Raw genomic sequence first — 57,671 nt, forward strand, 5'->3', positions numbered from 1 at the left:
CTTTATAAGCTTCTACGACTTCGACGAATACTTCTGGAACCACTTCCTTTCGATTTCTTGGTACTTTCCCGACAATTCATCTCGCATTTCATAATACTTCACTTTTTTTCTTAACTGACTTACTTCACTGTCATCATCAGGTCCTTTACCGAAAGCATATTGTTTTCCAATTGGTTGAGCTAACCTGTGCTCCTCACCATTCCTATACCATCTCATCCAAGTTTTGATTTGTGTCTTATTTTTAATACCAAACTTCTCCATAATCTCTTTGTTCGTTAGTTCCCCAGAAAGTTTTAAGCGTATCACTTCTCTTTTAATTTCTTCAGGATAAACCATCTTCTTCCCCATAACAAAAAACACCTCCAAATGTCGATAAATAATTAATACGACTCTGGGGGTGTTTTTTCCTGTCTCATATTATTGGGTCACTCTAGACGCTTACTGCTAGCTTTTTGTTTCCCAATTGATCCATTTCTTTTTTTACTCGTGGTAAATCATTCGATAAAAAGCGTACTAAATAGCCTGCATCACGCAATTTGGTAATACTTACCTGATGATCCGTTGATGAATGACTCCACTTCTCTACATCTAATTCTATTTCTCTATCTATGATCCATACACTTGCTATATAATGATAATCTCCCATTACCCCAAAATGTTTCACATCCTGAACGCTTGGCTCAAAACGCAAACCATCATATACAAGACACTCCTCCTCCATCCACACTTCTAGTTGTGTGTGACATTTAACAAACGTGAACCGTTCCCCTCGTTTTTCCCGTCCTGGATATAATATTTCTTCCCAGTAAAAACTACTTCCCTTTTTCATATTTACGGTTGTATGACTATGGAATTCACTTTCGGCAAAAGGAATAACCTCTTCCCTTTTCCACGTCAAACATGCTTGTTCCGCGAGCTCGATGTCAACCTCTTGTTTGCTCGGTTTACCATTAAAGGCAGGATATACTTTTGTTGCAGCCTGAGGATGCAGTGTTACGTTCGTACCTTTATCTAATCGGACTCGATATGCATTTTTATCTCCTGCCACAAGTCCTCCTGAGGATTCCATTAAGTAAACGGTAATGTCATCTGGATTATCAACATACAAGCCTCGACTTGCTTTTAATGGTGGTTGATAATACACATCTTTCATGATCGTTTTGTGGTTGCGTAATGCAAAATGAAGATCGATTTTTCCATCCATTTACGATACTTCGCTTCCTTCTAATAGCATGGCATGCTGGATCCATTGAATAACTTCTGGAATACCTTCACTTTTTTTCACATTAGTAAAAACAAATGGCTTCTCTTTACGCGCTTCTTTTGCATCTACTTTCATTTTATCAAGGTCTACTTCCACATATGGTGCTAGATCAATTTTGTTAACAAGTAAAAGATCTGATCTTGTTACACCTGGTCCGCCTTTTCTCGGAATATCACCGCCTTCTGCTACATCGATTACATAAATATAACCGTCTACAAGTTCTGGACTGAATGTTGCAGATAAATTGTCGCCGCCACTTTCTAGTAAAATAACATCTAAATCATCAAAGCGCCGTTTTAACTCATCGATTGCCTCAAAATTCATGGAGGCATCTTCACGAATCGCTGTATGTGGGCATCCTCCTGTTTCGACACCGATAATACGGTCTGCTGGTAAAATGCCTTGTTTAATTAAAAATTGAGCATCTTCTTTCGTATAAATATCATTAGTAATAACTGCAACACTATATTGATTCACCATTTCTTTTGTTAATTTTTCTACGAGTGAGGTTTTCCCTGAACCAACTGGGCCTCCTACACCTACTATTACTGGTTTCATTGAACATTCTCCTTCCTTATGAAATAAACAATCGTGATCTTAAATATTTATGCTGCATCGATGCCAGTTCCAAGCCAACAGCATGATTAGACAAATCAGACAAGTCTCGTTCCAATACATTTATCGTTGCTTTTTCCATCTCCGGTATCAAGCGATGAATCACTTCAATTCCGGCCTTTTGTCCAAGTGGAATCGCACGAACTGCATTATGAACAAGGCCGACCGTTGACGAATATAAAAAAGTAAGTACTGTTGTATAGAGGTCAAATGCTAAATCTTTGGCATATAGACTGTATACAATTGGAAAATGAGCAATTACCTTCTTTTCTTGTAATAGCTCGTTCCACTTCTCTAGTGAAGGCGTGTCACTTACCGGCAATACTGCTTTGACAAATTGCTTACCAATCATACTGCTCGCTTCTCTCGTTTCTTCCGCATTTTTGCTTGCATCACATATTTTCTCTAAGCGAATCAATTCTGCTAGTTCCTCTTTTTGATAGGATTCCTTAACAAAAATACCATCTGTGTAGGAGACATTTTCATGAAGATAGACTTGTAAAAAGTGAAATAAATCTTCTTTTGTTTTGATTGCATCTTCTTGAATAAAGGTTTCCATACCAAAAGAATGTGTATAAGTACCAATCGGAAAGGCAGAATCATGAATATGCATTAAATATAGAAATTTAGTGTTGATGACCTCTGTATTTAAATGGTTCTGTGAATCTTCTTTCTGTCTTTTCATACTTCACACCTACTTCATCAAATAAACGTTCCAGCGTCTCATCATAGCGTACCACAATTTCTGATTCTGAAATAAGACATGGTGTATGACGATTCCCTAATTCAAATGCAGCTTTCCCCATTTGCACGATATTTTCAGGGTAAACGACATAGACGCTTTCTTTCTTTGTACGAATGACAATTTGTCTTTCTTCGTCTTCATACACGACATCGCCTACTTTTAATGGTTCTTTTTCATCTAAGGCAATCGCGACATCTGTCCCTTTGTCTGTTGTTTTTCTAATTATCCGCTTGTTTAATTCGTCCCAATCTAGTTCAATCCACTCTCGATTCGAATGATCTTTGGGTTGTTCTTCTATATTAGTAAGTACTTCTTTCGTTAACATCTTCCATCCTCCTAAAATAAATAATAGCGTTGTGCCATTGCTACCTCTTCAAAAGGTTCACATGTAATGATTTCACCATCAAGTTTTACTTCATATGTTTCTGGATCTACATCAATTTTTGGCGTTGCATCATTCAATGGTAGATCCTTTTTCCCAATATTTCGGCAGTTTTTTACAGCACGAACAAGTTTCTGTAAACCTAGTTCTTCATGAATTTTAGCCTCAAATGCCGCTTGAGAAACAAAGGTAATAGCGGTTTGATATTTCGCTTTTCCTAGTGCGCCAAACATCGGACGCATCATCACTGGCTGTGGTGTTGGTATCGACGCATTGGGATCCCCCATTTGTGCATAGGCAATCATACCACCTTTTACAACTGTTTCCGGCTTGGTTCCAAAAAACTTCGGGTCCCAAATCACGATATCTGCTAGTTTGCCAACTTCGATTGAACCAATCTCTTCATTCATCCCGTGAGTAATCGCCGGATTAATCGTATATTTTGCCACATACCGTTTAGCACGTGTGTTATCATTTTCTGCTTGCTGGTCTTCCTGTAAAAAGCCTCGCTGTTTTTTCATTTTATCTGCTGTCTGCCATGTCCGAGTAATACTTTCACCGACACGCCCCATCGCCTGCGAATCAGAAGAAATCATACTAATGACACCTAAATCGTGTAAAATATCTTCCGCTGCAATCGTTTCTGGGCGAATGCGAGAATCAGCAAAAGCAACATCTTCTGGTACGTTATGATCCAAATGGTGACAGACCATTAGCATGTCAAGATGCTCATCTATGGTATTAACCGTATATGGTCTTGTTGGATTGGTCGATGATGGCAGCACATTCGGTAACGAAGCTATCTGCATAATATCTGGTGCATGTCCACCACCTGCACCTTCTGTATGATAAGTATGAATGACACGATCACCAATTGCTTTAACGGTATCTTCGAGAAAACCAGCTTCATTTAATGTATCCGTGTGGATGGCAACTTGCACATCCAGTTCGTCAGCAACACTTAAACATTGGCTGATAGCTGCCGGTGTTGTGCCCCAATCTTCATGTAATTTCAGACCAATCGCTCCAGCTTTGATTTGTTCTCGTTGTGGTTCTGCTGAAGAAGCATTTCCTTTTCCTAGAAAGCCTAGGTTGATCGGATACTCTTCTGTAGCCTCCAACATGCGGTGGATATTCCACTCTCCTGGTGTACAAGTTGTTGCATTGGTACCAGTTGCAGGTCCGGTTCCACCACCTAGCATCGTCGTGAAGCCCGATGCTAAAGCTACTTCAATTTGCTGCGGGCTAATAAAATGGATATGTGGATCAATCGCACCTGCAGTCACGATTTTCCCTTCACAGGCAATTACTTCTGTTGAGGCACCGACAATCATATTTTCGGTAACCCCCTCCATTACATCCAGGTTTCCACCTTTGCCAATCGCCACGATTCTTCCGTCCTTAATTCCGATATCTGCTTTCACAATACCGGTATAATCGAGAATCACCGCATTCGTTAAAATTAAATCGAGAACATTTTGATTACGAGTTCTTGTACTGCTTTGACCCATCCCATCACGCAATACCTTGCCACCGCCAAATACACTCTCATCCCCATACGTTGTGTAATCTTTTTCAACTTCTATCCATAAATCCGTATCAGCTAGACGAATTTGATCACCTGTTGTCGGTCCATATAGTAGAGCGTATTGCTGTCGTGATAGTTTCATCGATATGCTCCTTTCTAAAACCCTTTTTGCTTCATTGTTTCGGTAATTTCTTCTGTTTCTGCTACACTACCGTTTGTCAGGTTATTGAGTCCATATACATGTTTGTTTCCTGCTATTTCAACGAGCTCGACTTCTTTTTCCTCGCCTGGTTCAAAACGGACTGCCGTCCCCGCTGGAACACTCAATCGCATCCCAATCGCAGCAGTGCGGTCAAAATCAAGTTCACGGTTTACTTCAGGAAAATGATAGTGCGATCCTACTTGTATCGGTCTGTCACCTTTATTGGCAACTTTTATCGCTTTCGTCTTTCTATCTTTATTAATTTCAATTGCTTGTTTGCCTAGTTTGATCTCCCCAGGAATCATCGGGAACCCTCCTTACGTAATTGGCTGATGAACCGTAACAAGCTTCGTTCCATCTGGAAAAGTCGCTTCAATTTGCACACTTTCAATCATTTCTGGCACACCTTCCATCACATCGTCAGTAGTTAGGACTTGCTTGCCTTCCTGCATCAATTGGGCTACTGTTTTCCCTTCACGGGCGCCTTCCAATAAATAACAACTGATCAATGCAGTTGCCTCGGGATAGTTTAATTTCAAGCCTTTCTTCCTTCTTTTTTCCGCCAGTTCGCCCGCTAAGAAAAGTAGTAATTTCTCCTGCTCAACAGGTGATAATTTCATGAAAACCCCTCCCATTTAAACACTTAAATAACGATATACCTCGTCATCTACTACTTGATCGATCGGATTCTCATATACTACCGAACCATGATCGATGACATATAAATAATCAGCTACATTTTTAACAAAATCTAAATTTTGCTCCACTAAAATCATCGCTGTAGCAGAAGTATTTTTGATATCGATAATAACGTCTTGAATTTCCTGAACAATATTTGGTTGAATCCCTTCTGTCGGCTCATCCAGTAACAAAAAGGATGGATGTGATACTAAAGCTCTTGCAATGGCCAATTGCTGCTGTTGACCACCACTTAAATCACCACCATTTCTCTTAGCAAAATCCTTTAATATAGGAAAATAATCATAAATTTTCTCATCTATCTTTTTCTGCTTACCTGCTTCCAAACCAATTTGGAGATTTTCATAGACTGTCAGCTTCGGAAATATTTCTCTTCCTTGCGGGACATAGCCAATTCCTTTCTGAGCTCGTGAGGAGGAACGAGCTTTAGTAATATCTTCGGATTGATAATGAATCGTTCCTTTTTTCGGATGCAAAATACCAATGATCGTCTTTAGTAGTGTAGATTTCCCTACACCATTTCTGCCCATCACACAGATCACCTGGTTCTCCTTTACTTCCATATCAATCTCTCGAATCACCATACTTTCCTCGTAACCAGCTTCCAGCCCCTTAATTGACAACATTCTCCTCAACCTTTCTGCCTAAATATACTTCTCTTACTGTCGGATCATTTTGCACTTCTTCCATACTTCCTTCAAAAAGTAATTGCCCTTCATGCATCACCGAGACAATATCTGCATATTCCTTCACAAAATCCATATCATGCTCGACAATTAACACTGCTCGATCCCGCGCTATTTTAGTAATTAATTCTCCTGTTTTGTCACGTTCTTTCTTCGACATACCAGCAATCGGCTCGTCTAAAAGAACGATATCAGGTTCCTGCATGAGGACCATCGCAATTTCCAGCCACTGTTTTTGACCATGGGCAAGTGAGCCAGCAAGTTGACCCTTGACTTCTTTTAAACCAACTAATTCAAGCATTTCGTTTATCTTCTTTTTTTGTTCTTTTGTCCATTTTGCTTTCATCATCGAAAATAAGTTTTTCTTCTGCTTCATGGCAATTTCCAAATTATCTATTACGGATAAATTTTGAAAAATGGATGGAGCCTGAAATTTTCTTGAGATCCCTTGATGAACAATCTGGTCCTCTGACAACTTGGATAGTTCCTTTGTACTGTGTAACTTTATTTCTCCTGTGGTTGCTTTTGTTTTAGCACAAATAACATCTAATAACGTCGTCTTCCCAGCACCATTTGGACCAATCACAAAATGAACGCAATTCGGTTTTACAGTAAAATCTAGTTGATTAATAGCTTTAAACCCACTAAAATCAACTATAACTTTTTTCAACTTCAACACTGCTTGAGACATCTTGTTTTTTCCTCCGATCGTTCCATTTTTCAAATAAACCGGTTATGCCTTTCGGTAAGAAAACAACCACAAGTACGAACAACAACCCTAGGAAATATGTCCAAATATCTGGGTACGATTCACTGAATCCTGTCTTCGCCGCATTGACAAGAACCGCTCCAATAACTGGACCGATTAATGTTCCACGTCCACCTAAGGCAACCCAAAGCACCATTTCAATCGATGGAATAATTCCGATCATCGTCGGTGAAATAATCCCGACTTGCAGTACGAATAACATACCTGCAAGTCCTGCTATCGCAGCTGATAAAGTGTAAATAAACGTTTTATATGCAGATGGACTATAACCTAGAAATCTCATACGGTTCTCACCATCACGGATTCCGACTAGTATTTTCCCAAATCGCCCTTTCACCAGCTTGCGCGAAAGGAAAAAGACAAGACCTAATACGATAACAGTAATTATATAAAAAGCTGTCTGCGTAGTAGCAGAATTAACAGAGAATCCAAAAAACGTATTGAAATTGGTCAATCCGCTAGAACCACCAGTCAAATTTTGACTCCCGACGAATAAGGTAACTACCACTAAGACAAGTGCTTGAGATAATATCGTAAAATAAACTCCACTAATCCGATTTCGGAATGTTAAGTAACCGAGCATAAAGGCAATGATGGCTGGTAATAAAATACCGAGTATAATAGCGACGATCGGATATTGAAACGGAATCCATATCAGTGGCAATTCACTCATACCGCTCCAAGCCATAAAATCCGGTAAACCTCCTCCTGTTGCTTCCAGCTTTAAATACATCGCCATACAGTAGGCCCCTAAACCAAAGAAGATCCCGTGTCCCAGACTTAGAACACCTGTGTAACCCCACAATAAATCTAAGCCAATTGCCAAAATAGCAAATGCTAAAAACTTACCAAGCAAATTCAAACGAAAGTCTGATAGAAAAAGGGGAGCTGCTAATAACAACAGAAAAATCAAATTTAAAATGACTCTCTGACTCCATATTTTTTGATAAATCGTATTTTGCATGATTCAACGCTCCTCATTTATTAATCTAGTGATCTTGAACGTGACATGACTAGACCTGATGGACGCCATTGCAAGAAGGCGATAATCACAATGAATATTAGTACTTTACCTAATGTTGCATTTGTCACATATTCAAACACCGTATTTAAAATACCTATACCGAAAGCTCCTGAAACTGCTCCGAATAGTGCACCAACTCCACCAACAACAACCACCATAAACGCATCAATAATATAACTTGTTCCAATTGTTGGACCTATTGCACCTAATAATGTCAACGCACACCCTGCAACACCAGCAAAACCAGAACCAATCGCAAATGTCAGCATGTCTACTTTTCTAGTAGAAACTCCTAAACATTCAGCCATTTGTCTGTTTTGCATAACCGCTCGTACTCTTCTGCCACTTGCTGTCCGGAAAAAATAAATATAAATACTGATTAAACAGATGATAGACAATCCTAAAATAAATAATCTTGAATAAGGCAATATTAATGAACCAAGTTCTAATCCTCCAGATAAAAAAGATGGACTTGTTACCCCTACGTTAGGTGCACCAAAAATCGACCTTGCAGTTTGTTGTAAAATAAGTCCGACTCCCCATGTTGCTAGTAAACTATCTAATGGTCGTTTATAAAGATGACGAATTAAAGATACCTCCAACAGCATCCCTATACTTGCTGCCACAATAAGAGCAACTGGAATGGAAATAATAAAATATAGATCAAAATATTCTGGAGGAGCGTAGTTGATAAAAATATTTTGTATTACATAAGTGATATAAGCACCGATCATGATTAATTCACCGTGCGCCATATTAATAACATTCATCAAGCCAAAAGTAATCGCAAGTCCTAATGCAATTAAAAGCAGGATCGAACCCAGGCTTACACCATTAAATAAGGTTAAAATGATTTCATTCAATCCAAACAATCCTTTCTTTTTGAAGAAGGATGCAGGACTTAGCCCATCATCCTTCTTTTATAAGTGTTCAATTGCCAATTCATGTATTTTTTTGTGACATTAGATGTAAACTTCATCGTAAAAAAAATAGCTTTTTTTATTTCTTTATTTCTCTATTCTGCTAATGATTCACTTAAATCTGATGCCCAATCATATTCGTCTAAATAAGGATCCGGCTTAACAGGTTCTTCTGTCTGCCATAGCTCTGAGATCATGCCATCACTCTGCACTTCACCAATTCTTACGGTTTTATAAACGTGCTGATTGTCTCCGTCAATGGTTACCGTTCCGTTTGGTGCTTCATACGATATTCCTTTTGCTGCTTCCCTTACTTCATCAACATTTGTTGTTCCTGCTTCTTCCACTGCTTGTGCCCAAAGATAAACACCGAAATAACCTGCTTCGATCGGATCTGCTGTTACAGCATCTTCCCCATATTCCTCCTGATAGTTAGCAACAAATTCTTCGTTTTCAGGTGTATCTGTTGTTTGATAGTAGTTCCAACTTGTTAAATGTCCCTCAATAACATCTGCGCCAATACCTTTAATTTCTTCTTCTGCAACACTTACAGATAAAACCGTCATATCATCTGATGAAATACCTGCATCTTTTAACTGTTTAAAGAAAGCAACATTACTGTCACCATTTAACGTATTGAAAATAACATCCGGATTTTCATTTTTTATTTTAGCAATCACCGTATTGTAATCTGTATGACCTAATGGTGTATACTCTTCACCAACTAACTCTGCTCCTTCATTATCTAATTGTGCTCTAATAGCTGCATTTGCCGTTCTTGGGAATACATAATCAGATCCTAACAAGAAAAAAGAATCTCCTCGATTTTCTAACAACCAGTCGACAGCTGGTACGATTTGCTGGTTTGGCGCCGCCCCTGTATAGAAGATATTCGGCGAAGCTTCCATTCCTTCATATTGAACTGGATAAAATAATAAACCATTATGTTCTTCTACAACTGGTAACATCGCTTTACGACTTGCAGATGTCCATCCGCCAAAAATGGTTGCAACTTCATCTTGTTGTAATAATTTATTTGCTTTTTCGGCAAATGTCGGCCAATCTGATGCACCATCTTCAATCACAGGTTCTAACTGTTTGCCAAGCACACCGCCATTTTCGTTTATTTCTTTAATAGCAAGAAGCTCTGCCTGTTGTACAGATGTTTCACTAATTGCCATTGTTCCACTTAATGAATGTAAGATTCCTACTTTGATTGTATCTCCATCGCTTCCTTCATTGCTGTCGCTCTCCTCTGTTGCATCTACTGCCTCTTCTTCTGGATCTGTCGCATTTGCTGCATTATCTGCTGCCGAACACGCAACCATGAAGCTTGCAAGCAATCCTAAGATTAATAAATAAAAAAAGTTCTGCTTTCTCATTTGTCTGCCCCCATCCGATTTTTAATTGATTTACAAAGATAAGGCTAGCAAATTTAAAAAATCTAATCTAACATTGTGTAAGGTTTTCTCACATTGTTTTTGAAATATTCTGACATATTAATCATTAGAATTTTGTAAGATTTTAGCAGTCTACTAACTTAGTTTTGTTAAGAAGTTTCAAAATGTCGCGATTTCGCTGAAATTTGGAGGAGATGTTAAGACACGCAAAAAAAATAACACAAGCCTCCAATTGATAGAAGGCTTGTGTATGCTTTATTGTATAAAATCCGGTTTACATAATCCTTGAAATGTTAGAATATCTATTTTAATAACCTAGAAATTAATAGGTAAGGAGTGCCGTAAAGCTAAAATCAACGAAGAAAAAACTTATTGTCAATTAGCACAAAAATTACATTATCTTACATATAGGACAAATGAACAATTAGTCATTTGCAACGAAGTTTAGCTGATAAGAATCTGATTCGTTTGCATTCCTCGATCAATCTTTCCAATTGATCTAGCAACCCCTTGACGTATAACCATCATATATTCTTGGTGGACGATGGCAGTTGATTTCTTCGATTCGAATTTTCGAACTCTGCTATATTGACCACTCTCCATATAAATGTGGTACCCTACTTTCAAATACGGGAATGTTTTTACGTATTTCTGTTACTTTGGCTAAGTCGATGCTTGCACGGATAGTCGTTTCCGTTTCCGGAAGTCCTGACGAAACAAGCTCACCAGACGGATTAATCACCATTGATTCTCCAGCAAAATCAGTACCATTACATGTACCACAACTATTGGCTGAAATGATATAGCATTGATTTTCGATCGCCCGTGCATGTTGGAGGAATTTCCAATGATCTTTTCGGGCAGTTGGCCATTGTGCTACAACATGGATCACTTCTGCTCCCTGCAATGCTATTGCTCTCATTAACTCAGGAAAACGAAGATCATAGCAAATAACAACACCCATTTTCACTCCATCTAGTTCAAATACTGCACCTTTCGCTTCCCCACCACTTAAATATTTTGGTTCATCTAACATCGGAACAAGATGCATTTTGTCATATTGATGGACAAGATCCCCGCTGCGATCGAATACATAACTCGTATTATAAATGCCGTTTTCCTTTTGATTAGCAATTGAACCACCGATAATATTGATCTGATGTTTTTTGGCTAATTCACTGAAAAACGGAATCGTATTTTCTCCGTTGTTGTCTGCTAAACCATCTAGTTTGTCCAATGCATACCCAGCATTCCACATTTCTGGTATAACAACAGTATCTGGTTTATAATCGTTAACTTGTTTTTCTATCCAATTTTTAATTTTCGCTCTGTTCGCTTCCGGATCTCCAACGACTACATCCATTTGATAAATGGCATATTTCATGTCAAACACCTCTACTTTTTTGCTTTAATTTTATTGTAAAGCATATTACTGAGATAAGCGAAATTTATGCTATGTTAAGTTTTCCATCACTTGATACACGTGATAGAAAAGGAAATTTTTTATTAAGCAACTGGTTATTGCAAAAAGGGACTCGTTTATTGCGAATTCCTCTTTCTTTATTGCGAAACAGCGCTCGTTTATTGCGAATTCCTCCTTCTTTATTGCGAAATCGCACTCGTTTATTGCGAAATCTCGCTTCTTACTAAATACCGCCGTTTAAGATCCATTACTTGCGATCATTTACCTCTGTGATATGCTTAAAATGAGGTGAAAAGAATGAAAGCAATTATGATTGGTATTCTCGCGGCTATGTTTTTTTCTGTTACGTTTATACTGAACCGCTCCATGGAATTGGATGGAGGTAGTTGGGCTTGGAGTGCTTCTCTTCGATTCATTTTTATGTTGCCATTATTATTATTAATTGTTGGCTTCAAGCGAAATATTAAACCGGTTCTCTTACATATCAAACAAAATCCAAGCGCATGGTTGATATGGAGTACTGTAGGCTTTGGCTTATTTTACACTCCTATCACTTTTGCAACTATATATGGTCCAGGTTGGCTTGTTGCGGCCACCTTCCAATTAACTATTATCGCCGGCTCCTTTCTTGTTCCTATCCTAGATAAAAATAAAAAACAAAAAGTCCCCATACAAGCGGTGATGATATCACTTGTTATACTTGGCGGTGTATGTTTGATGCAATTGGAACATGCCAATGCAGTACCATTAGTAAGTGTACTACTCTGTGTACTTCCCCTGCTTATTTCAGCAGTAGCTTATCCGTTGGGTAACCGTAAAATGATGCAGGTAGCAAATGGTGAGCTTAATACCTTTCAACGTATTCTAGGTATGACGATTGCATCCATGCCATTCTGGATTCTTTTATCCCTATATGGTTTTGCTTCACACGGACTACCAGCAGTATCTCAACTTAGCCAAACTTTTATAGTCGCCGTTTTTTCCGGGATTATTGCTACTGTCTTATTCTTCTATGCTACTGAACTGGTTCAACATGATAACGAGAAATTAGCAGGAGTTGAAGCTACACAGTCTGGTGAAGTAGTGTTTGCCTTAATTGGAGAACTGCGGTTACTCAGTGCACCAATACCAAGCATCGTGTCTTTTATCGGCATACTGCTTGTTATTATTGGTATGATCTTTCATAGTCTGGCAACTATTTGGAGTAATAAGAAACAACAACAACATTTGAAAGAAGCACAATGATACTAATCCACGCTGTTATTTTTATTCAGACTGTCCTATAATACTGAATATATCGACCATTTTGGTAGAAAGGGGATTTCTATGTCCACACGATTACAGCGTTCTGAAGTGCCTGTTGAAAAAACATGGGATTTAAGTAATTTATTCCCGTCTCACGAAGCATGGAAAAAAGAGCTAGAGGCGATACAATCTGATGTTTCAGAAATTACGCAATACAAAGGAAAATTAGTAAGTAATGCCACTACTTTATTGAATGGACTGACTGCTTTAGAAAATTATCAAAAGCGATTAACTTATGTAAGTACATATGCCAACTTACGTGCAAGTACGGATGGAAGTGATCCTGCTAATCAACGGGATGCGGCCAAAGTCGCTTCGGCACTGGCAAATATCAGTGCGAAACTATCTTTTTTTCAATCTGAATTGTTAACACTTTCTGAAGAGGATGTGGAGCAGTTTTTACAGGATGAAGAAGGTCTTGTTACTTATAAAAAACTGCTTAATGATACCCTGGAGCAAAAACCATATACCTTAGCTCCGGAAATGGAAGAGACTTTAGCCGCTTTAGGTGAGGTTCATGATGCACCTTTCATGATTTATGAACGAAGTAAATCCTCTGATATGACCTTTGATTCTATCAAAGATGAACAGGGGAAAGAGTTACCGATGTCTGCAGCCCTTTATGAAGACCGCTATGAGCTAGAAGCGAATACGCGAATTCGACGTGATGCTTATCAATCTTTTACTAAAACATTGAACCAATACAAACATACTTATGCGGCAACATATGCTACAGAAGTAACCAAACAAGTTACATTAGCTCGACTGCGAAACTATGATTCTGTTACAGATATGTTGCTGACTCCTCAGCAAGTAACGAAGGAAATGTATCATAATCAACTGGATGTCAGTCAAAAGGAACTTGCACCACATATGCGTCGTTATGCCAAGTTGTTGAAAGAAAAGCTCGGCTTAGACGAATTACGTTATGCTGATTTAAAAGCACCTCTTGACTCGGAATATAATCCGTCAACAACGTACCAAGAGGCAAAAGCAATTATTCTCGATTCATTACAAGTAATGGGACCAGAATATAGCGAAATTATCCAAAAAGGTTTGAACGAGCGCTGGATTGATTTAGCTGATAATATTGGAAAACAAACTGGGGCGTTCTGCTCAAGTCCCTATGGTGTCCACCCATATATTTTGATCACGTGGACAGACACAATGCGTGGTGCATTTGTGCTGGCACATGAACTCGGGCATGCTGGGCATTTCTATCTAGCTGGAAAAAATCAATCCCTAGTCAATACTGACCCATCAACATACTTTGTAGAAGCACCGTCAACACTGAACGAATTACTGCTAGCAAACCATTTGTTAAGTAAAACCGATAATAAGCGAATGAAACGATGGGTGATTACGCAACTCATTGGAACCTATTACCATAATTTTGTTACACATCTTTTAGAAGGAGAATATCAACGTCGCGTCTATGACTTAGCCGAAGCTGGCACACCGTTAACGGCTGATGTGTTAACCCAACAAAAATTAGAAGCACTGCAAAACTTCTGGGGTGATACGGTGACCTTTGACGAAGGAGCTGGACTAACCTGGATGCGTCAACCCCATTATTATATGGGATTATATCCATATACGTATTCTGCTGGATTAACAGTAGCTACAGCTGTGGCACAAAGAATTAAAACAGATGGAAAAACGGCAGCTGACAATTGGTTAGAGGTTTTGAAAGCTGGTGGATCATTAAAACCGCTGGAGCTTATCAAAAAAGCTGGAGTCGATATGAGTAAACCTGATGCTATTAAGGAAACTGTCGCCTATATCGGCTCACTAGTTGATGAGTTAGAGAAGAGTTATTAGTAAAAACCTATCACGATAGGAGGAAATCCGATCGTTTGTATTCATTACAAGGAAAACCAATGCATGTAACTGGAAGATTTCCCGGTAAAGTTGTATTAACCGGGAAATGGGCCTATTAAAATTAGAGGTTTTCCCGGTAAAACTAACATTACAGGGAAATCTAATAAGTAGAATAAGCAGATTTCCTTATAATAAAGTGACCGCAGTTACAAACAACTTCATCACTTCCTGCAGAACAAAGAAGTGGATATTTTATCCCTTTAGAAAAAGCTCTTAAGTTAGGTACGTTAACTTAGGAGCTCATTATTTGCAATTAATTGTACTTACTTTCACTATTATATCGAGTTTAGTGAAGATTGGTTGATCAAAGTCATTTGCGAGAGCTTGGCTTCCAACACTTTCAGCATCCGAAATGAAGCATAACACTCTTTATCATTTATCATTGTGATCATTCGTCTTTTTTTATCGATATGCTTGATTTGCTTCATATTGATAAGGTAACTTTTGTGACAGCGAAACAATTGTTCATAAAGCTGTTCATAGTCTTTCAGCTTTCCATAAAATTCATACTCACCATTACGCTCATACAGTCTAATTTTATGCACTTGAGCAGACGTTTCAAAGTAATAAACGTCAGCTATATTAATATTAATAATTCGTTCACCTATTTTAATTTGGATAAAATTCATTTCTTCATGGTCACCTATCTGTAAATACTTATTAAAGGCAACTCGAAGCGCTTCCCGCACCTGTTCTGCAATTCTTTCCTTGCCATTCTCTTTAGCAATAAAGTCTAGTGCTGCAAGCTTATATTTGAACGTTAATTTCATTTTATCTGCATGCGCCGTAATAAAAATGATATTTGCTAATGGATCTTGCTTACGGATCTCACGAGCTAGATCCATTCCATCAATAGAGGTACCAAGTTCAATGTCTAAAAAGTAACAATCTGCACCATTATGTTGTAAACATTCTAGTACTTTTTCTGGTTTAGATGTGTTCAATACCACTTCCATACTCGGTTCATGAAACATGGCATAATTGGAAATAACAGATTGTAGAAATTCTTGTTGGCTTGCTTCATTTTCACAAATAACTATTTTCATTACAACCTCTCCTTATATCCTGTTACATGATTGGATATGTTTGATCCTTCACTTCTTGACCCGCACTGATCATCAGAGCAACTTCCATACAAACGCTTGAACAGACGACCAAGTATTTCTTTGAATAAGTCTTTTATTATCACATTTAATCATCTATCTTTCTCACATTTCGTCAAAGATTGTTTTACAGCTTCTTGTGCATGAATCCTTGCTGTATCAAACAATGGCACTTCCGCATCATCTGATTTGATCAATAAACCTATTTCTGTACAACCTAAAATTATCGCTTCTGCACCATTATTAACTAAGCGTTGAATTACTTTTTGATAATATTTTTTAGAAGAACTGTTAATGTGGCCTAAACATAACTCCTCAAAAATAATGTGATTAACTTGTTCTCTTTCTTCTCCATTCGGAACTATAACCTCAAGACCGTTTTCTTCTAATTGTGACTTATAAAAATCCTGTTCCATTGTATATTTCGTACCAAGTAGGCCTACTCTCCTAATCTTGGATTCTTTTATCTTCGTTGCAGTTGCATCAGCAATATGTAAAATCGGTATATCTATCATTTCTTCAATATAATCGATTATTTTATGCATCGTATTCGTACAAAGAACAATAAAGTCAGCGCCTGCTTTTTCTAGTGATAATGCCACATCTGCTAACTGTTTCCCTGCACTTTCCCAATCCCCTTCAGATTGATAACGCTCAATTTCATCAAAATCAACACTATACAATAAGCATTTGGCAGAATGTAAACCACCTAATTGAAGTTTGACTTCTTCATTAATAATACGATAATACTCAACAGTGGATTCCCAGCTCATCCCACCTATTAGCCCAATTGTTTTCATCAAAATTACCTCTCTTCTCATCCAGAAATCATACACTGCTCCATTTTTTTTTGCAGTAAACGGTTCGCATCATCCAGTTATTGCAACGGACCTTTCACTCTTGCGCTAGTGTCAGCTTTTCAACTTCTCATCCAATGCCAACCATGCACCAAGTCCAAACAAGGTAATCCCACCTACTGTTTGTTGCCACCATAGCGCTGTTTTATTTTTCGCTAAGAAATTACCAAACAAGCTAGCGATTAAAGCCGTCGAAATATCTACTAATAAACCGATAATACCTAAAATTAAACCTAAAATAATAAACTGACTAGCTGTACTGGATAAACTCGGATTAATAAATTGCGGAATAAATGTTAAGAAGAATAACGCAACTTTCGGATTAAAAATATCTGTTAACGCCCCCTCCATAAAAGCTTTACGAACACTCACTTTTTTCTTATCGGTAAAAATTTGTACATTTTTTCGATCCCGTAAGGTTTGGATCCCCAAATAAATTAGATACGCTGCTCCCACATATTTCAATATGAGAAATGCCCATGTAGAAGTCATGAGAATAGCGGATAATCCTAATACTGCTAGTACAATATGAACAAGTACGCCCATTTGAATACCAAATGCTGTTGCGATTCCATATCTTCTTCCCTGAGAAATACTTCTGCTAATGACAAAAGCCATATCTGGTCCTGGTGCAATACAAATAATAAAAGCAGCTAACATAAATGCCGGTAATAGTGAATAATCAATAGCTAAAAAGTCAAACATGTAACATTCCCCCTGATAATAAAGTCACCTTATATATTTATGAACAAAATTAAAAATCGTTGTCCAGTATAATGCTGAATCAACCTGTACCGATTCACCATGTCCTGCCTTTGGAATAACTAGTTTTTCTTTATCGGCATTCGCTGCCTCATACACTTTATCTATCATTTCAAATGGCACAAAACTATCGTTTTCCCCATGAATAAATAACATCGGTATCTTACTTGCACGAACCTTGTTCACAGCTGAAGCTTCATATAGATCAAATCCCGCTCGCAGTTTAGTGACGGTATTGGCAGCATTAATAAATGGAAACTTCGGTAGTTTAAATAAATCAGCTAGTTGATAAGCAAAAATATCGTCAACAGCTGTATAGCCACAATCTTCTACGATGACCTTCACATTATTAGGTAATTTTTCTCCTGATGCCATCATAACTGTGGCTCCCCCCATCGAGACCCCATATAAAACAATCTCAGCGTCAGGATTGATAGCTAATATTTGATCAATCCATGATAAAATATCCAAGCGATCATGCCAGCCCATACCGATATAGTTCCCTTCACTTTCACCATGTCCGCGAAGATCAGGTGCAAGTACATTAAATCCTTTATCATAGAAGCCACGAACCCATCTCACCATCACAGCAGCTTTTGCTCCATAGCCATGGACAACAATCGCCCATTTATGATTTTGCTCTGTTTGTTCATAAAGGTCCGCATGTAACTTAAGCTGTAGTTTATCCTTGGAAATCATCGAGATACTTGATGATGGAACACGTTCTCTAAATGTGTTATCGGTGAGCTTTTCTTTTTCAGCAACCTCAGGAAGTACCGCTTCACTTCTTGCTAAATGAGGATTATCTTTAATAAATATTTTTTCTTTCTGTGCATTTAATGCGAAATTGTAAAAATAGTTCCCTACCCAAAAATAAGCTCCTAGCATAACCACAACAATCACTATCATGATAATGGTTACTTTCATCAATGTTCTGTGTCCTCCTACATTTCCTTATATGACCTAATCTCATTTTGTTTTTTCAGTTACATGATGTTTCGGTATTCATAGGAAAATGGAGCATTGCTCGATCAATCGAAACTACAATTCCTTTGTCATAAATACGCTGTTCGGGTCCTCTATGTAATCTGAAAACGGCTTACAATATTGAAAACCAAAGCTAGCATATAATCGTTTAGCTGGTTCAAAAGCCTTCATTGAACCTGTTTCCAAGCTTAGTCTCTGATAGCCACGCCTTTTAGCTTCTTCCATTATGTGCTGAAGGATTCGCTTTGCAACACCCTTTCTTAAATGTGAAGTAGCAGTCCGCATTGATTTTATCTCTCCATGTTGATCGTCTAACTCTTTAAGCGCCCCACAGCCAAGTAATGTATCATTTTCCCATGCACTCCAGAAAGTAACATCTGGTTGTTTCAAACCGTCAAGATTGAAGGCATGGACACTTTCCGGTGGAGAAATTTTTGACATCTGTTCAAGATGCTCCGTGATCAATCCTCTAACTTTCGAATCGCTTAAATCACCTACTATTATTTTCAAAATAATCTCTCCATTCAGCGAATAATAGTCCATATATATAAATTTGAATATATTAACATTATATCAAAAACTACACCAAACCACTTAAGTTATGCATAATCAATCATTTTTCTAAAAACCTCTTACTCAGTCTCGCATAACCTCCAAAAACTGGGGAATACTGGAGATGACGAATCTCAAGGAGGTTAAAGAATGGAGAACAAACAGAACCCGAACCACAGCGAAGAAAAGATGACCAATCAACAAGGGCATGCGGTTACCGACAATCAGAACGTTCGTACTGTCGGAGATCGTGGTCCGACGACATTAGAGAATTATGATTTTTTGGAAAAGATTAGCCACTTTGACAGAGAAAAAATCCCGGAACGAATTGTACATGCTCGTGGAACAGGGGCACATGGTTATTTTCAGTCATATGGGACCGTTAATGGAGAACCAATTTCCAAGTATACTCGGGCAAAGGTGTTTACTAATACAGAAGTACAAACGCCTGTTTTTGTCCGCTTTTCCACGGTAGTTCATGGTAAACACTCCCCTGAAACATTACGAGATCCACGTGGTTTCGCCATTAAATTTTACACAGAAGATGGGAACTGGGATCTAGTAGGTAACAACTTAAAAATATTCTTTATTCGTGATCCGCTGAAATTCCCTGATATGATTCACGCATTTCGTCCTGACCCAGTAACCAATTATCAAAACCTTGAGCGTATGTTTGACTTTGTCAGTCAATCACCAGAAGCATTGCACATGGTTACCTTTGTCTTTTCTCCTTGGGGAATCCCGGCAACATATCGCCATATGCAAGGATCAGGGGTTCACACTTATAAGTGGGTTAATGAAGAAGGCAAAGCAGTCTTAGTAAAATATCATTGGGAACCGGTCCAAGGAATCAAGAACTTAACACAGGATGAAGCGACGAAAATTCAAGGTAAAAACTTTAATCACGCAACTCAAGATCTTTATGAAGCCATTGAAAAAGGAGACTATCCGGAATGGGAGCTATATGTTCAAATCATGGAAGATGGTGAGCATCCGGAACTGGATTACGATCCATTAGATGCAACAAAGCTTTGGTATAAGGAAGATTATCCTTGGCACAAAGTTGGAAAGATGGTATTAAATCGAAATCCTGAAAACTTCCATGCCGAGGTAGAACAATCTGCTTTCGGAACTGGTGTATTAGTTGATGGCTTAGATTTCTCTGACGATAAGTTATTACAAGGTAGAACCTATTCCTATTCTGATACGCAGCGCTACCGTGTTGGAGCAAACTATTTACAGTTACCAATTAACCGTCCTCACCACAAAGTTGCAACCAATCAAACTGGTGGACAAATGGACTTCAGACAAGATTATGGCGATTTCAAAAATCCACATGTTGATTATGAGCCATCCATTACTGGTGGGTTAAAAGAGGATAAAAATCCTGGTGTGGAGCACGAACCATATGTAGAAGGAAATTTGCAGCGTAAAGCTATTTCCAGGGAAAACAATTATGGTCAAGCCGGTGAAACATACCGCCGCTTAAGCGATTGGGAGAAAGACGATCTAATCAAAAATCTTGTTTCTGCTTTATCAGGTTGTCGAAAAGAGATTCAAGATCAAATGATCAAACATTTCTATCAATGTGATAATGATTATGGAAAACGTGTAGAAGATGGCTTAAAAACGGCAATGGAAAGTAATAAAGAAATGATGGAAGATGCTGTACAAGAAGCAGGAGCAATGGGGCATCCCTCTGATCCATATTAAATGACATTTAAAATCCTTGGAATGGTACGCTATTCCAAGGATTTTTTATATTCTAGGAATAAAAAGACAGACATTTTTCTATTGGACAGTGGTTCCGTCATTTAATTCTCTTCTATTTGCTGTGGAATCAACGATTGCAGTATTCCACAACTTCTTGATAAGGCAAATCTCCACCAAAAATATCAAGTGCACTGCCTATTGTCACGTGCAGTTTCCCTTTTGCTAATTGCTCAAAAAGCTGGAGATCTTCCATCGACCGGACGCCACCAGCATAAGTCGTTGGAATCGATACATAATCAGCGAGCTTTTCTACTAAGTTTTCTGCAATACCACCTCGTTTTCCTTCCACATCAGCGGCATGAATTAAAAACTCATCACAGTATTTTTCTAGTTCCTTAACGGTTGATGGGGTGATTTCAATATTACTGAATTTCGTCCATTTATCTGTGACGACATACCATCTACCATCTTTTTGTTTACAACTTAAGTCAATCACAAGTCGTTCCTTGCCAATTTTCTCTATTAATTTCACTAGTTGATCCATTTTTAACTCGCCATCTTGAAAAATATAAGATGTCACAATCACATGAGAAGCGCCTGCTTCAAGGAATTCTTCCGCATTATCGGCATTAATTCCGCCACCGATTTGTAATCCACCTGGGTATGTTTGTAATGCTTGTATTGCTGCTTCTTGATTACCATCTCCTAGCATAATCACATGGCCACCAGCTAAGTTATCTCTCTGAAACATTTCCGCATAATAGCTACTGTCATATGTAGAAACATAATTTTCAATTACATTTTTATTCTCATTATTAAGTGTAGCACCAACAATTTGCTTTACTTTTCCTTGATGCAAATCAATACATGGTCTGAATTGCAAGATATTCACATCCTTCTGAAAAATGCAGTTACCCCTATTCTAGAACATTCCTATTAAAAAGAAAAGACGCCACTAATGTGTGACGTCCCAACTTTTTAAGCAAACCCACGTTCATATTGAACCGGTACTTCAGTTTCCTGTCCTAACTCGTGAGCAGCATGAACCGTCCAATACGGATCACGAAGCATACCTCTTCCGACCGCAACAAGGTCTGCATCCTGATTTCCAACAATAGCATTTGCTAGATGGGCATCTTCCAAACGACCTACTGCAATGACTGGAACCTCTAGCGCTTCACGCATCGCTCTTGCAAAAGGAACCATGTATCCTGCGTGTCCTCCTGGATTTCGAGATGGGGCAATCGCACCTTCTCCTCCAGCACTAATATGGAACATATCTACACCAGCCTCTTTATAGGCTTTTGCTAATTCAATACCACCTTCTAGTTGATAGCCTTCTTCAACAAATTCTGTTGCAGATATTCTCATGATTAAAGGCATATCCTCTGGCATTTCACTTTTGGCAGCCTTTACTACTTCTGAACCAAACCGTGTCAATTGTCCATACTCATCATTACGCTTATTGGTATAGCTGGAATGGAATTGATGAATTAAGTATCCATGGGCACCGTGCAATTCAATCGCATCAAACCCTGCTTCTACAGCACGTCGAACAGATTGACGGAATTTCTCCACCATTTCTTTTACTTCGTCTGTTGAAAGTGCACGTGGTTCTTTATATTGCTCATTAAACCTTATCGCAGATGGAGCAACTGGTGTTTTTGCATCTTCCGCTTTGCGTCCAGCATGTGCGATTTGGATAGCGATTTTAGAACCTTGCTCATGTACAGCATCTACAATTTTCTTGTATGCTGGAATTTGCTGATCGGACCATAAACCTAAACAATTATTAGAGATTCTTCCATCTGGCTCGACGTTTGTCATCTCGACAATCACAAGTCCGGTACCTCCAACTGCACGGCTTACGTAGTGTGTATAGTGCCAATCGTTAGGTGTACCGGCTTCGTTCGTTACCGAATATTGACACATCGGTGGCATTACCACACGATTTTTTAATTCTAGATTTTTTATTTGAAAAGAACTGAATAATTGATCCACTTTTATGTTCCTCCTTACTTACTTTTTGTTACCTAATAAAGTATAGCAAGAATTGATGACAAGGTCACACGATTGAACTTGAGAAAAATAAAACACAGACTTTTGTAACAAAGACAAACGCCCTTGCATAGATTATGGACAGAGACCTACTTTTTTTAAGGATGTGAGTAAATGTTTTATCATGTAAAAGAACTTCAATATCCAGCTAAACCTGATCGTCCTGATCCGCTTTTTGCCAAGCAGCTGCAAGAAGTGTTAGGTGGACAATTCGGAGAAATCTCCGTAACCATGCAATACTTATTTCAAGGCTGGAACGTTCGAATGGATGGCAAATATAAGGATTTGTTAATGGATGTTGGTACAGAAGAAATAGCCCATGTAGAGATGTTAGCAACCATGATTGCGCGTCTCTTGGATGATGCACCTGTAGGTGACTTGGAGGAAGCGGCTAAAGATCCCGTGCTGGGTGCGATTATTGGCGGGATGAATCCACAGCATGCCATTGTATCCGGATTAGGTGCAATGCCTGGTGACAGTGTTGGTAATCGCTGGACTGCTGATTATATAATCGCCAGCGGGAATCTACTTGCAGACTTTCGTGCCAATTTAAACGCAGAATCCCAAGGACGCTTACAAGTATCCAGGCTGTACGAAATGACATCAGATCGCGGAGTAAAGGATATGCTTTCCTTCTTAATTGCTCGTGATACGATGCACCAAAATATGTGGTTAGCAGCCATCGAGGAATTAGAAGAAAAAGAAGGTGTTGTTGTACCATCAACATTCCCTCGTAATCTTGAGAAACAACAAGTTGCTTATGATTTTTATAACTTCTCACAAGGAGACGAAAGTGCAGAAGGAAGATGGGCACATGGTCGTTCGATGGATGGTTGCTCCAATTTCCGTTATGTACAAAATCCACCCGCATATGGTGGCATTCCATCCTTGAAGCCGGCACCACCTTATACATTTAATACGAACTTCCATATCCCACCTTCTTTATGTTAGATAAGAAAAACCGGCAAACTCCGCCGGTCCATTATTACTTGGGTAGTAATGATGAAATATTTGAACAGCTTGACCACCACTCTGGCTGCACACTTCCCTTTCCATGGGGTTTGCCCTTCAGTTACTTTTTCGAGCATTAGGGCAATTCGTGAAGTCGCCTAGTTTTTGGGTGCTCGGAGTTAGACAAATACCCAAATTTTATGCTTTCTTTTTACCTTAAAAACAGCGTAATTCGTTCTCAAGAATTACGCTGTTTTCTCCCCCTCCAAAGCAATAATTCTAAAGCAATAATACAAGTGATCAACCACCCGATCCCTAGGGACATCCCTGCTACGATATCGGTAAAAAAGTGCACCCCTAATACGACACGGCTAAAGGCAATCGTCACTGTAAGAAACGCAAAGAACAAAACAGAAGAAACTCTTAGCCATTTCGTTGAAATCTTTTTCCACAATAAGTAGCCAACAAATCCATAAAAGGCAACGGAGCCTGTTGAGTGTCCACTAGGAAAGCTAAAACCTGTTCCACCATATTGTGCAATTAATTCCGGTCGCTCCCGCTCAAAGACAAGTTTCAATACTTGTGTTAACAAACTAATCCCTATCATATTGATGCTAAAGAACATACTGTACCATTTACTTTTTTTCGCAAAGAAAAGATAGATAGCTAGTAATACAGAAGCTATCGTTAAAAAGAGAATCGACCCTGCTTCTGTAACCACCCCCATCAGCTGATAAAGCCAATCTTCCTCTGCAAAGACCATAAACTCCTGAAAAACACGATCGGCGAAAAACTTCTCTTCTTCTAGCACATCACCTGCTAATTCGATAAAAAGAGAAACCGTTACAGCAATAATGATAAATCCAATTATTAAAGTAAAGATAGCTATCTTCGACATATCTTTCATCTATATTCACTCCTATTATTATTATTCCCAATTAAGAGAAGCAACACTATGGAAAAAGTGTGAAATGAGTGCTTTTTTTGTTGTTTAAATGTAATAAAACAATCAGATTACTGGTATGATGGGAATAATGTTGCTAAACTTGAGATGATATGGGTTGCAATTGTTCTATCACCTATGTTTGAATGGACAGACAATGAGTTATATGGAGGTTGTTTATTAATGAAGAAGATATTAATGCTATTAATGATGATTAGTTTGGCTGTTGTCACCGTTGCATGTGGTAATGATGATGAGGAGCCAGCTGATGAAAACAATACAGAAGAACCTGCAACAGAAACACCAGAGAGTGATGACGAAGCTGAGGGTGAACCAGAAGCACAAGAGGAAGCAGCTGATTCAGCTGCAGCGACAGGACAACAAGGAGTTAGTGATGATGAATTAGTAGAAGAAGACCAAGCTGTAGCGACTATTAATGGTGAAGAAATTCTTGGTTCTTCCTACAATCAAATTTATCCACTTGTAAAAAGCACATTAGAACAAGCCGGACAAGAAGTAGAAGATACCGAAGCTATAAAACAGCAAACTTTAAATGAATTAATTACTCAGGAATTGATCCGCCAAGATGCTAAAGAAGAGGGACTTACAGTAGAACAAGAAGAAATTGACAATGAACTAGCAACTTATGAAGAACAATTTGGCGAAGAGTACGCTACTGTTCTGGAATCAAGCGGATATACCGAAGAAACGTTTAAGGAACAAATCGAGAATGATTTACTTTCTGAAAAATATATGGAGTCTGTACTTGGTATCGAAGTAACAGATGATGAAATCAAAGAATATTATCAATCAGCAGCAGAGCAAAGTGAAGAAGACCTTCCACCATTGGAAGATGTTGAAGATCAAATTAAACAAACACTTACTTCACAAAAACAACAAGAAAAACAAGAAGAAATTCAAGCCAAAATCGATGAACTTAGAGAAAATGCTGAAATTGAAGAATTGATCTAAAAAATCATCCCCTTGCTGGGGATGATTTTTCTTATTTCCTCCACAATATCGCATTGATAATTAGTAGAACACCGATTAAAATATAGGGTCCGAATGTCATAAGCGTCATTCCATAATGAAGCAAACCCAAAGCTATAGTTAGTGCTAGGAGTGCTAAAACTTCACCGCTTTGTTTACTTTGACCGACTCGATAAGATTCGGAAAAAGGCAGCACGTTTTTAAGAAATACTTGATAACAAATCCTGCTATAAAGAGCAGCAACTAACATAAGTACAATTAAAAAAGACAAAACTCTTTCTGTGAAAATCACTAAAAAGAACACACTTAATAGGAGATAAACCGGAATAAACAACCGAACTAAAAAAGCTTTTAATACTGCGCGGTGACAAACATTTTCATTTTTCACCGGTACTGCACGGTATATCCAGGCTGCTTTCGGATTAGTAGAAAATTGAAGCATTTGAATGCCTGCTGGAACCAAAACTAAGCTAAAGTACATCGAGAAATACATGTTACCATCACGTAGTTCGTCGAGAGAGCGACTAGTAAAATCCGTAATGAGAAAAATAAATGGAAATATGAAAGCCATTCCGATTGTTGGATAAACCTTTAACTTATAGTCTCGTTCATTTTTTAACATTCTGGTAGCAAAATCAAAGAAAACTTGTTCTTCTCGATTCCAAACAAATAGCTTGGACCAAAAACGACTCCACCATTCTTTTGCTTGTTTATGTTTTCCACTGTTAGATAAAAGCTTTTCCAAGTTGCGCTCAAAAGATGGAATCAGTTTGATATAAAGGAAAATAGCTATAAGTGGTATAATCACACCCAATATCGCGAGTATGATATACGACAGATCTGTTACACCATTTAAGACAATCTCATATATCGCTCCATACCAAATCGGCGGCATCAATACATGCCACCATTCAAAACTAAAGTTAACATTCAAATCAACAAACTCAAAGGAGCGGGCTACTAATTGATAGCCGATAATCATGGAAATACTTAAGAGAATTTGAATATAATTAATAATATCCTTTAACTTTTCTCCGTCAAAAAAACGAAGGATAATGATATACACCAATGCTGTCATAATCAGAATCAATAAATTAACAAAAAGCAGTACAACTAGACTTAATAAAAAGAATATAATCCCTTGATTAAACAACCCAATGACCATTGGAATAGCAGTAAACGCAATCGTTAGTTGACATAAGTAGATGGTAATATGGACAACCTTGGCCGTATTAACCGTTCTCGAATCAACTGGTTTTGTTCCTATAATCATTTTATCGCGAACATCTAGTAATACACTAGAGAAATCAGAAATGGTCGATGTCATGATAATAAACATAACAATAGCATACATAATGCTGACTTGAAAGATATACTGATCACCAAATAAGAAAGCAATCAGGATTAATCCCATCAAAGCATAGATACCAAGTGATTTCAGAAATTGATTACCGGAATCTGAGTTCGAATCATTAAAGATCGTCGGTACTCTTCTCGTATCCATCGTTAATTTCATCTGCAGGATCTCCCGCATCATCGGATAATCGACTTTTGCTTTTTGAAACAGCGACTGGAATTTATCTAGCATTTTCAATGATCTGAAATCATCCATCGCTATCACCATTTTCCACGATAGAAACAAAAGAACTGGCTATTTCTTGATGCTGATGAAATCCTGTCAGTTGATTAAAAATTTCCTCAAGTGAGCCTTCTTTATTCTGCTTCTGTAACTGTTCAAATGTTCCATCGGCAACAATTTGACCATCAGCAAGCAATACAATCCGGTTACTGATTTTTTCAACGACGTCCATAATATGTGAGGAATAAAAAATCGTTTTTCCCTGATTTGCTAACTGATCTAAGATCTCTTTGACGATCATCATACTGTTGGCGTCGAGGCCACTTAATGGTTCATCTAGAAAGAGTAAATCCGGGTTATGTATAATACTAGCTATAAAAAGAACTTTCTGCCTCATCCCTTTAGAAAAAGATGATATCCTTGTATGTAGTACATCTTCTAACTCAAATAAACGCATTAATTCTGTTGCTTTTCGGATAATCACCTGCTGATCCATTCCATATAGTCCACCGACAAAAGAAAGATATTCCATAGGTGTTAAGCTATCATAAATTTCTCCGTTTTCCGGAACATAGCCAATCCGTTTCTTATACGCTACTCCACTTGTTTTAATATTCTCACCAAATATTTCGATATCACCTTCAAATTCAGTGATCAAGCCTAACATGATTTTGACGGTTGTACTTTTACCAGCCCCATTCGGACCGATATAACCAATAATTTGACCTTGATAGACATCAAGATTAATAGATTCTAACACGCGAGTACTTCCGTAAGATTTAGCTACATTTTTTAGTGATAGAATAATATCTTCTGACACAATATTCACCTCCACACCCATCCTAACATAAATTTCCTTTTTCATGTTTTAATTTTTTTAATATGATTTTTTCTAACCAGGCCCATGGTAAAAGACGTTTGGCAAAAGCTATCATTCTCGCCCCTTTACCAATTGGATAGTGGAGTTTTGGCTGTTTTCTGCTGCATATCGAGGCTATCAAAGAAGCAACTTCACTCGGATCTGCACTAGATTTTGATGCTTGTTGTGCGTAAGACAGAACCGCGCTTTTCATCGGGTCTTTTTCCATCTCCAATTGGTCGATACTGGACAAGCTCTTATTCCAAATTTCCGTTTGATACGATGCTGCTTCTACTAAGGAGACAAATATCTGTTTCGGAAGTAATTCGATTCGTAAACTTTCACTGAAACCTGCTAAAGCAAACTTTGATGCACAATAAGCAGACATTCCTGGAAAACCTGCATATCCGCTAACACTGCCTATATTAATGATATTTGCCTTATCGGCTTGTTCTAATAATGGCAACATTACTTTGGTGACACGAAAAACTCCGTGCAAATTTACATCCAGCTGTTTCTGAAAAGTGTCTGTGGTTAAATCTGTAATAAATCCAGCTTGGCAAAAGCCAGCATTATTAACTAATACATCGAGCTTTTTATAATTGGTTTCTATGTAGTCTTTGACATATTGAATCTGATGCTCATCGGTTACATCCATTTCCATAATATCTAGTTGGGATGCTAGCTGTTCATTCTCGGCTCTTTCGATTAATTCATCACGTGACTGTAATGTTCTCATTGTCGCTATCACTCTGTAACCTTTTTTTAAGAATTCCAGTGTCGTTATGAAGCCAAAACCACTACCTGAACCTGTCACAAGTACTATCTTCACGAAGTTCATCCCCCTATCATATGTATTAAGCTATATCTTAACATATTTGTCTCATGTGGTATCGGGCCATTTATAATTATATAAGAAAAACCGTGGAAGCCCACCCGGTCCTGTCCAAAGTAGTTATTTTGACATGAATAAAAAGTTTAACAACCGCTGCGGCTTCCCCACTTCGCTTTCCGTGGGGCGTGTTTCAGCTAACTTTTGTAAAGAAGATCGCTTTACAAAAGTGGATCTTCAGATCACGCTGATCCCACAGGAGTCGAAGTGGGCGCCTGCGCTAAATAACGTTCTACATTTTTTAACGTACGGACATTACGTCTTTTATTTTACATGGTATAAAACCTCAAAAAGTTAGCTGTCACTTACGTTGTAGAGCTTTTCATAGTGGAGGCCGCCCGCTTCAACTCCTGTGGAAACTGTATTACCTGAAGATCCACTTTTTCAAGCGGTTTTTGCTTGGAAAAGTTAGCTGAAGGTAAAACCCCACGGAAAGGCAAGCGGGCAGCCGGAGCAATGCTTTCCGTCTACATATAATTTCAAAATGACCACCTATGATACAAAAACACTATCATGCCGCGTATTATATATACTTTCCTATCTGATAAGAAAAGCGCAGAGCGCCCGCGTAACAAAAAATCCCCCTCGCTTCTTCCTGCGAGGAGGATTTCAAATTCAACTATAAATTATTCTACACCTTCAGTCCACTCAGCAACTTTTTCTGAATTAGCTTCAACCCAATCTGCTGCAGCGTCTTCTGGATCTGTACCATTGTTAATTTCAAGCATAACAGAGTTACTGTCTTCTTCTGTCCACTCGAATTGATCTAACACTTTATATGCGTTTGGTAAATCTTCTTCTAGTCCTTCACGAACCATTGTTTCAATTGTTTCTGCTTCACCAAATACACCTTCTGGATCTTCTAAATATTTCAAATCATATTCAGAGAATTTCCAGTGTGGAGACCAACCAGTAACAATGATTTCTTCTTCATTTTCAATTGCTTCTCCAAGTTGTGTTGTCATTGCACCACTTGAAGATGTTTGTACTTGCCAGTCACTTAAATTGTCATATTCTTCGAGAGCCTTTTCAGCAGCACTTACCACACCGGCACCTGGCTCAATACCAGTAATCGATTGACCTGCTTCATCTGTAAGATCTGCAATAGAGTCAACATCCATGTAAGATGGTACTACAAGACCAATTTTTGCTCCTTCAAGGTTTGGCCCCAATTCTACTACTTGATCGCCAAATTCTGCATATTGTGATTCATGTGTTCCTGGTAACCATGCTGCAACCATACCATCAGCTTCACCATTAGCTACTGCTTCCCACATTGCTGCATTTTCAATAGATGTTAGTTTTACATCATATCCTAAATCTTCTAAGACTTTTCCAACAACATGTGTAGAGGCAATTTCAGTGTCCCAGTTTACGTACACTAGTTCAATTTCCTCACCTTCACCTACAGCAGCTGTTTCATCATTGCCTTCATCACCTGTAGCATCGTCACCTTCATCACCGGCACCACAAGCTGCAAGTACAAACACTAAAGTTAATACTGCCATTAATCCAAAAGACTTCCATGTTTTTAACATGAATAGACCTCCCCTTTTTAAAAATTTATATTTAAACATATCCAGGCTAACCTGGATATGTTTATCACCATAACTTTAAAAACTTCACAATGTCTTAACATATTTCATCTAACCAGTTTGCTGTTACTTAATCTTGCTATGTTTATTAAACTTAGCCTTTATTTAAGTTTTGAGAAACTCTGTCAATAATAATAGCTAAAATAACGATACCAAAACCTGCTACAAACCCAGGTCCTTCTTGTGAACGTTGCAGAGCTGTTAATACTTTATCACCAAGTCCTGGTGCACCGATCATTGATGCAATTACAACCATAGATAACGCAAGCATTACCGTTTGGTTTACACCTGCCATAATCGTTTTTCTGGCCATTGGTAATTCTACTTTAAACAGCTTCTGTGATCCTGTTGTACCAAATGCGTCAGCAGCTTCCACTAACTCATTGGATACTTGTCGAATACCTAAATTGGTAAAACGGACAACAGGAGGCGTTGCGAATACAACAGATGCAAAAATACCTGGTACCATTCCAATTCCGAAAAATACAACGGCAGGAATTAAATAAACGAAAGCAGGCATCGTCTGCATAAAGTCTAATATTGGCGTAATAATTGTTTGTGCCCATTTACTCTTTGACATCCATATGCCGGCTGGAATACCGATAATAATCGATATTAAACTGGCAAAAAGAACTAATGTGAATGTGTACATTAACTCTTCCCATAAGCCTTGGTTATAGACAAACCAGAGACCAATAATAGAAAAAGCAACTAATCCAAATTTCTTGCCAGATACAAAGAAAGCAATAAGAGCAACGATTAATATGACAATTAGTGCAGGAATTTGACTCAACCAATCTGCAGTCGTTTCAACAAATTGACCAAAATCTTGTTTGATCGGATCAAAAATAAATTGAAATGTATCTTTCATCCAATCAACAGCTGTATTAATCCACTGTGCTACTGGAATCTCGGGGATAAAATTAAGCATCTTCCGTCACCCCATTTCCATTTGCTAATGCTGCGATTACTGCACCTCGTACAATGATGCCTTTCATCTTGCCATCTTCCACAACAGCTACAGGTACAGGCGCATCATGAATAATTTCAAAAATTTCATGAATAGGTGCTTCTAATCCTACTGTAGGCATGTCTGTACGTAGAATGCTGTGTAAATCTTTTTGTTCATTATCCCGAGCCTGTTTAACGTCATCAGCTGTGACATAGCCCTTTAATTGTCTAGAACGATCCACCACATAGATGCTTGACAAGCCTTGCTCACGAATTCTTTCTAGCGCAACTCTTGGACCATGTTTTTCAATATCAACCGTCTCAGGTCGCTTCATGATATGACTTGCTGTTAATACTTTGGAGCGATCAACATCTTCAACGAATCGTTCGACATAGTCATTGGCCGGATTTACTAAAATTTCTTCCGGCGTACCAATTTGAACAATGGAACCATCCTTCATCAGTGCAATTCGGTCACCGATCCGTAATGCTTCGTCCAAATCATGCGTAATGAAGATAATCGTTTTCTTCATTTTTTGCTGAAGGTCCAATAACTCATCTTGCATATCTTTTCTAATTAATGGATCCAATGCAGAAAAAGCTTCATCCATAAGTAGAACTTCCGGATCATTTGCCAAGGCTCTAGCTAAACCAACACGTTGTTGCATACCGCCTGATAACTGATCTGGATACTGGTGAATAAAACTTCCTAATCCTACTAATTCTAAAGCTTCTTTAGCTTTCTCAGCACGCTCTTCCTTATTGATCCCTTGAATTTCCAGCCCAAACTCCGTATTTTCTAACACGGTACGGAAAGGAAATAATCCGAATTTTTGGAAGACCATACTCATTTTTTCACGACGGACTTTACGTAATGTTTCTTTCCCTACCTTCGCAAGATTTTCTCCACCTACTTCAACATCACCTTCCGTAGGGTCAATCAAACGATTCAATAAACGTACAAGTGTTGACTTCCCACTACCAGAAAGTCCCATAATAACGAATACTTCGCCTTCTTCGACTTCAAACGTCGCACGGTTTACACCGACTGTACATCCTGTTTTTTCTAAAATTTCTTCCTTTGCATATCCCTCATCTAATAATGAGAGAGCTTCTTTTGTTTTCTTGCCGAAAATTTTCGACAAATTCTTTACACTAATGACAGACATGAATCTATATCACCTCAATTTATATTCGACTTTTCCCGTCATTTTATGCATCACTTATACTATGCTAAAGGTTTTACTTGTGAATTTCAAGCGTTATACACTTATTTTTCCGTTTGTTACGTTTGTAAAGTTTAAACTTTACAAATGGAAATCCTTACTTTTACCATATACTTAGTGTTAACATTGATTTTTTATTTATGTAGTGTAAAGATATTAATAAGAGAGTTGAAAGGGGTTATCATACTTTTATGACACTAAAAGCCGATGCTAATTTAGAAAGAGTAAACAATCAAATCATTTCGGAGTTTTCGAAAACACTTGAAATGTTTTCTTTAAATAAAACAGAAGCGCAATTATTTGTTACGCTTTATTTAAATGGAGCTCCCATGACTTTAGACCAAATGAAAGATGCTCTGGGTAAAAGTAAAACGGCAATGAGTTATGCCGTTCGCAGGTTGCAGGAATTTAATTTAGTCGAACGTGTCTTTCAAAAAGGTGTGCGAAAAGACTTATATGAAGCTCGTGAGGATTTGTATAAGAAGTTCATGAAAACCTACGTTAATCGCTGGCTCGAGTCACTCAACCTGCAAATTAACAACTTAGCAGACATTCAAGAGGATCTAGATCGCTATCCTCATGAACAAAAGGAATTATTTGAGCATAAAATTCAAGAAGCAATTTCCTTTCATCGCTCGCTTGAAACGGTTTTTTCGAATATTAAGAAGAATGATTTTCTTTAATTTAATATAAATTTCTCAAGCAACTGGAATATATTTCGCCCGATTCTTCTCAGGATTAGCGCATATTCCAGTTGCTGAACAATCATAAATAAACGAATCCTATTTGATAGTCCTGCAAATCTTATCCGCATCTCCTATTTTTCCTTGCCAAGAGCCTATGGACAGAAATTAAGGGCCACTTATAGGTAGATTATATTATCACTCAGTTAACCTTTCAAATGGAATACTAGATTTATTCAACTTGTATCCAGTCTAATCTCACACTTCCCTCTAACACTTTCATCCTAATATGAGATTGGTTTTGTGAAGAAATCATTGACCCAATCGCATTAAACATTCGCCATTTACTATCACCCTCCATTGAAAACTCTTTAATAAGTTGTTCATTAATCAATAATTCCATCTTGACATATTTTTCAACGAATGCTCTTATTGCTATTTTCGGAATCCATTCTTTTTGATTATTCACCTCATAACAAACCCACTCGTCCTTATTTAACGCTATACACATCTCCACATTCGCCATACGGTTATGACTCTGATCGTAAAAGAAATCGAGAGATGACTCCGAAGTGGTCAAATTGGAAATCGTAATATTTTCATCTTCTCGAAATCCTTCTATCCCATTATTTTTCCGTTCAGCATGATAAGAAACTCCTTCACCTTTATAACCATAATGTTCTGCCTCCAACTTTATCGGAACACGTCTCATTATTGATCTCACCACATTTTCATGATATGTACAGTTTTTGAATTTTATGTTTTCAAGGTATTCATTAAAAATAGCTATTGCGGTATCTTTATTCGGTCTGTCACCACCATGCAGGTATTCAAGAATCTTCTCCCAATCTTGTGGTGGCTTGATAGAACATGGTGAATTAGTAGTACCTAGCTTCTTCCACACCCAAAAATTCCACGATATTTGCCAGTCATCATATAATTGAAACGCTGCCTGGTACCAGCCTAAATTGTTTTCTCCACCTTCTCCCATATAAATCGGTACTTGCAATTCATTACGTTTGGTTAAATATTGCTTTATCCCCTCTACATCAGGACTACTCCAATACTTGTGAAATTGCAACGAAACATTGGCATCAAATAAATGATCAAAAATCTCCCAGTTTGTGGACCAATGAGTTCCTTCTAATATAATCATATGTTGTTGATCTACTTCACGAATTGCTAAGATAAGCTCCTTATATAACTCAATCAATTCTTTTTTAAACTTATATTGAAATTCATTTGGCAATGGTTCGTTTAATAAGTCATAGCCCGCAACAATCCATTTATCTTTATAGCGTTGGGCAATAAATTTCCATAAATCAATAGTTTGTTCCTGATATTGTCTATTCGTAAATAACTCTGGATAATTATTTGGCGAGTCATCAATATTTGTTCCAGTTTGCCCTCCAGGCGCTCCATGCAAATCCAACACTACATATAGTCGATGTTTGGAGCACCAATCAATAAAAGTGTCTATTAATCTAAATGCCTCTTCCTTCACAGATCCATTATCATCTAAAACAAAACGGGAATTAATTGGTAACCGAACAGAATTCCATTGTTCTTGTTTCATCCGCTTGATATCATCTTCCGTAATATAATGATCTCTAAATTCCCGCCAAAAAGATTTAGCATAATCCTCACCCGCTAAATCCGAAATTAGTGATTCAATCTGACGTGGACTAGCCGCTTTGTCATAGAATTTCCACATGTAACCTTCCGGCAAAAGCCAATTCCCTACACCAACACCTTTTAAGAAAATCTCTTCTCCATTGCCATTAACAAGTCGTCTTCCCTCTCTTTTTAAAAAACCTTCTACTTTATCCTGCAATTGTAATCTACGCCCTTCCGTTTAATTTAAACTGTTCCCAAACCTTCAACAATTGCGTCTATATTACACTTCTCGAGCAAGAACAACATTTCTATAATATTTCGCACTGTCTTTAAAGAATCGCTTCTGGGTTTCGAAATCAACATAGACAATTCCAAATCTTTTATCATAACCAAATGCCCATTCAAAATTATCGAATAAAGACCAAACAAAATAACCTGAAATATGCATACCTTCTTCATTTAATGCAGCGATAGCTTGCAAATGATCTTTAATATATTTCGTTCTTTCTGCATCAGGAATAGTTCCGTCCTCCATCAATTGATCTGGATAGGAAGCACCATTTTCAGTAATAATGATTGGCAAGTCTGTATATTCAGTACGCAGCCTTCGAATAAGTTCTTGGAATTCTTTCGGTGATACATCCCACCCCATCCCGGTTTTGGGATAATCTGAATAAGCAGAATCAAATAAAAAATCACTAGCACTATTAAATTCGATTAATCCTCGACTATAATAGTTTATTCCGAAAAAGTCGCACTCAACAGATATTGTCTCGAAATCTTCTTTATGGATAAATGAAAAGTCATGGACATATTTAGAAAATAAATTAATCATATCGACAGGATAGCTTCCTTTAAAAATAGGGTCCAAAAACCAGCGATTAGTATAACCGTCCGCATTGTTTTTGGCGATCTCATCATTGTAATTATTTCCTGCCGAGTAAAAGGGTGCTAAATTTAACGTAATACCAATTGGAGTCGATGATTGATATGTTTCTTTTAATAGTTTCACCGTTTGACCATGAGATACTAAAATATGATGGGCAGCTTTTAGAGCCTCTTCCATATTTCTATGCCCTGGTGCATGAACCCCCTGATGATAGCCAAGAAAAGCGGCACACCATGGCTCATTCTGGGTTATCCAGCTATCTACTAAACCATCAAGCTCCTCAAACACTTTATTCGCATAATCATGAAACCATATAAGTGATTTCCTCGATACCCATCCTCCCTGGTCTTGTGCCCATTGAGGCAAGTCCCAATGATACAGAGTAACTACAGGTTTGATGTTATTAGCTTTTAATTCATTGATCAGCTTTTTATAAAATTGCATGCCTGCTTCGTTATAAACTCCTTCTTCCGGGAAAATTCTTGGCCAGGCAATCGAAAAACGGTAACTCTCTACTCCTAATTCCTTAATGATCTGAACATCTTCTTTATATAAATTATAGTGGTCACATGCAATTGCACCATTATCTCCTTGATATACCTTGCCAGGCACGTCAGCAAAAGTATCCCAAATAGATGGGGAGCGCCCGTCTTGAGATGCTCCTCCTTCTACTTGATAAGAAGATGTAGCTGTGCCAAAAGTAAATGTAGAATCAAAATTTTTCAACGTATAGTCCTCCTATAGTAAATTCTCGTTACACGATGCTATTTTACTATCCTTTTACAGCCCCTGAAGAAATACTATTAATGATATATCTAGATAAAAACAGAAATGCTATCATAATCGGTACAACAGAGATTGCAATTCCTAAGTACATAGCTCCCAAATTTGAAGCTACCGGTGATCCACGCAATGCCCCCATCATCACAGGTAATGTAAAAAGTTCGGGAGATCGCAAAATAACCAAAGGGGTAATATAGTTATTCCAAGAACCGATGAATGTAAAAATTCCCATTGTTGCAATAGCAGGCATTAATATTGGTAATACAATTCGGTGGAACATATGAATTTCTGATGCTCCATCGATCCGACCTGCCTCTAATAATGACATGGGCATAGTAGTGATTAAATATTGCCGGAAGAAAAACACCGTAAATGGAGCTGCAATTGCTGGAATGATCAGTGGCCAGTAAGTATCAAGCATACCTAATGCTTCACTTAGATCATACAATCCAATTAATCCAAGTTGCCCTGGAACCATCATCATAACTAGAAATGTAACAAAGATGACATTTTTCCATTTAAAATCGTACACTACTAACGCAAAAGCGGTTAAAGCTGAAAAGTATGCATTTAATATCGTGACAGAAACAGCAACTATTAAACTATTTGTAAACCCACGCCACACATCCATATAACTAATGAGTGTTTGATAATTTTCAAAAATCGCTGCTCCTGGAATGACCGTAAACCCTTGCAATATCTCGGAATTTGTTCTTGTTGCATTTATAATCATCATGTAAAAAGGGATAAAACAAATAACAACCAATAAAACTAACGCAATATATATAAACGTTTTTGCCACTGAGATTTTTTTCATTTTGGGCACCTCCTACCTTACTTCTCTTCGATACATTGTACGGAAAGTAATTGCCGAAAAAATAACAGTTATAATGAATAAACCGTACGCTAAAGTAGCTCCATAACCAAAATTATTATATCGAAAGGCTTGATTGTACAAATACAGTACCATCGTATTTAATGAACCTTGAGGAGCTCCTCTTGTATCAGTTAATAACATTGGCAAATCAAAAAGTTGCAGCCCACCAATAATAGAAGTAATTAATACATATAACAAAATTGGCTTTAATTGTGGTAATGTAATATTAGTGAATGACTTCCACCAATTGGCTCCATCGATAAGTGCCGCTTCATAATAATCACGGGATATGCCAGAAATTCCTGCTAACAAAATGATAAAAGAATTACCAAACCACATCCATGCGCCGATTAATGCTACGGCAGACTGAGCGTAAGCAGGACTGTTCAGCCAGTTTATCGGACTGTCAATTAACCCCAGACTCAACAACATTTGATTTAATGCTCCATGATTCCAATCTAATAAAATATTAAACAGGAGTGCTACTGAAGCGATAGTTATGATATTTGGTAGATAAAATAAAGCTCTAAATATACTTACGCCTCTTAATTTAAGCCGTATATCCGAGAATAATAGAGCCAACCCTAATGCAATAAGCATTTGTACAACAAAATTAAAACCCCAAATCTGAATTGTATTTAGAAAAGCTTCATAGAAATACGTATCCGTAACAAGCCTTACATAATTAGAAATTCCGACAAACTCTGCATTCGCAATACCACCCATACCACTGTAGTTTGTAAGACTGTAATAAAAAGTAAGGAAAATTGGATAGATATTAAAAATTAAAAAAACAATGACAAACGGGGCAATAAATAAATACGCTCTTCGATTATTTTTTGCCATTTTAATCCCCCCTCTAAAAAGGATGTAACGTAACAAGATACATAAAGAAATTCAATCATATTTATAGAACTGGGAGCACAAGAAACTGGTTTGTACTCCCATATGAAACTTATTCTGGTACGGTTACTTCAGGAAAAGCATTCTCCACTTGGTTATAAAATTCTTCCAGTGCTTCTTCTTTTGTAACGTTGCCTTCTACATAGTTACCTACTTCCGTACCGAAGAGTTCTCCAATTTGCTGGTCATACTTCGTGATGGTACTAGCGTCAATTTTTTGAGCTTCTTCTAAGAAAAATTTATAGTGGTTTTGGCCACCCAAGTATTCCTCAGAGAAATCTTCACTAATTTTGGTTGTCACAGGCAGATAGGATAGTACGTCACCAGTTGTTTCCGTTACCCACTCTGTTAAAAATTCTTCATCATGAACCAGCATTTGTATGAATTCCCAAGCTAAATCTTTATTTTCAGAGTCTTTGTACATACCAATCCATGTTCCACCTTGAAAATATGGAGTAGGACCATTGGTAACCGCCCAATCACCCGAAGTTTCCTCTGCCTCTTCTTTCAATACGGAATTCAATCCCCATGTTGGTAATGAAACAGCAAATACTTCTGTTTTATCAGCGTCTTCTGCATCTTCATCCAACTCATCCCAACCGACGTTGTAACTAATAGGTCCTACAAAAGATTCATACCATGCAGGTGACCAGGCGGGTGCTAACGCAGTATATTGTTTATCTCTTAATTCCTTTGCATAATCAAAATAAGATAACCGAGCTTCCGTCATCACTAACTCATTATTTTCATTCACCCAAGGCTGTGGATCTTGACCATTGGTATAGGGTTGAATAGAACCTTCATCAGGGAAAAGACGGTAATTGTGTTCTTTCATTTTCTCGCCAACATCCATTAAACCATCCATTGTTGAGAACATTTCCCCTACTTCATCCGGGTCATCTGTTCCTAATACCTCTTCTGCAATACTTCTACGGTAGTAGATCCCACCTGGAGTCGTTTGCCAAGATACAGCTCTGACCTCACCAGCACTGTTCTTACCTAAGTCCCAAACATAATCCATATAATCATCTTCCCAAGCATCAACATTGTATGGATCTGTTGACAGGTTTGCCCAATAATCTTGTTCAATCCAATCTTTCAAGTAAACTATTTCACCAGTAAATACATCAGGTGCTCCCTCACCACTTTCTAGAGCTGGCCGCAATGTGGTTGTATAGTTTTCTGTAGGAATAATCTGCAAATCCACATTTACATCATGTAATTCTTCAAACTTATTAATTGGTTCTTGTAACTCATCCGTAAATGAGGTAACTACTAAATCTGCTTTTTCTTGGGATGAGCAGGCACCCAGAACAAACAAAATACTTAAAACAGTTAATAATAATAGCTTTTTCATTGTTTTCCCTCCCAATTTAACTAACAACTATTCAACCAAAATGACACCCTCTGAATCATAAACTTTGGTTACTTCCATAGGAGCATGTAATAACCTAAATAACAAAATTCTGATTAGTAAAGCGCTTTACGAACTATCAATAAAAAGATATCTATATAGAAAGACTAGATATAGATTATAAAGCGTTTTCAATTGTTTTTTTGTCGAACAGTAGTGACTTTTTTATTATGTAAAGCGCTTTACATTACCGGTAAAAAAATAAGAGCTATCTTATTTTTTACCACATATGATCTACGGACATACAGGACTGTCTCTTAATTAACTGTACGGGAATAACTTTTCCATTTCGATTTTTACCTAGCTCATTAATCTCATCAAGCAATAATGCAGCAGACTGGTGACCTATTAATTCCTTATCTTGTTTCACAGTTGTTAACGGCGGATCAACATGCTTAGCCAAAGGAATATCATCAAAACCTATCACAGATATATCTTCGGGTACACGAAGTCCAGCTTCCTTGATAACCTTAATGGCTCCTAAAGCCATTTCATCACCAGATACAAACACCGCTGTTGGTCGATCTGTTAATGACAATAGTCTGAACATCGCTTCGCGTCCACCCTCATATGAATAATAGCCACCATCCACAATGTATTTGCTCGGTATAGAAAGATTGTGTTTCTCCATGGCTAACTCAAAACCTTTAGCTCGTTCTACCGCTGTATACATTGTTTGCGCTCCAGTAATATGCGCTATTTTGCGATGTCCTAATCCATACAGATAATCTACTGCAAGCGTACTTCCTTGTTTATTGTCACTATAGACTGCATGTGCTCCTTTTTCCGGCATATCGATAAAGACAGTTGGCATATTAAATTCCGTGAAATCCAATGCGTCATCACCTAGTGACTGTACAACTACTACTCCATCAACACCACGATGTTTTAGGTGCCTATAAGTTTCTTCTTTCAAGCCCATTTTTCTAGATACAAATAGCAAATCATAATTGTATAATTCTACATGCTTTTTAAAACTTTCAATTACCTCACTAAAAAATGGATGAGCCATCCCTACACCTAAATGTTCCGCAAATACTACTCCAATCATCCAGGATTTATTAGTTGCCAGTGTTCTTGCCGAAGAATTTGGGGTATATCCCAATTCCTCTACAGCTGCCAACACTTTCGCCTTTGCTTTTTCACTAACATTAGGGTAATCGTTTAATACTTTTGATACTGTTGTAATTGAATAACCTGTTTTCTTGGCAATATCATATATTGTAGTCATCTCATGCTCCTATCGAAAACGCTTTCGTTTTAAGTTTATGGCGACTTCTTCTTTTTGTCAATAGTTTTCTGAAAATATTTCCAGAACAGGTTAACTTTCATGTGAATGCTTCTGAGAATGATATGCCTTTGCTTGCACAAATTTATCAAACGCCCTATTGGCGCACATAAAAATAATCAAGGCTGGTGCACTTATTATGTAAAAAGGTACAATAGCTGGAAAAATACTAAGTATAATGGAAAATATAAATAAGCCAACTATCATCATCACAGTCGATAAAGGATAAAGTCCTATCATGACTAATGCATACTTTATGTTCATCCAAAAAGCTAGTTCAAAATGTACATAAACAGCAAATAAATAACTTGCACCTAAAATTGCTAGCATTGTAAGTAATAATAAGGCGGGGAATACAACTTTATCTATCAAAAAACTGTAAGGTAAGGTTTGAATGATAGTATAGTCGATATAAAGAAAGGCAAATACGACATATACGATAATCATTAACCTATTTGCATGCCAAAATTCGGTTCTGTAGGTTTGGTAAAATTGCCTCCAAATAGAACCATATTCATTCTCTCTAAGCATATTTCTTACAATCGTGAACACACTAATAGTTGCTGGTCCTACACCTAAGATAACCAATCCAGCTAACGAAAAGATCAACCATAAAATATTTAAATAAGCTAGTTTTGCTAGCCACTCAAACAGTAGATGCAAGCCTCCCATTGAACCATTTTTCATAAAATACCTCCAATCTTATTGATGAATAGAATTTTAACTCTAAATAAATGAGCTTCTTTTTAACAGAAAGCGCTTTCTGTTAAAAAGAAGCCTTACTCTCATATCTTTTACTTTCACAACCAATCCATAGCAATATCATAAACTGCTAAATTAATTTAATCAACTCTTAATCTCATGTTTTTTTAATGAGAAATACTCTGTCTTCCTTCTATATACCATTATTTAAGGAAGAATGATATTTTTCCACTCAAATGATGAAATAGTTGAACAACTTGACCATCACTCCGGCTACCCACTTCCATTTCCGTGGGGTTTGTTTAGCTTACTTTTTTGAGCATAACCCGCTCGATCTTCAGGTCAAACAATTCCCACAGGAGTTGAAGTAGGCAGCCTTCGCTAAGCTCTCACTACAACATATTATTAACCCATAAAAACACTAAAAAATAGTATTGAAATCTCTAAAAAAGTTGAGATACTTATGTTTTATATACTTTCCTTACAAGCAAAAAAGACGAACATCAACTGTGATTGTCCGTCTTTTTTATCTTAGGTTGAGTATTCTGTCTCCAACCATTCTCTTTACATCTTCTCTTCAACTGTCCCATCTTCTTGATCAACAATATACCAACCAATAGTTGCGGTATGACTTGTTTCACCATTGGAAACTAATTCATACACTTGAACGACAAAGTCGCCATCCTCTCTGTGGTCCATTACGACTTGGATATCACCATTCTGTGAAATATTAAGGTGGTTCCTTACTAAATCTTCTGCTATAGTGTCCGTAATTTCACTCGTATCCGTTTCCGGGGTACTATCAGTATTGTTTTCATCTAACGCTTGCTCTTCGCCTTCTTCACTCTCATTGTTTTCTCCGTTTAAATCTTCAGACCTTACTTCACTAACAATCCAGGAATCATCTGTTGATGTAATCACATAAGTCATTCTTACATTTCCGATTAACTCATTTGATTGATCTTGTGTTACCTCATACTCTACATCATTCACTTGTTCAAAACTAAAATCACTATCTTCTTCAAACCACACAGGTGCCTCAGTTGCAACAACATATACCTTATCATTTTCCTCTTCAAAATAGTGAGACCCAAATGAATCGGCTAATTCCTCTGACATAACGGTCATGAATTCTTCTTTCAGTGCTTCTTTTGAATCATAATCTATTAAAGCACCATCATCCTCCGTATTCTCAATGACAGACATAAATTTATCTTGGTATTCATTCAACACTTCTTTTGCTTGTTCTTGATCAAGTGTAGGTATTTCTTCCTCGGAAGATGCATCTTCTTCTGAATCATCTGCTGGTTCTTCTACTTCATTCTCTGGATATTCTGTTTCATTTTCATCTTTGTCATCTTGTGTACACGCCATTACTACTAACGATAACAGCAATACTAGAATGACAAACAATAATTTCTTTTTCATGTCGATTTCCCCCATTTTCCATCTAATATCAAAAATATTACTTAGTAATAATATACCCTATTTTTGATAATAACAAACTATTTATCATCTCCTATAAGGCTTTATCACTAATATTTCTTGAGATCTTTAGCTATTTTATTCTTGCACAGTGAACGACTCTTTAATTCAGCGTACGAACAGGAGGAATCAGAAAACTGCTAAATAAAACTGTAAGATTTCCCCGTAAAAGTGGTTTTACCGGGAAAAGTGCCTGTGAAAAGGCTGATTTTTCCCGGTAAAAATACAATGACGGGGAAATCTATCAAATAGAACGAGAGGTTTTCCCGAAAATAAATGGAACGATGTTAGTCAAGGGACTAATGAAAAAGATAGGTGAGCTCATCACCTATCTGCTACTTATCTATAAATCTTGTTAAAAAATCAGACAATCTAGTTTGATATTTTTCCTTATGAAGTGCGTATGCTTCACCATGCCCGGCATCATCATATAAAAAGATTTCTGCATGACTATTAGTCTCTTTATAGAGTTCATTTGCCATTCTGGAAGGGACAAATGTATCTTCTTTTCCATGGAAATAGAGAATCGGAACCTCTGCCTTCTTTACCTGATCAATAGCGGAAGCTTCGTAAAAGGAGTAATTGGCACGTATATTAGAGACCATACTCGTTGTAGGTAATACCGGAAATGCTGGTATGTTGTACATCCTGTTCATTTGATATTGAAAAAGGTCATATACATTGGTATAACCACTATCCGCAACGACCGCTTGTACTTGTGGAGGAAGTTCTTCTCCACTTGCCATCAGCATCGTGCCTGCCCCCATCGATAACCCATGTAGGACAATTTCCGCATTTGTTCCAACACGCTGAATAACTTGATCTGTCCAATCCAAAACATCCAAGCGATCATGCCAGCCAAAACCAAAGTAATCTCCTTCACTTTTTCCATGCCCTCTCATATCAAAAAGAAAGATATTATAGCCTAACTCTTCATAATAATATTGCGCATATAACCCCATATCTGTGGCTTTTCCTAAATAACCATGACCAAAAATAACTGTTTTGTTTGTATCAGTAGTGGCCGGTAAATAATATCCTTTTAAAGTTAAATCATCAAAAGTTTGCAGCTGCCAACCTTCAAAACTCTGACTGGCCACCCAGTCTCGCCATCCGCCTTTGGTAAAGACGTTCATCGCTGATGCGGATACTTCCAAGTCTTCATTTCCTTGTAAAAAAGTCTTTTGTTCACGTTTGATGGCGAGGTTATAAAAATAGTTTCCAGCAAATAAATCTATGCATAATAAAATGGCGAAAAGCGCTATCATTATTTTTAAACCTTTACCTATCTTCACAAAAAATCCCCTTTCGACATCTTTATACATATTATAACAAGCATTTGCTTCGAAAAGGGGATTTTTTATTGGAACAACCGGAAAATTTCGACATTTTTTTCATTCTTCTAATGATGTCAGGACCTCATTAATGGTGATAAATGCTTCTTTTAAGGCTCCTTTATCTTGATCCGCTAATGTGGCAAAACGTTCTCGCACGACTTGGTAAAGAATTTGTTTTTTCTCAGTTGAAAACTGTTTTCCTTTTTCCGTCATTTGAATATATGTTATCCGCCGATCTGTTTCATCCTTCGTTTTAATAATAAGCTCCTTCTCCGTCAGTTTTCGAATCAATGGAGTTAAGTTTGATTTGTTAATATCTAATTTTTTAGCAATCTCCGCCATTTGAATTGGCCCCATGTTTTCCACGATGTGTAACACATGGAAGTGGGATGGGTGAAGTCCTTCTTTTTTCGTTATCGGAGATGTACCAAACATCTTTTTTGTCAATATTGGTAATACAGTTAATGCCTGTTCCACCAATTCATTTGTTAATGTATTTTGTTCTTCCATCTAGTTCGCTCCCTCATATAGATTGACTTCATTAGATATACAATGGATAATAGTTATTATATCATAACTATCTTAGTTGATAAGGAGGTTACATATTGAATTCTATTATTTCCGTGAAAGATTTAACAAAGACCTATAAAAAGGTAGATGCGGTAAAAGGAATTACCTTTGATGTTAAAGAAGGCGAAATTTTTGGCTTTCTCGGTCCTAATGGTGCAGGTAAAAGTACGACAATCAATATGATTTGTACAATGCTAAAGCCAACTTCCGGAGAGATTATCATCAATGACTATGATGCTAAAAAGCAAAAAGATGATGTTCGAGCAAGCATCGGCATCATTTTTCAAGAAAATACATTAGACGAAAAATTAACAGCTAACGAAAACTTGAAATTACACTGTCGTTTTTATAATGTGCCTAAAAATAAACGAGATCAACGCATTCAGGAAGTACTGGAAATTGTCGATTTGTTCGATGAACAAAACCAGCGTGTAGAAGAATATTCCGGTGGGATGAAACGTCGTCTTGAGATTGCGCGTGGACTTCTTCATTATCCGAAAGTGCTTTTTCTAGATGAGCCGACTGTTGGACTGGATCCGAACACAAGAGCACACTTATGGGAATATATTTTAAAGCTCAAAGAAAAAGAAGGTATTACAATGTTTCTCACCACACACTATTTAGATGAAGCTGAGATTAGTGATCGAGTGGCGATTATGGACCAGGGCGAAATTATTGCGATCGACTCCCCTACTGCTCTTAAAGACCAGCTTGGTGGTGACATTATTGAATTGTCCACGGAGGATAATGAGGCTGCTTTAAAAGAAATTGAGGACAAAATGGAAACGGTCGAAGTGAAAGTGGAAGATGATACGATTCATCTCAAGGTCGAAAGTAGTGACGCCTTTATTTCTTCTTTCATCAAAACATTAGAAATTCCGATTACGAAATTAAATATTCGTAAACCTACATTAAACGATGTTTTTTTAGCTTTTACAGGAAGAAAAATTAAGGAATAAGGGGGTAATGCTGATGGAAGGTATCATAGCAATTTGGCAGCGTGATTTAACGAAATTTTTTCGTGATCGAGCACGACTTCTTGGGTCATTCTCGATGCCGATATTATTTCTGCTTATATTCGGTGGTGGTTTAAGTGGAACAATGGAAACCATGATGTCGGGCGGTTTTGGAGAAGAATCTAGCGGATTTAATTATGTCGAATTTGTATTCCCTGGCATTGTCGCTATGACGTTATTAATGACAGCTATCTTTTCCGCCATGTCTGTGATCGAGGATAAAAACTATGGCTATATGAAAGAAATTTTGGTTTCACCAATTTCACGTGTAAGTATTGCTGTTGGGAAAATGTTAGGAGCAGCAACGGTTTCAACCATTCAAGGTGTTATTTTGTTTTTGCTCATTCCTTTTTTAGGGTTATCCTACAGCATTATTTCACTGATTCAAGTCATTCCGTTTATGTTCTTACTTGGTGCGGCATTATCAGGCGTTGGCTTGTTATTTGCCAGTATGATTAAATCGACACAAGGATTTCAACTGATCGTGCAAATTATTGTGATGCCGATGATATTCTTATCTGGCGCACTATTTCCTGTTAGTAATATGCCAGGTTGGCTCGATGTCATTGTCAAATTGAATCCTGTTACATACGGTGTCGACGTGATGAAAAAAATTATGATTGACGTAGATAGTCTATCTCAAACAGTACAAGAGACAATGGGGTTACATATTACCGTCTTTGGCAGAACTGTATCTGTGTTTGAAGAAATTTTATTTATTTTAGCATTTGCAGTCGTCTTTGTCGCGATTGCAACCATTAGTTTTAAACGAGCACATGCGTGAAAAAACCGGACCTTGTCCGGTTTTTTCTTGTTATATGTTTTCCTCTATTATTTAAATTACCAATACCAAAACTCTTTGACTCCAACAACTTTTATTAGCCTTAACACAAACCCTCTGCGAAGATATTGAGAGCAAGTAAATACCGATGTGGCTGTGTTAAATTAGTAAACGCTTGACACACTCTACTGGAGGTGGTATACAAGTATACAAGTAAAAAAACTTTAAAAAATATAAAGGAGAGGATGAAACATGTTTTCTTAGTTACCAAAAAAGAAAGCGCTTAATATTTGTGCATTGATGAAGATGGAGAAAACCCGCTCAAAATAAAATGAGGGAAAATTCCTTTTAGAGGAGGAAACTATTTTATGAAGATTAATTTATCTCTTAAACAGCTCGTTTCAGTTTCTAAAAAAGCCTTATCTAGACGAGCCTTGTCACTATTCCTGGCAATACTATTGATGGCATCCATCTCAAATAACAACATCTTAACTACTAACGCGGCTACTAACAACGACTTACCTCCCACAGGATTAACTTACGAAAATTACCCAGCTCTAAAAGATCAATATAAAGATTACTTCTCCTTTGGTATCTTTGGCAAAGGAGAGTTGGAAGGATTGCTTTACAATTACGCTTCCTATACTCCTGGTAATGAGATGAAGCCTGAGAATACTCAAAAAGAAAAAGGGACCTTTACATACACCAGTGCGGATAATGCGATGAAAACCTATTCTGATAGAAACCCAGATATGCTTTTTTATGGACATACTCTCGCGTGGCATTCTCAGACACCTACGTGGATGTGGGACGCGCCACCGGCAAGATACGATCAGACTGGTGAATTCAACAGAGAAACTGCTCTTGAAAACCTTCATACTCATATTGAGAATGTACTCGGCTACTATGGTAGTCGTATTGAAGGTATCGATGTTGTTAACGAAGCTATTGGAACCCCAAACCCTGACGATTGGAAAGCATCCTTAGCCAAAGGAGAAGGCTGGTACATGGCGCTAGACTGGGAATGGGTAGAACTTGCTTTCTTGAAAGCAGCCGAAGTTGTTGACAGCAATGGTTGGGATGTCAAACTGATCTACAACGATTTTGGTCTTGATTCTCGTGACAAAGCTCAAGTTGTTTATGAGATGGTAAAAGATATTAATGAGAAGTATGCAGATGTCCGACCAAATGGCAAACCTCTGATTGAAGTTATCGGTATGCAGGGGCACTATAACCTCTCCACTAATGTCCAAGACATTGAAGAAAACATTAAACTGTTTTCGACACTCCCAGGTGTCAAGGTTCATGTTACTGAGATGGACATTGCTTTACCACCTGGTGAACTAACTCCTGAAAATGAGAATAATCAGGGTATGAAGTATGCTGAATTGTTCCAAATCTATCGCAATTATGCTGTAGGTCCAGCTAATACTACGGGTAATCCAAAGGTGATCGAAATAGTGAAACTCGCCGGTGTGAGAGATGTACGCGATGGCTGGAAGGGTGGCGAATTTGCTATGCCGTATGACTATGACGGACATGCAAAAAAAGCATTGCTAGGTATTCTATACCCTGAAGAGTTTCTTGCAACCCATGAATACATTGAACCTGCTACAGACGAAGAAGAAAAACAAATCGACGGTGTCTATGTATATGATACGAGTGATGGAGACAGTTGGTCCGGAGCAAATATCATACTAGGTAACGATTCATCCCAGTGGCCATGGTCCACAACAGATGAGGAGGGTAAAGTCGCTTTCACTCCTGAAAAAGACGCAACATACCGTTTAAGTTTCAACTATACCGCAAAAGGTACTAACTCTATTCGGGTACGTTGGATAAAAGATAACTCAAATGGTGGTTATACTAGTGCAGATGGAGCAGACGTAAACAGTTATCAGTATTCTGCTAATGAAGTAGCTGAGCATATACCTGCGTATTTCAACAGTGGAATGGTAAATATGGGAAGCTATACTTTAACAACGGAAATAAAACTAGACGGGTCACAACCTGCTGATGGTCTGATTGGTAACATCGCTATTCGCGGAGGCGGTGGCGGTAACGCCTTCTCAATCAACTGGATTAAGGTGGAAAAGGTTGGATCTAATAATGAGCCAGATACGCTTCTTGTTAATTGGCCAGAGGGAATAGATAATGAGGATCCAGCAGATGGAGAAGATCCTATTGATGGCGAGGATCCAGTAGACGGAGAAGATCCGGTTGATGGCGAAGATCCAGTAGACGGAGGAGATCCGGTTGATGGCGAAGATCCGGTAGACGGAGGAGACCTGATTGATGGTGAGGATCCGGTAGACGGGGGAGATCCTGTTGTTGGTGATGATCCGGTAGACGGAGGAGATCCGGTTGATGGCGAAGATCCAGTAGACGGAGAAGATCCTCTTGATGGCGAGGATACTGATGTTGGTAATGAACTTCCTGATACTTCAACTAATACATTCAATTGGTTAGTATTAGGTATGATATTGCTACTAGTCGGAGCATCTTCATTCTTGATTACAAGAAAAAAGCTTAGACAATAATTAAATCGGAACAAAGGGATGGGCCTTTGTTCCGATTTTTAACCTAATCGCTCATGAAAACAATCCTTAATAAGGCATACTTTTGCTTAATATAGATCTAAAAAAGAATTTAAAATTCGACTTTTATTCTACTTGTCGAGTGTTCTTCTTCTATACTATTCGTCCTTCAAAATCTCATGCAAAAACCGTTCCCGATGTTCTAAAAAATAACGAGTGATTTGATAATGATCCGTATTCTCATAAGCAACTTCCTGAATACGGTCATCATCAAAACTAAAAATGGTCGCCTCCGGATACCCTAGCAAAATCGGCGAATGGGTTGCGATAATGAATTGACTATCACCGTTTGCTGATAAATCATGCAATATCCTTAAGAAAGCAAGTTGTCGCTGGGGGGATAAGGCAGCTTCCGGCTCATCCAATAAATAAATCGCTTGTTGATGAAAGCGATGTTGAAACAATGATAGAAAGGACTCACCGTGTGACTGATGATGTAGTGACTTACCGCCATAAGACAAGTCACCTCCATCAAGCGAATCAATATGGGTAGCAAAATGATGAAACGTTTCTGCTCGTAAAAAGAACCCGTTTGTTACTTTCGGCATCCATGACAATGTAATATAATCTCCTAATGCTGACTGAGCTTCATGTACCTCAAAATAATTATTACGTCCCCCACCAGCTGTATTAAATCCACATTTATCAGCAATACCCTCTAGTAATGTTGATTTACCTGACCCGTTCTCCCCGACAAAAAAAGTCACATTACTGGTGATATCCAATTGCTCTAACCTTTTTATTACTGGGATAGAAAAAGGGTAACGATCATCAATATTTTTATCTTTCTCTAGTGTGATTCGTTTTAAATACATATTCTCACCAACTTTCTACTCTTTTTTAAAACGATAACCAACACCCCAGATCGTTTCAATAAAAGTTGGTTGTGAGGGATCTCGTTCGATCTTCTCTCGGATTTTACGAATGTGCACCGTTACCGTGGAGCTGTCACCGACCGCATCCAAGCCCCAGATTTTTTCTAAAAGGTGATCTTTCGTGAATACCTGGTTAGGATTCGTCGCAAGGAAATATAATAAATCATACTCTTTGGCGGTCAACGTCAGTTCTACTTCATCCAGATAGACTCTTCTTGATGGGTGATCGATAGTCAACCCTTTGAATTCGATGAGTGGACTTGTTTTTTCTCGTTGTGTTAGCCGCTGATATCGGGATATATGTGCCTTTACTCTGGCAACAAGCTCATTCGGATTAAATGGTTTGACGATATAGTCATCAGCTCCGCGGTTAAACCCTTTTATCTTATCAATATCTTCTTTTCTTGCGGTTACCATTAAAATCGGGATGTCTAATGTTTCTCTGAAGTGTTCACAAAGCTTAAAGCCATCAATTTCAGGCAACATTAAATCTAGTAAAATCAGTGCATAAGATTCTTGCTTGGCCAAGGTTAAACCTTCACTACCAGTTGTTGCGATATCCACCTCGAAACCACTTAATTCTAAATAGTCCCGCTGTAATTCTGCAATACTTTCTTCATCTTCAATAATTAATATCTTGGTCATTTTTGTTCACCTTTTTTCAATTGAAAATAAATAGTCGTACCATGACCAGGCTCACTATCCGCCCAAATAGTGCCGCCATGTGCTTCGATAATCTTTTTCACAATCGCAAGTCCAAGACCGCTTCCCCCTGTTCTTGAATTCCGTGATGTATCTGTCCGGTAGAAGCGGTCAAATATATAAGGAAGTTCGTTTTCACTGATTCCACTTCCATTATCTTCTACAGCTATCATAACATGTTCGCTTTGTTCTGTTAGCCTAATTCTGATCATAGCTTTCTTTTTGTCGATATATTTAACACTGTTAGTAATGACATTCATAATCGCTCGGTGTAATTGCTCACGATCCGCTTTCACTAAAAAGTTTTGTCCCTTGTCCGCAATAAACTCCAAAGTTATCTGGTTATATTGAAACGTTAATTCCTCGATAATATCGTCTAAATAGGCATTAATATCAAGCACTTCAAACTGAAATGGCATTCGATCTAAATCTAGCTTCGAATATATAAAGAGCTCATCAACCATTTTTTCTAGCTGGTCCGTTTTGTCATAAATCGTCTGCATATAGCGATCTAATTTTTCAGGCGAGTCCGCAACGCCGTCCATTACTCCTTGAACATATCCTTTAATCGATGTCACCGGTGTCCGTAAATCATGAGAGATACTAGCAATTAATTCTTGGCGGTTTGCTTCATATTTTGCCTGGGTTTCCTTCGCCTGTTTTAAACTTATTCTCATTTCTTCAAACGTATTGGATAATTGACCGAGTTCATCCTTTTTCTTGGATTGTATGTTATGGTCCAGGTCACCTTGTTTTATTTTTTCTGCGGCTTCGTTCAATCGTTTAATCGGTTTAATGATCGTCCTTGATACAAAGTAAGTCAACAAGCCATTCGTGACCATTAATAAAAGAATAATTGCCACCAATCGGTAACTCATAAACCTTTGCAGGCTATCCCCTTCAGGTTCTAGATTTCCCATCACGAAAAAAAGATAACCTAACAAAATCTCGATGATTAAAAAGCCGACCACTGGTATGATGATCATCGCTATATTGGACAACAATAATCTTTTTTTTATCGACATCAGCTGCACCTGCCTTTTGTTAGATTATAATAAAGAAAGAACGGATAAGCCAATTTAGTTCGTCTTCTTGTGATCCAGGAATGGTACAAGGATCGCACAAATAATAGCTGTATAATAAGGCAGAAACTTTATTCCGATTGGCGTGTTAAAGATCGTCACTCCTAAAATACCAATTAAGCTCGATAAAGCAATTCCTAACACAAAACCTCCTATTAATCCTACTATAATAGCGATAAAAGTTCTCATGATTGATTCTCCTTTTTTAGATAAAATTTTGCTTGAATAACCATCCAAAATGACAATAATAATAGACTAGTTCCTATTACTGGATGTAACGCTGCAAACCACGGAAGCTTTCCTGCAATATTTGCAGAGAAATACATAAAAAACATCATCAGCATCAATCCGAAAATCTGCCAGTATACCACTCTTGGTAGTTTTGCTAACCAGGCAACAATTAGCAGTAGTAACGGCACATTAAAACCAAACAGATGAATAAAAAACGTGTGATTTGCCCAATGCATTGGATGAATAAATATCGCCATTCCTGCTAAAATAATTTGCGTTGTTATCATTAGTGTAAAGATGACAGTGAGTGCGAAATATAAGATTTTCACAATTGGAATTCGCATAGATTCTTCCTCCTTTGATTGACTTTAAGCACAGTCTATCGTTAGAATCTAAACTCCCTCTTAGCTAATTCTTAATTTTTTCTTAAATAAGAAAAAACGAACAAAATCCGCTCAAAAAAGCGGATATTTCAGGTCAAACAATTCCCACATGATTGGAAGTTGGCAGCCCTTCGCTATGATCATGCTCTACAACGATAGCATGAGTTAACACAGTTGTTTTCACTTACAAAATGTGTATATATTACAAGGAAAAACGAGGAATGTATTTGTAAGATTTCCCGGTAAAGTTGAAATAACCGGGAAATCAATCTACTTAAGTAAGAGGTTTTCCCGATAACAATGAAATTACAGGGAAATCTAACAAGAAGAATGAAAGTTTTCCGCGATAAATAATACACGTCGTTTAGACAGCGCATCAATTTTTATCGAAATAGCTAATTTTCTAGACAAAAAAATAATCCGCACTAGGCGAATTATCGAAAATATTTATCTATATACTGTTGTTCTTCCTCTTCGGTATACAATCGTAATGCTCTGCCAACGGTACCATTCTTTAGTTCCCAAATATAATTATGTACTTCTACCGCATTACTGAAATCACCGTTTTGCCACGCTGTTAAAGCCTCAATATAAAAATCACGATGGGTAAAATCAGAGTTTTTTGCTGTTTCGAGCATTAAGTCTATTCTTTCATCCGTGATTTCTATAGCCCCCCACTTATCTTCAGCATGAATTTTTTGATGTGTCATATGATGTAAAGTATCCATAAAATTAGCTTCACTTTGAATACTGTCAGTGTTCACTTCCTGTACTTCTTCCTCAATATCTGCCTCACTAACTTCCATATCCACTTCTGCTGTCATTTCTTCTTGTGGCTCATCGTCATTTGCCACATCATCCTCAGATAATAAAGCAAAAAGAATAAATATTGCAAAACCAAGAACACCTATCGCAAATCCAATAGTAACTACCCATCCAATAATACCTAATAATTTACTTTTCATTCCAATACCTCCATAATTAACATATCCAAAAATATACCAAAAATCAAGTCTCTTTAATGTGTTGACTTTGATATTTGGTGGTAATACTTATGTAGAATGAATTATTTAAATGAGGAGTGGTTTAATGAGTAATGTAGTTCCTTCCGTTAAATTGCATGATGGTCTAGAAATTCCCGTTATTGGCTTCGGTACAGCTAACATGAAAGGAAATCAAGGGTCGACTGCTATTGCTAGTGCGATTTCAAATGGTTACAGGTTAATAGATACCGCTTATAATTATGAAAACGAAGGTGCGGTTGGCGAAGGTATCCGCAGATCTAATATATCTAGAGAACAACTACAAGTTGCCTCTAAACTGCCAGGACGTTATCACCAATATGACGAGGCTGTAGAAGCGATTCAAGAATCATTATTCCGTGCCAATTTAGATTACTTTGACTTATATTTAATTCACTGGCCGAATCCGAAACAGGATCACTATGTGGAAGCATGGCAAGCATTGATTGATGCAAAGAAATGGGGATTGATCCGCTCCATTGGTGTAAGTAACTTCTTACCAGAGCATCTTGAAAGATTAGAAGAAGAAACAGGCGTCCTCCCGAGCATCAATCAAATTGAGTTACATCCATTCTTTAACCAGGAAGAGCAACGAAAATGGCATGAGGAGCACGGTATTGTCACAGAATCGTGGAGTCCTCTCTATCGTGCCAAACATACGATGGAGAATGAAACACTTCAATATGTTGCACATAAATATAACAAGTCTGTCGCACAAGTTATTTTGCGTTGGCATTATCAGCTCGGTGCGGTGACGATTCCGAAATCTACTTCACCAACTAGACAGGTCGAAAATATTTCTATCTTTGACTTTGCATTAGACTATGAAGATATGGAAATGATCGGGAAACTAACAAGAGCGGATGGCAGAATTAACGACCAGAACCCAGCAGAATATGAAGAATTTTAAACCAATCAAATACTATTTCATACAAAGAGGGTGCCACCTAAACGTTAGGGGCACCCTCTTTCATTCGGCACTATTTTCCTTTATACTTTTCTTCTGATTGTGAAGTGTTCTGGCTATTCTTCTTATCTTTGAGATTCTTCTCTTCAATTTCCAAATCTCTTAGTGGAATATCATCGACTAGTTGTTGCTCCTTAAACTTGTACAGTTCTGGCCGTTTCTCATCGTTAACACTTTTCCGTTTGTTATCGACCGTTTCTTTTTGCTCTACTTGTTTATTTTTACGTTCCTCCCCCATCATTAGCACCTTCCTTTTTTTATTGTATGATCTGGATGTTGGTAATGATGATATTGCTTTGTGGCAAAGCTGGGATATCATTCATACTGTAATTGAAATCCTGTTCAGGGAAATCGAATGAAATTTCCTTACTGAAAAAGTCTACTGTTTCATGTAAGATGTCGATCGTAATCCACTCGCCTGCACAGCGATGACCAATATCAAATTCACCACCCCCTTGTGGTATGAACGAAAATGGATTGCCTTGCCAGTTCTGAAAACGCTCTGGCTTAAATCGATTTGGCTCTTCCCAGATAACAGGGTCATGGTTGGTACCATATAAATCAAGCAATGTTAGTGTCCCTTTTTTAAATTCGTAATTATTCCAAGTAAAGTCTTGTTTTACCCTTGCAGCTGTAAAAGGGAAGAAAGGATAAAAACGACGTACCTCCTGAATGAATTCGCGACCATTACCTTCACGAATACGTTCGGCTTCAGCTGGATAATCATGCATCGCTAACAATGCAAAATCTATATAAACAGCAATGGCAACGATTGGTCTTAATAAATTTAATAACTCCACCGCAACGATAGTAGGTTTTAATAATTCTCCGTTAGGATCTTTATGCAAAGAAAATTGATATAAGGCACGGTCTTGATCCACATTTATCGTTTCTTTGCGAACCTGTTGAACGAGATCCTCCAACCATCCTTCTGCCTTTTGTCTAGATCTCCTTGCCTTCCAATGCTTCGGTCCCACATCTGCAGCATGTTCGAACAAATCACTAAACTCATCGACCCATTGATCTGCTTCCTCCTTCTGAAAAGGGATTCCCGTCCATCGTAAAGCCACTCGTGTCAATACATACTTAGCCGCTTCATATACGTTCACATCATTCTGTACGTCAAACAATTGATTTTTCCACTCTTCTCGTGTGAATTGGCGAATTTCTTCTAATTTATCGGCCGTCATGAGCGACATGAACATTGCTTTGCGGTAACGGTGGTCTAGATCATCCAGCCCCTGTACCCCACCTTTACCAAAGAGTGTTTTCTGGATTCGACCAGGTGCTGCATTTTTACGCTGGAACTTTTCATTATCGTAAAACAATTTTGCCTCTTGTTCGCCAACCAAACAGATAGCCTTTTCACCGAGCAGTCTTGTTTCAAAAATTCGCGAATCAAATTTATTGGAACGGTTCATAATGAAATAGTAGCCTTCTTTTAACAGATCTAAAGTATGGTCTAATCCTTTTTCTTGTGGTAGTTGTTGATGATCTGACATATTTAGCCCTCCAGGATCTGATTTACTACAAACATTTTTCCCTAAAATTCATTTTTAAAACAGCCATAAAGGAAAAGACCATACTTGTTATTTAATATGTTGGCCAACCTTGACTATCCCAATATAAATCGTTTATTAATAATCGTGGCAAACCATTACTGTCTGCATCATACGCATGTCTCACAAAAATATTATTATTGTATACATCTTGATGTCCGGGCCCAATCCACTTGTCGTTACCATTGTCAAAAATAGTACCTCCACCATATAACATATCTCGACCTAATTTATCTACATATGGACCTGTAATGTTGGAAGAACGACCAACCGCAACTTTATACGTACTATCCAAACCACTACAACACTTATCAAATGAAACAAATAAGTAATAATAACCGTCTCGATAAGTAATACTTGGTGCCTCTACTGCACCTTCTGGATGATCAGGTCTTGCTGCAATCGAATATAGCTGCCCTGTCGGCTTCATCGTATTAGCATCCAATCTCGTAAGTTTAATACCACTCCAATAGGAACCAAAGGATAACCATGGGTTGCCGTATTCATCAATTACCAAATCACCGTCAATTGCATTAAAATTATCTGACGTTGTTGAACGAACGACTAAGCCATCATCTCTCCAGTTACCTGAAGCTATACTATCTGTTGAAAGCAGACCGATTAATGACTGATTAGAACCAAAGGAAGAGACAGAATAGTATAACCAGTATCTCCCATTAAAATATTGAATATCTGGAGCCCACTGTGCGCTTGCATGATTTGGAACATAATCACTCCACCAGCTTAGAGGTTCAGGAAACACTACAGGTGCCTCATTCCAATTCAAACCATCGTGCGAGTATAAAACCCTTATTCCATTACCATTTTCCTCTCCTGTCCCAAACGTCCACCAAGTATCTCCCTCTTTGATAAGAGAAGGATCATGAATCATCGGATGTTCATCCATTTCCCAAAATGCCGCCGATACCGATACACTGGAAACACCGAAAAATACTAAAACAAACAACAATACTTTCCAATAACTTTTCAAACTCATCCACTCCTTAACCTTATCATTAAGTATGCGCTTTCATTATTTCGTAATAT

The 57,671-nt window shown here is 37.8% G+C and carries 57 protein-coding genes and 1 pseudogene; 10 read left to right on the top strand and 48 right to left on the bottom strand.

Annotated features, from left to right (window positions below):
• The 15 genes and pseudogenes from D569_RS0113000 to D569_RS0113070 all read right to left on the bottom strand — a co-directional run.
• Positions 1-348: pseudogene (locus tag D569_RS0113000) on the bottom strand (transposase); the annotation flags it as partial.
• An 82-nt stretch (positions 349-430) separates the two neighbouring features.
• The gene (locus tag D569_RS0113005; protein ID WP_018932867.1) at positions 431-1,204 is read right to left on the bottom strand and encodes an urease accessory protein UreD; all 774 of its coding nucleotides are present in this window, start codon (positions 1,202-1,204) and stop codon (positions 431-433) included.
• Entirely contained in the window at positions 1,205-1,822 is a 618-nt protein-coding gene (ureG, locus tag D569_RS0113010) for an urease accessory protein UreG (RefSeq protein WP_018932868.1), read from the bottom strand. It abuts the gene before it with no gap.
• Between the two features lie 16 nt (positions 1,823-1,838).
• Positions 1,839-2,564, bottom strand: a complete 726-nt coding sequence (locus tag D569_RS0113015; protein WP_018932869.1) for an urease accessory protein UreF — start codon at positions 2,562-2,564, stop codon at positions 1,839-1,841.
• On the bottom strand, positions 2,506-2,949 hold the full coding sequence (locus D569_RS0113020; RefSeq protein ID WP_018932870.1) for an urease accessory protein UreE: 444 nt from the start codon (positions 2,947-2,949) through the stop codon (positions 2,506-2,508). The genes D569_RS0113015 and D569_RS0113020 overlap by 59 nt, the downstream gene beginning before the upstream one ends.
• Positions 2,950-2,960: 11 nt before the next feature.
• Positions 2,961-4,676 (bottom strand): urease subunit alpha, encoded by a 1,716-nt coding sequence (ureC, locus tag D569_RS0113025; RefSeq protein WP_018932871.1) that lies wholly within the window; start codon positions 4,674-4,676, stop codon positions 2,961-2,963.
• 14 nt (positions 4,677-4,690) lie between these two features.
• Entirely contained in the window at positions 4,691-5,041 is a 351-nt protein-coding gene (locus D569_RS24840) for an urease subunit beta (protein WP_018932872.1), read from the bottom strand.
• Between the two features lie 12 nt (positions 5,042-5,053).
• Positions 5,054-5,356, bottom strand: a complete 303-nt coding sequence (gene ureA / locus D569_RS24845) for an urease subunit gamma (protein WP_018932873.1) — start codon at positions 5,354-5,356, stop codon at positions 5,054-5,056.
• A gap of 15 nt (positions 5,357-5,371) precedes the next feature.
• Positions 5,372-6,061, bottom strand: coding sequence for an urea ABC transporter ATP-binding subunit UrtE (gene urtE / locus D569_RS0113040; RefSeq protein ID WP_018932874.1), 690 nt, complete (start codon positions 6,059-6,061; stop codon positions 5,372-5,374).
• Positions 6,048-6,812, bottom strand: coding sequence for an urea ABC transporter ATP-binding protein UrtD (gene urtD, locus D569_RS0113045; RefSeq protein ID WP_018932875.1), 765 nt, complete (start codon positions 6,810-6,812; stop codon positions 6,048-6,050). The genes urtE and urtD overlap by 14 nt, the downstream gene beginning before the upstream one ends.
• On the bottom strand, positions 6,772-7,854 hold the full coding sequence (gene urtC, locus D569_RS0113050; RefSeq protein WP_018932876.1) for an urea ABC transporter permease subunit UrtC: 1,083 nt from the start codon (positions 7,852-7,854) through the stop codon (positions 6,772-6,774). Before urtC ends, urtD begins: the two co-directional genes overlap by 41 nt.
• 20 nt (positions 7,855-7,874) lie before the next feature.
• Positions 7,875-8,777 carry an urea ABC transporter permease subunit UrtB gene (gene urtB, locus D569_RS0113055; RefSeq protein WP_018932877.1) on the bottom strand — a complete coding sequence of 301 codons (903 nt, stop codon included), beginning with the start codon at positions 8,775-8,777 and terminating at the stop codon, positions 7,875-7,877.
• 152 nt (positions 8,778-8,929) lie between these two features.
• On the bottom strand, positions 8,930-10,216 hold the full coding sequence (urtA, locus tag D569_RS0113060; protein ID WP_018932878.1) for an urea ABC transporter substrate-binding protein: 1,287 nt from the start codon (positions 10,214-10,216) through the stop codon (positions 8,930-8,932).
• Positions 10,217-10,678: 462 nt separating this feature from the next.
• Entirely contained in the window at positions 10,679-10,837 is a 159-nt protein-coding gene (locus tag D569_RS24390; RefSeq protein WP_018932879.1) for a hypothetical protein, read from the bottom strand.
• Entirely contained in the window at positions 10,818-11,618 is an 801-nt protein-coding gene (locus tag D569_RS0113070) for a carbon-nitrogen family hydrolase (protein ID WP_018932880.1), read from the bottom strand. Before D569_RS0113070 ends, D569_RS24390 begins: the two co-directional genes overlap by 20 nt.
• 336 nt (positions 11,619-11,954) lie before the next feature.
• Between D569_RS0113070 and D569_RS0113075 the strand changes: the two genes are divergently transcribed.
• A complete protein-coding gene (locus D569_RS0113075) occupies positions 11,955-12,902 on the top strand; it encodes a DMT family transporter (RefSeq protein WP_018932881.1) in 948 nt (315 codons plus the stop codon).
• 81 nt (positions 12,903-12,983) lie between these two features.
• Positions 12,984-14,783: an oligoendopeptidase F gene (gene pepF / locus D569_RS0113080; RefSeq protein ID WP_018932882.1), complete on the top strand. Its 1,800-nt coding sequence runs from the start codon at positions 12,984-12,986 to the stop codon at positions 14,781-14,783.
• Between the two features lie 335 nt (positions 14,784-15,118).
• On the opposite strand, the gene D569_RS0113090 is transcribed toward pepF, so the two are convergent.
• The 5 genes from D569_RS0113090 to D569_RS0113110 all read right to left on the bottom strand — a co-directional run bounded on the left by D569_RS0113090 (position 15,119) and on the right by D569_RS0113110 (position 19,062).
• Positions 15,119-15,889 (bottom strand): LytR/AlgR family response regulator transcription factor, encoded by a 771-nt coding sequence (locus tag D569_RS0113090; RefSeq protein ID WP_018932883.1) that lies wholly within the window; start codon positions 15,887-15,889, stop codon positions 15,119-15,121.
• Between the two features lie 149 nt (positions 15,890-16,038).
• Positions 16,039-16,746 (bottom strand): aspartate/glutamate racemase family protein, encoded by a 708-nt coding sequence (locus D569_RS0113095; protein ID WP_018932884.1) that lies wholly within the window; start codon positions 16,744-16,746, stop codon positions 16,039-16,041.
• Positions 16,747-16,857: 111 nt separating this feature from the next.
• On the bottom strand, positions 16,858-17,508 hold the full coding sequence (locus D569_RS0113100; RefSeq protein WP_018932885.1) for a LysE family translocator: 651 nt from the start codon (positions 17,506-17,508) through the stop codon (positions 16,858-16,860).
• 24 nt (positions 17,509-17,532) lie between these two features.
• Positions 17,533-18,492, bottom strand: coding sequence for an alpha/beta hydrolase (locus tag D569_RS0113105; protein WP_018932886.1), 960 nt, complete (start codon positions 18,490-18,492; stop codon positions 17,533-17,535).
• A 114-nt stretch (positions 18,493-18,606) separates the two neighbouring features.
• Positions 18,607-19,062, bottom strand: coding sequence for a GNAT family N-acetyltransferase (locus D569_RS0113110; protein WP_018932887.1), 456 nt, complete (start codon positions 19,060-19,062; stop codon positions 18,607-18,609).
• Positions 19,063-19,254: 192 nt separating this feature from the next.
• On the opposite strand from D569_RS0113110, the gene D569_RS0113115 reads away from it, so the two are divergent.
• The gene (locus D569_RS0113115) at positions 19,255-20,817 is read left to right on the top strand and encodes a catalase (protein WP_018932888.1); all 1,563 of its coding nucleotides are present in this window, start codon (positions 19,255-19,257) and stop codon (positions 20,815-20,817) included.
• A gap of 127 nt (positions 20,818-20,944) precedes the next feature.
• Here the strand turns inward: D569_RS0113115 and hisA are convergent, their stop codons facing one another.
• Both hisA and D569_RS0113125 read right to left on the bottom strand, forming a co-directional pair.
• Entirely contained in the window at positions 20,945-21,700 is a 756-nt protein-coding gene (hisA, locus tag D569_RS0113120) for a phosphoribosylformimino-5-aminoimidazole carboxamide ribotide isomerase (protein ID WP_018932889.1), read from the bottom strand.
• A 95-nt stretch (positions 21,701-21,795) separates the two neighbouring features.
• Positions 21,796-22,818, bottom strand: coding sequence for an NADH:flavin oxidoreductase/NADH oxidase (locus tag D569_RS0113125; RefSeq protein ID WP_018932890.1), 1,023 nt, complete (start codon positions 22,816-22,818; stop codon positions 21,796-21,798).
• Positions 22,819-22,989: 171 nt separating this feature from the next.
• On the opposite strand from D569_RS0113125, the gene D569_RS0113130 reads away from it, so the two are divergent.
• A complete protein-coding gene (locus D569_RS0113130) occupies positions 22,990-23,826 on the top strand; it encodes a manganese catalase (protein ID WP_018932891.1) in 837 nt (278 codons plus the stop codon).
• A gap of 238 nt (positions 23,827-24,064) precedes the next feature.
• On the opposite strand, the gene D569_RS0113135 is transcribed toward D569_RS0113130, so the two are convergent.
• Positions 24,065-24,733, bottom strand: coding sequence for a phosphatase PAP2 family protein (locus D569_RS0113135; protein ID WP_018932892.1), 669 nt, complete (start codon positions 24,731-24,733; stop codon positions 24,065-24,067).
• A 219-nt stretch (positions 24,734-24,952) separates the two neighbouring features.
• On the opposite strand from D569_RS0113135, the gene D569_RS0113140 reads away from it, so the two are divergent.
• A complete protein-coding gene (locus tag D569_RS0113140; protein ID WP_018932893.1) occupies positions 24,953-25,741 on the top strand; it encodes a SurA N-terminal domain-containing protein in 789 nt (262 codons plus the stop codon).
• A 31-nt stretch (positions 25,742-25,772) separates the two neighbouring features.
• Here D569_RS0113140 and D569_RS0113145 read toward each other — a convergent pair whose 3' ends face one another.
• The 6 genes from D569_RS0113145 to D569_RS0113170 form a co-directional block, all read right to left on the bottom strand.
• Positions 25,773-27,275: a hypothetical protein gene (locus D569_RS0113145; protein WP_156822950.1), complete on the bottom strand. Its 1,503-nt coding sequence runs from the start codon at positions 27,273-27,275 to the stop codon at positions 25,773-25,775.
• A gap of 88 nt (positions 27,276-27,363) precedes the next feature.
• Positions 27,364-28,158, bottom strand: coding sequence for an ABC transporter ATP-binding protein (locus D569_RS0113150; RefSeq protein WP_018932895.1), 795 nt, complete (start codon positions 28,156-28,158; stop codon positions 27,364-27,366).
• Between the two features lie 22 nt (positions 28,159-28,180).
• Positions 28,181-29,029 carry an SDR family NAD(P)-dependent oxidoreductase gene (locus D569_RS0113155; protein ID WP_018932896.1) on the bottom strand — a complete coding sequence of 283 codons (849 nt, stop codon included), beginning with the start codon at positions 29,027-29,029 and terminating at the stop codon, positions 28,181-28,183.
• 686 nt (positions 29,030-29,715) lie between these two features.
• Positions 29,716-30,627, bottom strand: coding sequence for a glycine betaine ABC transporter substrate-binding protein (locus tag D569_RS0113160; protein WP_018932897.1), 912 nt, complete (start codon positions 30,625-30,627; stop codon positions 29,716-29,718).
• A 151-nt stretch (positions 30,628-30,778) separates the two neighbouring features.
• Positions 30,779-31,615 (bottom strand): ABC transporter permease, encoded by an 837-nt coding sequence (locus D569_RS0113165; protein ID WP_018932898.1) that lies wholly within the window; start codon positions 31,613-31,615, stop codon positions 30,779-30,781.
• Positions 31,608-32,804, bottom strand: a complete 1,197-nt coding sequence (locus D569_RS0113170) for a quaternary amine ABC transporter ATP-binding protein (RefSeq protein WP_018932899.1) — start codon at positions 32,802-32,804, stop codon at positions 31,608-31,610. The genes D569_RS0113165 and D569_RS0113170 overlap by 8 nt, the downstream gene beginning before the upstream one ends.
• A 248-nt stretch (positions 32,805-33,052) precedes the next feature.
• Here D569_RS0113170 and D569_RS0113175 point away from each other — a divergent pair, with 248 nt between their 5' ends.
• Complete coding sequence (locus D569_RS0113175; RefSeq protein ID WP_018932900.1) at positions 33,053-33,544, top strand: GbsR/MarR family transcriptional regulator; 492 nt, start codon at positions 33,053-33,055, stop codon at positions 33,542-33,544.
• Between the two features lie 232 nt (positions 33,545-33,776).
• Here the strand turns inward: D569_RS0113175 and D569_RS0113180 are convergent, their stop codons facing one another.
• The 10 genes from D569_RS0113180 to D569_RS0113225 form a co-directional block, all read right to left on the bottom strand.
• Entirely contained in the window at positions 33,777-35,378 is a 1,602-nt protein-coding gene (locus D569_RS0113180) for a glycoside hydrolase family 5 protein (protein ID WP_018932901.1), read from the bottom strand.
• Between the two features lie 63 nt (positions 35,379-35,441).
• A complete protein-coding gene (locus D569_RS0113185) occupies positions 35,442-36,776 on the bottom strand; it encodes a GH1 family beta-glucosidase (RefSeq protein WP_018932902.1) in 1,335 nt (444 codons plus the stop codon).
• A 46-nt stretch (positions 36,777-36,822) separates the two neighbouring features.
• On the bottom strand, positions 36,823-37,650 hold the full coding sequence (locus D569_RS0113190; protein ID WP_018932903.1) for a carbohydrate ABC transporter permease: 828 nt from the start codon (positions 37,648-37,650) through the stop codon (positions 36,823-36,825).
• Between the two features lie 12 nt (positions 37,651-37,662).
• Entirely contained in the window at positions 37,663-38,556 is an 894-nt protein-coding gene (locus D569_RS0113195) for a carbohydrate ABC transporter permease (RefSeq protein ID WP_018932904.1), read from the bottom strand.
• Positions 38,557-38,665: 109 nt separating this feature from the next.
• Positions 38,666-39,970: an ABC transporter substrate-binding protein gene (locus D569_RS0113200; protein WP_018932905.1), complete on the bottom strand. Its 1,305-nt coding sequence runs from the start codon at positions 39,968-39,970 to the stop codon at positions 38,666-38,668.
• Between the two features lie 277 nt (positions 39,971-40,247).
• A complete protein-coding gene (locus tag D569_RS0113205) occupies positions 40,248-41,258 on the bottom strand; it encodes a LacI family DNA-binding transcriptional regulator (RefSeq protein WP_018932906.1) in 1,011 nt (336 codons plus the stop codon).
• A gap of 90 nt (positions 41,259-41,348) precedes the next feature.
• On the bottom strand, positions 41,349-42,002 hold the full coding sequence (locus D569_RS0113210) for a YesL family protein (protein WP_018932907.1): 654 nt from the start codon (positions 42,000-42,002) through the stop codon (positions 41,349-41,351).
• A 579-nt stretch (positions 42,003-42,581) separates the two neighbouring features.
• On the bottom strand, positions 42,582-43,445 hold the full coding sequence (locus D569_RS0113215; RefSeq protein ID WP_018932908.1) for a hypothetical protein: 864 nt from the start codon (positions 43,443-43,445) through the stop codon (positions 42,582-42,584).
• A 392-nt stretch (positions 43,446-43,837) separates the two neighbouring features.
• Positions 43,838-44,797, bottom strand: a complete 960-nt coding sequence (locus D569_RS0113220; protein ID WP_018932909.1) for an alpha/beta hydrolase — start codon at positions 44,795-44,797, stop codon at positions 43,838-43,840.
• 99 nt (positions 44,798-44,896) lie between these two features.
• Positions 44,897-45,349, bottom strand: coding sequence for a MarR family winged helix-turn-helix transcriptional regulator (locus D569_RS0113225; protein ID WP_018932910.1), 453 nt, complete (start codon positions 45,347-45,349; stop codon positions 44,897-44,899).
• A gap of 95 nt (positions 45,350-45,444) precedes the next feature.
• Here D569_RS0113225 and D569_RS0113230 point away from each other — a divergent pair, with 95 nt between their 5' ends.
• The 3 genes from D569_RS0113230 to D569_RS0113240 all read left to right on the top strand — a co-directional run bounded on the left by D569_RS0113230 (position 45,445) and on the right by D569_RS0113240 (position 49,746).
• Positions 45,445-46,368 (top strand): daunorubicin resistance protein DrrA family ABC transporter ATP-binding protein, encoded by a 924-nt coding sequence (locus tag D569_RS0113230; protein WP_018932911.1) that lies wholly within the window; start codon positions 45,445-45,447, stop codon positions 46,366-46,368.
• A gap of 13 nt (positions 46,369-46,381) precedes the next feature.
• On the top strand, positions 46,382-47,209 hold the full coding sequence (locus D569_RS0113235) for an ABC transporter permease (protein ID WP_018932912.1): 828 nt from the start codon (positions 46,382-46,384) through the stop codon (positions 47,207-47,209).
• A gap of 365 nt (positions 47,210-47,574) precedes the next feature.
• A complete protein-coding gene (locus tag D569_RS0113240) occupies positions 47,575-49,746 on the top strand; it encodes an endo-1,4-beta-xylanase (protein ID WP_018932913.1) in 2,172 nt (723 codons plus the stop codon).
• A gap of 155 nt (positions 49,747-49,901) precedes the next feature.
• Here the strand turns inward: D569_RS0113240 and D569_RS0113245 are convergent, their stop codons facing one another.
• From D569_RS0113245 to D569_RS23640, 6 genes are all read right to left on the bottom strand, one after another.
• Complete coding sequence (locus tag D569_RS0113245) at positions 49,902-50,618, bottom strand: AAA family ATPase (RefSeq protein ID WP_018932914.1); 717 nt, start codon at positions 50,616-50,618, stop codon at positions 49,902-49,904.
• Positions 50,619-50,633: 15 nt separating this feature from the next.
• Positions 50,634-51,323: a response regulator transcription factor gene (locus D569_RS0113250; RefSeq protein ID WP_018932915.1), complete on the bottom strand. Its 690-nt coding sequence runs from the start codon at positions 51,321-51,323 to the stop codon at positions 50,634-50,636.
• Positions 51,320-52,405: a sensor histidine kinase gene (locus D569_RS0113255; RefSeq protein WP_018932916.1), complete on the bottom strand. Its 1,086-nt coding sequence runs from the start codon at positions 52,403-52,405 to the stop codon at positions 51,320-51,322. The genes D569_RS0113250 and D569_RS0113255 overlap by 4 nt, the downstream gene beginning before the upstream one ends.
• A 54-nt stretch (positions 52,406-52,459) precedes the next feature.
• A complete protein-coding gene (locus D569_RS0113260) occupies positions 52,460-52,651 on the bottom strand; it encodes a DUF5957 family protein (protein WP_018932917.1) in 192 nt (63 codons plus the stop codon).
• Positions 52,648-53,037: a DUF6220 domain-containing protein gene (locus D569_RS22860; RefSeq protein WP_018932918.1), complete on the bottom strand. Its 390-nt coding sequence runs from the start codon at positions 53,035-53,037 to the stop codon at positions 52,648-52,650. The genes D569_RS0113260 and D569_RS22860 overlap by 4 nt, the downstream gene beginning before the upstream one ends.
• A 473-nt stretch (positions 53,038-53,510) precedes the next feature.
• Positions 53,511-54,041, bottom strand: coding sequence for a DUF6241 domain-containing protein (locus D569_RS23640; protein ID WP_018932919.1), 531 nt, complete (start codon positions 54,039-54,041; stop codon positions 53,511-53,513).
• Positions 54,042-54,165: 124 nt separating this feature from the next.
• Here D569_RS23640 and D569_RS0113275 point away from each other — a divergent pair, with 124 nt between their 5' ends.
• Complete coding sequence (locus tag D569_RS0113275) at positions 54,166-55,008, top strand: aldo/keto reductase (RefSeq protein ID WP_018932920.1); 843 nt, start codon at positions 54,166-54,168, stop codon at positions 55,006-55,008.
• Positions 55,009-55,078: 70 nt separating this feature from the next.
• Here the strand turns inward: D569_RS0113275 and D569_RS22870 are convergent, their stop codons facing one another.
• The 3 genes from D569_RS22870 to abnA form a co-directional block, all read right to left on the bottom strand.
• Entirely contained in the window at positions 55,079-55,306 is a 228-nt protein-coding gene (locus tag D569_RS22870; protein WP_018932921.1) for a hypothetical protein, read from the bottom strand.
• 16 nt (positions 55,307-55,322) lie between these two features.
• Entirely contained in the window at positions 55,323-56,567 is a 1,245-nt protein-coding gene (gene cypC / locus D569_RS0113285; protein ID WP_018932922.1) for a CYP152 family fatty-acid peroxygenase CypC, read from the bottom strand.
• A gap of 91 nt (positions 56,568-56,658) precedes the next feature.
• Complete coding sequence (abnA, locus tag D569_RS0113290; RefSeq protein ID WP_033404942.1) at positions 56,659-57,621, bottom strand: arabinan endo-1,5-alpha-L-arabinosidase AbnA; 963 nt, start codon at positions 57,619-57,621, stop codon at positions 56,659-56,661.
• Between the last annotated feature and the right edge of the window lie 50 nt (positions 57,622-57,671).

Source organism: Gracilibacillus lacisalsi DSM 19029 (genome assembly GCF_000377765.1).
In the GTDB taxonomy this organism is placed as follows: Bacteria; Bacillota; Bacilli; order Bacillales; family Amphibacillaceae; genus Gracilibacillus; species Gracilibacillus lacisalsi.

Excerpts from the sequence above, each read along its gene's own strand:
- D569_RS0113005 (WP_018932867.1), bottom strand. The coding sequence starts at position 1,204 with ATGGATGGAAAAATCGATCTTCATTTTGCATTACGCAACCACAAAACG.
- ureG (WP_018932868.1), bottom strand. The coding sequence starts at position 1,822 with ATGAAACCAGTAATAGTAGGTGTAGGAGGCCCAGTTGGTTCAGGGAAA.
- D569_RS0113015 (WP_018932869.1), bottom strand. The coding sequence starts at position 2,564 with ATGAAAAGACAGAAAGAAGATTCACAGAACCATTTAAATACAGAGGTC.
- D569_RS0113020 (WP_018932870.1), bottom strand. The coding sequence starts at position 2,949 with ATGTTAACGAAAGAAGTACTTACTAATATAGAAGAACAACCCAAAGAT.
- ureC (WP_018932871.1), bottom strand. The coding sequence starts at position 4,676 with ATGAAACTATCACGACAGCAATACGCTCTACTATATGGACCGACAACA.
- D569_RS24840 (WP_018932872.1), bottom strand. The coding sequence starts at position 5,041 with ATGATTCCTGGGGAGATCAAACTAGGCAAACAAGCAATTGAAATTAAT.
- ureA (WP_018932873.1), bottom strand. The coding sequence starts at position 5,356 with ATGAAATTATCACCTGTTGAGCAGGAGAAATTACTACTTTTCTTAGCG.
- urtE (WP_018932874.1), bottom strand. The coding sequence starts at position 6,061 with ATGTTGTCAATTAAGGGGCTGGAAGCTGGTTACGAGGAAAGTATGGTG.
- urtD (WP_018932875.1), bottom strand. The coding sequence starts at position 6,812 with ATGTCTCAAGCAGTGTTGAAGTTGAAAAAAGTTATAGTTGATTTTAGT.
- urtC (WP_018932876.1), bottom strand. The coding sequence starts at position 7,854 with ATGCAAAATACGATTTATCAAAAAATATGGAGTCAGAGAGTCATTTTA.
- urtA (WP_018932878.1), bottom strand. The coding sequence starts at position 10,216 with ATGAGAAAGCAGAACTTTTTTTATTTATTAATCTTAGGATTGCTTGCA.
- D569_RS24390 (WP_018932879.1), bottom strand. The coding sequence starts at position 10,837 with ATGGAGAGTGGTCAATATAGCAGAGTTCGAAAATTCGAATCGAAGAAA.
- D569_RS0113070 (WP_018932880.1), bottom strand. The coding sequence starts at position 11,618 with ATGAAATATGCCATTTATCAAATGGATGTAGTCGTTGGAGATCCGGAA.
- D569_RS0113075 (WP_018932881.1), top strand. The coding sequence starts at position 11,955 with ATGAAAGCAATTATGATTGGTATTCTCGCGGCTATGTTTTTTTCTGTT.
- pepF (WP_018932882.1), top strand. The coding sequence starts at position 12,984 with ATGTCCACACGATTACAGCGTTCTGAAGTGCCTGTTGAAAAAACATGG.
- D569_RS0113090 (WP_018932883.1), bottom strand. The coding sequence starts at position 15,889 with ATGAAAATAGTTATTTGTGAAAATGAAGCAAGCCAACAAGAATTTCTA.
- D569_RS0113095 (WP_018932884.1), bottom strand. The coding sequence starts at position 16,746 with ATGAAAACAATTGGGCTAATAGGTGGGATGAGCTGGGAATCCACTGTT.
- D569_RS0113100 (WP_018932885.1), bottom strand. The coding sequence starts at position 17,508 with ATGTTTGACTTTTTAGCTATTGATTATTCACTATTACCGGCATTTATG.
- D569_RS0113105 (WP_018932886.1), bottom strand. The coding sequence starts at position 18,492 with ATGAAAGTAACCATTATCATGATAGTGATTGTTGTGGTTATGCTAGGA.
- D569_RS0113115 (WP_018932888.1), top strand. The coding sequence starts at position 19,255 with ATGGAGAACAAACAGAACCCGAACCACAGCGAAGAAAAGATGACCAAT.
- D569_RS0113130 (WP_018932891.1), top strand. The coding sequence starts at position 22,990 with ATGTTTTATCATGTAAAAGAACTTCAATATCCAGCTAAACCTGATCGT.
- D569_RS0113135 (WP_018932892.1), bottom strand. The coding sequence starts at position 24,733 with ATGAAAGATATGTCGAAGATAGCTATCTTTACTTTAATAATTGGATTT.
- D569_RS0113140 (WP_018932893.1), top strand. The coding sequence starts at position 24,953 with ATGAAGAAGATATTAATGCTATTAATGATGATTAGTTTGGCTGTTGTC.
- D569_RS0113145 (WP_156822950.1), bottom strand. The coding sequence starts at position 27,275 with ATGAAATTAACGATGGATACGAGAAGAGTACCGACGATCTTTAATGAT.
- D569_RS0113160 (WP_018932897.1), bottom strand. The coding sequence starts at position 30,627 with ATGTTAAAAACATGGAAGTCTTTTGGATTAATGGCAGTATTAACTTTA.
- D569_RS0113165 (WP_018932898.1), bottom strand. The coding sequence starts at position 31,615 with ATGCTTAATTTTATCCCCGAGATTCCAGTAGCACAGTGGATTAATACA.
- D569_RS0113170 (WP_018932899.1), bottom strand. The coding sequence starts at position 32,804 with ATGTCTGTCATTAGTGTAAAGAATTTGTCGAAAATTTTCGGCAAGAAA.
- D569_RS0113175 (WP_018932900.1), top strand. The coding sequence starts at position 33,053 with ATGACACTAAAAGCCGATGCTAATTTAGAAAGAGTAAACAATCAAATC.
- D569_RS0113190 (WP_018932903.1), bottom strand. The coding sequence starts at position 37,650 with ATGAAAAAAATCTCAGTGGCAAAAACGTTTATATATATTGCGTTAGTT.
- D569_RS0113195 (WP_018932904.1), bottom strand. The coding sequence starts at position 38,556 with ATGGCAAAAAATAATCGAAGAGCGTATTTATTTATTGCCCCGTTTGTC.
- D569_RS0113200 (WP_018932905.1), bottom strand. The coding sequence starts at position 39,970 with ATGAAAAAGCTATTATTATTAACTGTTTTAAGTATTTTGTTTGTTCTG.
- D569_RS0113205 (WP_018932906.1), bottom strand. The coding sequence starts at position 41,258 with ATGACTACAATATATGATATTGCCAAGAAAACAGGTTATTCAATTACA.
- D569_RS0113210 (WP_018932907.1), bottom strand. The coding sequence starts at position 42,002 with ATGAAAAATGGTTCAATGGGAGGCTTGCATCTACTGTTTGAGTGGCTA.
- D569_RS0113215 (WP_018932908.1), bottom strand. The coding sequence starts at position 43,445 with ATGAAAAAGAAATTATTGTTTGTCATTCTAGTATTGCTGTTATCGTTA.
- D569_RS0113225 (WP_018932910.1), bottom strand. The coding sequence starts at position 45,349 with ATGGAAGAACAAAATACATTAACAAATGAATTGGTGGAACAGGCATTA.
- D569_RS0113235 (WP_018932912.1), top strand. The coding sequence starts at position 46,382 with ATGGAAGGTATCATAGCAATTTGGCAGCGTGATTTAACGAAATTTTTT.
- D569_RS0113240 (WP_018932913.1), top strand. The coding sequence starts at position 47,575 with ATGAAGATTAATTTATCTCTTAAACAGCTCGTTTCAGTTTCTAAAAAA.
- D569_RS0113245 (WP_018932914.1), bottom strand. The coding sequence starts at position 50,618 with ATGTATTTAAAACGAATCACACTAGAGAAAGATAAAAATATTGATGAT.
- D569_RS0113250 (WP_018932915.1), bottom strand. The coding sequence starts at position 51,323 with ATGACCAAGATATTAATTATTGAAGATGAAGAAAGTATTGCAGAATTA.
- D569_RS0113255 (WP_018932916.1), bottom strand. The coding sequence starts at position 52,405 with ATGTCGATAAAAAAAAGATTATTGTTGTCCAATATAGCGATGATCATC.
- D569_RS0113260 (WP_018932917.1), bottom strand. The coding sequence starts at position 52,651 with ATGAGAACTTTTATCGCTATTATAGTAGGATTAATAGGAGGTTTTGTG.
- D569_RS22860 (WP_018932918.1), bottom strand. The coding sequence starts at position 53,037 with ATGCGAATTCCAATTGTGAAAATCTTATATTTCGCACTCACTGTCATC.
- D569_RS23640 (WP_018932919.1), bottom strand. The coding sequence starts at position 54,041 with ATGAAAAGTAAATTATTAGGTATTATTGGATGGGTAGTTACTATTGGA.
- D569_RS0113275 (WP_018932920.1), top strand. The coding sequence starts at position 54,166 with ATGAGTAATGTAGTTCCTTCCGTTAAATTGCATGATGGTCTAGAAATT.
- D569_RS22870 (WP_018932921.1), bottom strand. The coding sequence starts at position 55,306 with ATGATGGGGGAGGAACGTAAAAATAAACAAGTAGAGCAAAAAGAAACG.
- cypC (WP_018932922.1), bottom strand. The coding sequence starts at position 56,567 with ATGTCAGATCATCAACAACTACCACAAGAAAAAGGATTAGACCATACT.
- abnA (WP_033404942.1), bottom strand. The coding sequence starts at position 57,621 with ATGAGTTTGAAAAGTTATTGGAAAGTATTGTTGTTTGTTTTAGTATTT.